At 71.5% G+C, this 56,264-nt stretch carries 49 protein-coding genes and 2 pseudogenes (2 of these 51 only partly in view); 26 read left to right on the top strand and 25 right to left on the bottom strand.

The genetic code is table 11. The features are described 5' to 3' along the window. The 3 genes in view from pks13 to BLQ62_RS22350 are tightly spaced (at most 19 nt apart) and all read left to right on the top strand, a layout consistent with a single transcriptional unit that may run on beyond the window. A protein-coding gene (pks13, locus tag BLQ62_RS22360; protein WP_068563894.1) for a polyketide synthase Pks13 crosses the window boundary here: on the top strand, positions 1 to 1,104 show its end. The gene continues 4,026 nt to the left of window position 1, outside the view; only the last 1,104 of its 5,130 coding nucleotides appear in the window; the start codon falls outside the window, past its left edge; it ends in the stop codon at positions 1,102 to 1,104. A gap of 19 nt (positions 1,105 to 1,123) precedes the next feature. Then, on the top strand, positions 1,124 to 2,698 hold the full coding sequence (locus tag BLQ62_RS22355; protein ID WP_082756171.1) for an acyl-CoA carboxylase subunit beta: 1,575 nt from the start codon (positions 1,124 to 1,126) through the stop codon (positions 2,696 to 2,698). Then, positions 2,699 to 4,048 (top strand): FAD-binding oxidoreductase, encoded by a 1,350-nt coding sequence (locus BLQ62_RS22350; RefSeq protein WP_068563899.1) that lies wholly within the window; start codon positions 2,699 to 2,701, stop codon positions 4,046 to 4,048. A gap of 382 nt (positions 4,049 to 4,430) precedes the next feature. On the opposite strand, the gene BLQ62_RS22345 is transcribed toward BLQ62_RS22350, so the two are convergent. The 3 genes from BLQ62_RS22345 to BLQ62_RS22335 all read right to left on the bottom strand — a co-directional run bounded on the left by BLQ62_RS22345 (position 4,431) and on the right by BLQ62_RS22335 (position 8,833). Further along, the gene (locus BLQ62_RS22345) at positions 4,431 to 7,610 is read right to left on the bottom strand and encodes an arabinosyltransferase domain-containing protein (protein WP_082756172.1); all 3,180 of its coding nucleotides are present in this window, start codon (positions 7,608 to 7,610) and stop codon (positions 4,431 to 4,433) included. 55 nt (positions 7,611 to 7,665) lie between these two features. Beyond that, a complete protein-coding gene (locus tag BLQ62_RS22340) occupies positions 7,666 to 8,265 on the bottom strand; it encodes a TetR/AcrR family transcriptional regulator (protein WP_068563903.1) in 600 nt (199 codons plus the stop codon). A gap of 82 nt (positions 8,266 to 8,347) precedes the next feature. Beyond that, entirely contained in the window at positions 8,348 to 8,833 is a 486-nt protein-coding gene (locus BLQ62_RS22335; protein ID WP_068563905.1) for a GAF domain-containing protein, read from the bottom strand. A 354-nt stretch (positions 8,834 to 9,187) separates the two neighbouring features. Here BLQ62_RS22335 and BLQ62_RS22330 point away from each other — a divergent pair, with 354 nt between their 5' ends. From BLQ62_RS22330 to BLQ62_RS22320, 3 genes are all read left to right on the top strand, one after another. Beyond that, a complete protein-coding gene (locus tag BLQ62_RS22330) occupies positions 9,188 to 10,165 on the top strand; it encodes an alpha/beta hydrolase (protein ID WP_082756175.1) in 978 nt (325 codons plus the stop codon). A 300-nt stretch (positions 10,166 to 10,465) separates the two neighbouring features. After that, positions 10,466 to 11,431, top strand: a complete 966-nt coding sequence (locus BLQ62_RS22325) for an alpha/beta hydrolase (protein ID WP_068530649.1) — start codon at positions 10,466 to 10,468, stop codon at positions 11,429 to 11,431. A gap of 108 nt (positions 11,432 to 11,539) precedes the next feature. Further along, positions 11,540 to 12,466, top strand: coding sequence for an HpcH/HpaI aldolase/citrate lyase family protein (locus BLQ62_RS22320; protein WP_068563909.1), 927 nt, complete (start codon positions 11,540 to 11,542; stop codon positions 12,464 to 12,466). 59 nt (positions 12,467 to 12,525) lie between these two features. On the opposite strand, the gene BLQ62_RS22315 is transcribed toward BLQ62_RS22320, so the two are convergent. The 3 genes from BLQ62_RS22315 to ptsP all read right to left on the bottom strand — a co-directional run bounded on the left by BLQ62_RS22315 (position 12,526) and on the right by ptsP (position 15,301). Then, positions 12,526 to 13,062 (bottom strand): YceI family protein, encoded by a 537-nt coding sequence (locus BLQ62_RS22315; protein ID WP_068530653.1) that lies wholly within the window; start codon positions 13,060 to 13,062, stop codon positions 12,526 to 12,528. A 118-nt stretch (positions 13,063 to 13,180) separates the two neighbouring features. After that, positions 13,181 to 13,543, bottom strand: coding sequence for a VOC family protein (locus tag BLQ62_RS22310; RefSeq protein WP_068530657.1), 363 nt, complete (start codon positions 13,541 to 13,543; stop codon positions 13,181 to 13,183). Positions 13,544 to 13,618: 75 nt separating this feature from the next. Beyond that, entirely contained in the window at positions 13,619 to 15,301 is a 1,683-nt protein-coding gene (gene ptsP, locus BLQ62_RS22305) for a phosphoenolpyruvate--protein phosphotransferase (protein WP_068563911.1), read from the bottom strand. 102 nt (positions 15,302 to 15,403) lie between these two features. Between ptsP and BLQ62_RS22300 the strand changes: the two genes are divergently transcribed. The 4 genes from BLQ62_RS22300 to BLQ62_RS22285 all read left to right on the top strand — a co-directional run bounded on the left by BLQ62_RS22300 (position 15,404) and on the right by BLQ62_RS22285 (position 19,551). Further along, a complete protein-coding gene (locus BLQ62_RS22300; RefSeq protein WP_068530663.1) occupies positions 15,404 to 16,177 on the top strand; it encodes a DeoR/GlpR family DNA-binding transcription regulator in 774 nt (257 codons plus the stop codon). After that, entirely contained in the window at positions 16,174 to 17,133 is a 960-nt protein-coding gene (locus BLQ62_RS22295) for a 1-phosphofructokinase family hexose kinase (RefSeq protein ID WP_068563913.1), read from the top strand. Before BLQ62_RS22300 ends, BLQ62_RS22295 begins: the two co-directional genes overlap by 4 nt. A 55-nt stretch (positions 17,134 to 17,188) precedes the next feature. After that, positions 17,189 to 19,228 carry a PTS fructose transporter subunit IIABC gene (locus BLQ62_RS22290; protein WP_068563915.1) on the top strand — a complete coding sequence of 680 codons (2,040 nt, stop codon included), beginning with the start codon at positions 17,189 to 17,191 and terminating at the stop codon, positions 19,226 to 19,228. 65 nt (positions 19,229 to 19,293) lie between these two features. Next, positions 19,294 to 19,551: an HPr family phosphocarrier protein gene (locus BLQ62_RS22285; RefSeq protein WP_068530672.1), complete on the top strand. Its 258-nt coding sequence runs from the start codon at positions 19,294 to 19,296 to the stop codon at positions 19,549 to 19,551. 71 nt (positions 19,552 to 19,622) lie between these two features. Here the strand turns inward: BLQ62_RS22285 and BLQ62_RS22280 are convergent, their stop codons facing one another. After that, the gene (locus BLQ62_RS22280; RefSeq protein ID WP_068530675.1) at positions 19,623 to 20,240 is read right to left on the bottom strand and encodes a hypothetical protein; all 618 of its coding nucleotides are present in this window, start codon (positions 20,238 to 20,240) and stop codon (positions 19,623 to 19,625) included. A 109-nt stretch (positions 20,241 to 20,349) separates the two neighbouring features. On the opposite strand from BLQ62_RS22280, the gene BLQ62_RS22275 reads away from it, so the two are divergent. The 4 genes from BLQ62_RS22275 to pntB all read left to right on the top strand — a co-directional run bounded on the left by BLQ62_RS22275 (position 20,350) and on the right by pntB (position 25,038). Further along, positions 20,350 to 21,270, top strand: a complete 921-nt coding sequence (locus BLQ62_RS22275) for a D-isomer specific 2-hydroxyacid dehydrogenase family protein (RefSeq protein WP_068563917.1) — start codon at positions 20,350 to 20,352, stop codon at positions 21,268 to 21,270. Then, entirely contained in the window at positions 21,270 to 21,794 is a 525-nt protein-coding gene (locus BLQ62_RS22270; protein ID WP_068563919.1) for a MarR family winged helix-turn-helix transcriptional regulator, read from the top strand. Before BLQ62_RS22275 ends, BLQ62_RS22270 begins: the two co-directional genes overlap by 1 nt. A 261-nt stretch (positions 21,795 to 22,055) precedes the next feature. Continuing rightward, positions 22,056 to 23,582, top strand: coding sequence for a Re/Si-specific NAD(P)(+) transhydrogenase subunit alpha (locus tag BLQ62_RS22265; RefSeq protein ID WP_068531384.1), 1,527 nt, complete (start codon positions 22,056 to 22,058; stop codon positions 23,580 to 23,582). Between the two features lie 7 nt (positions 23,583 to 23,589). Beyond that, positions 23,590 to 25,038, top strand: a complete 1,449-nt coding sequence (gene pntB / locus BLQ62_RS22260; RefSeq protein ID WP_068530682.1) for a Re/Si-specific NAD(P)(+) transhydrogenase subunit beta — start codon at positions 23,590 to 23,592, stop codon at positions 25,036 to 25,038. A gap of 57 nt (positions 25,039 to 25,095) precedes the next feature. Here the strand turns inward: pntB and BLQ62_RS22255 are convergent. Both BLQ62_RS22255 and BLQ62_RS22250 read right to left on the bottom strand, forming a co-directional pair. Then, positions 25,096 to 25,745 (bottom strand): annotated as a pseudogene (locus tag BLQ62_RS22255) (NAD(P)H-binding protein). A 70-nt stretch (positions 25,746 to 25,815) separates the two neighbouring features. Next, positions 25,816 to 26,427, bottom strand: coding sequence for a LysE/ArgO family amino acid transporter (locus tag BLQ62_RS22250; RefSeq protein ID WP_068530687.1), 612 nt, complete (start codon positions 26,425 to 26,427; stop codon positions 25,816 to 25,818). A 71-nt stretch (positions 26,428 to 26,498) separates the two neighbouring features. On the opposite strand from BLQ62_RS22250, the gene BLQ62_RS22245 reads away from it, so the two are divergent. Continuing rightward, positions 26,499 to 27,371, top strand: a complete 873-nt coding sequence (locus tag BLQ62_RS22245) for an ArgP/LysG family DNA-binding transcriptional regulator (RefSeq protein ID WP_068563922.1) — start codon at positions 26,499 to 26,501, stop codon at positions 27,369 to 27,371. A gap of 41 nt (positions 27,372 to 27,412) precedes the next feature. Next, positions 27,413 to 28,897, top strand: a complete 1,485-nt coding sequence (locus BLQ62_RS22240; RefSeq protein WP_068564639.1) for a bifunctional phosphatase PAP2/diacylglycerol kinase family protein — start codon at positions 27,413 to 27,415, stop codon at positions 28,895 to 28,897. Between the two features lies 1 nt (position 28,898). On the opposite strand, the gene BLQ62_RS22235 is transcribed toward BLQ62_RS22240, so the two are convergent. From BLQ62_RS22235 to BLQ62_RS22215, 5 genes are read right to left on the bottom strand one after another with little or no spacing between them, the layout of a single operon-like run. Then, a complete protein-coding gene (locus BLQ62_RS22235) occupies positions 28,899 to 29,723 on the bottom strand; it encodes a chymotrypsin family serine protease (RefSeq protein WP_133298846.1) in 825 nt (274 codons plus the stop codon). 17 nt (positions 29,724 to 29,740) lie between these two features. After that, positions 29,741 to 30,598, bottom strand: a complete 858-nt coding sequence (locus BLQ62_RS22230) for a P1 family peptidase (protein WP_068563925.1) — start codon at positions 30,596 to 30,598, stop codon at positions 29,741 to 29,743. 23 nt (positions 30,599 to 30,621) lie between these two features. Next, positions 30,622 to 31,008 carry a DUF5313 family protein gene (locus tag BLQ62_RS22225; protein WP_068530703.1) on the bottom strand — a complete coding sequence of 129 codons (387 nt, stop codon included), beginning with the start codon at positions 31,006 to 31,008 and terminating at the stop codon, positions 30,622 to 30,624. Next, positions 31,008 to 31,463, bottom strand: coding sequence for a MarR family winged helix-turn-helix transcriptional regulator (locus tag BLQ62_RS22220; protein WP_068530707.1), 456 nt, complete (start codon positions 31,461 to 31,463; stop codon positions 31,008 to 31,010). The genes BLQ62_RS22225 and BLQ62_RS22220 overlap by 1 nt, the downstream gene beginning before the upstream one ends. Positions 31,464 to 31,510: 47 nt before the next feature. Then, positions 31,511 to 33,868, bottom strand: coding sequence for an ATP-dependent DNA ligase (locus BLQ62_RS22215; protein ID WP_068563927.1), 2,358 nt, complete (start codon positions 33,866 to 33,868; stop codon positions 31,511 to 31,513). A gap of 307 nt (positions 33,869 to 34,175) precedes the next feature. Here BLQ62_RS22215 and ku point away from each other — a divergent pair, with 307 nt between their 5' ends. Beyond that, on the top strand, positions 34,176 to 34,988 hold the full coding sequence (gene ku, locus BLQ62_RS22210) for a non-homologous end joining protein Ku (RefSeq protein ID WP_068530715.1): 813 nt from the start codon (positions 34,176 to 34,178) through the stop codon (positions 34,986 to 34,988). A gap of 7 nt (positions 34,989 to 34,995) precedes the next feature. Here the strand turns inward: ku and BLQ62_RS22205 are convergent. Continuing rightward, positions 34,996 to 36,279: pseudogene (locus BLQ62_RS22205) on the bottom strand (condensation domain-containing protein); the annotation flags it as partial. Between the two features lie 51 nt (positions 36,280 to 36,330). On the opposite strand from BLQ62_RS22205, the gene BLQ62_RS22200 reads away from it, so the two are divergent. After that, on the top strand, positions 36,331 to 37,104 hold the full coding sequence (locus BLQ62_RS22200; protein ID WP_068563929.1) for an alpha/beta fold hydrolase: 774 nt from the start codon (positions 36,331 to 36,333) through the stop codon (positions 37,102 to 37,104). Here BLQ62_RS22200 and BLQ62_RS22195 read toward each other — a convergent pair. Further along, on the bottom strand, positions 37,007 to 37,975 hold the full coding sequence (locus BLQ62_RS22195) for a DMT family transporter (protein ID WP_082756177.1): 969 nt from the start codon (positions 37,973 to 37,975) through the stop codon (positions 37,007 to 37,009). The genes BLQ62_RS22200 and BLQ62_RS22195 overlap by 98 nt on opposite strands. Before the next feature lie 70 nt (positions 37,976 to 38,045). Here BLQ62_RS22195 and BLQ62_RS22190 point away from each other — a divergent pair, with 70 nt between their 5' ends. Further along, positions 38,046 to 38,963, top strand: coding sequence for a LysR substrate-binding domain-containing protein (locus BLQ62_RS22190; RefSeq protein WP_231857517.1), 918 nt, complete (start codon positions 38,046 to 38,048; stop codon positions 38,961 to 38,963). Positions 38,964 to 38,981: 18 nt separating this feature from the next. On the opposite strand, the gene BLQ62_RS22185 is transcribed toward BLQ62_RS22190, so the two are convergent. Beyond that, positions 38,982 to 40,355: an MFS transporter gene (locus tag BLQ62_RS22185; protein WP_068563931.1), complete on the bottom strand. Its 1,374-nt coding sequence runs from the start codon at positions 40,353 to 40,355 to the stop codon at positions 38,982 to 38,984. Between the two features lie 86 nt (positions 40,356 to 40,441). On the opposite strand from BLQ62_RS22185, the gene BLQ62_RS22180 reads away from it, so the two are divergent. Together BLQ62_RS22180 and BLQ62_RS22175 are read left to right on the top strand one after the other, a co-directional pair. Then, positions 40,442 to 41,866: an MFS transporter gene (locus tag BLQ62_RS22180; protein WP_231857518.1), complete on the top strand. Its 1,425-nt coding sequence runs from the start codon at positions 40,442 to 40,444 to the stop codon at positions 41,864 to 41,866. 10 nt (positions 41,867 to 41,876) lie between these two features. Further along, positions 41,877 to 42,194 (top strand): helix-turn-helix domain-containing protein, encoded by a 318-nt coding sequence (locus BLQ62_RS22175; RefSeq protein WP_068530733.1) that lies wholly within the window; start codon positions 41,877 to 41,879, stop codon positions 42,192 to 42,194. 60 nt (positions 42,195 to 42,254) lie between these two features. On the opposite strand, the gene BLQ62_RS22170 is transcribed toward BLQ62_RS22175, so the two are convergent. After that, on the bottom strand, positions 42,255 to 43,349 hold the full coding sequence (locus tag BLQ62_RS22170) for an adenylate/guanylate cyclase domain-containing protein (RefSeq protein ID WP_068563933.1): 1,095 nt from the start codon (positions 43,347 to 43,349) through the stop codon (positions 42,255 to 42,257). A gap of 31 nt (positions 43,350 to 43,380) precedes the next feature. On the opposite strand from BLQ62_RS22170, the gene BLQ62_RS22165 reads away from it, so the two are divergent. From BLQ62_RS22165 to BLQ62_RS22145, 5 genes are all read left to right on the top strand, one after another. Further along, positions 43,381 to 44,769 (top strand): L-serine ammonia-lyase, encoded by a 1,389-nt coding sequence (locus tag BLQ62_RS22165; RefSeq protein WP_068563935.1) that lies wholly within the window; start codon positions 43,381 to 43,383, stop codon positions 44,767 to 44,769. 102 nt (positions 44,770 to 44,871) lie between these two features. Further along, on the top strand, positions 44,872 to 45,660 hold the full coding sequence (locus tag BLQ62_RS22160; protein ID WP_082756179.1) for an ABC transporter ATP-binding protein: 789 nt from the start codon (positions 44,872 to 44,874) through the stop codon (positions 45,658 to 45,660). Beyond that, entirely contained in the window at positions 45,653 to 47,035 is a 1,383-nt protein-coding gene (locus BLQ62_RS22155) for an FtsX-like permease family protein (RefSeq protein WP_068563937.1), read from the top strand. The genes BLQ62_RS22160 and BLQ62_RS22155 overlap by 8 nt, the downstream gene beginning before the upstream one ends. Before the next feature lie 53 nt (positions 47,036 to 47,088). Beyond that, the gene (locus BLQ62_RS22150) at positions 47,089 to 47,490 is read left to right on the top strand and encodes an NUDIX hydrolase (RefSeq protein WP_068563939.1); all 402 of its coding nucleotides are present in this window, start codon (positions 47,089 to 47,091) and stop codon (positions 47,488 to 47,490) included. After that, a complete protein-coding gene (locus BLQ62_RS22145) occupies positions 47,487 to 48,644 on the top strand; it encodes a winged helix-turn-helix domain-containing protein (RefSeq protein ID WP_068563941.1) in 1,158 nt (385 codons plus the stop codon). Before BLQ62_RS22150 ends, BLQ62_RS22145 begins: the two co-directional genes overlap by 4 nt. A 13-nt stretch (positions 48,645 to 48,657) precedes the next feature. Here BLQ62_RS22145 and BLQ62_RS22140 read toward each other — a convergent pair whose 3' ends face one another. The 7 genes from BLQ62_RS22140 to BLQ62_RS22110 form a co-directional block, all read right to left on the bottom strand. Further along, positions 48,658 to 49,011 carry a hypothetical protein gene (locus BLQ62_RS22140; RefSeq protein WP_068563943.1) on the bottom strand — a complete coding sequence of 118 codons (354 nt, stop codon included), beginning with the start codon at positions 49,009 to 49,011 and terminating at the stop codon, positions 48,658 to 48,660. Then, positions 49,008 to 50,378 (bottom strand): Na+/H+ antiporter NhaA, encoded by a 1,371-nt coding sequence (gene nhaA, locus BLQ62_RS22135; RefSeq protein ID WP_082756180.1) that lies wholly within the window; start codon positions 50,376 to 50,378, stop codon positions 49,008 to 49,010. The genes BLQ62_RS22140 and nhaA overlap by 4 nt, the downstream gene beginning before the upstream one ends. A 168-nt stretch (positions 50,379 to 50,546) precedes the next feature. Next, complete coding sequence (locus BLQ62_RS22130; protein WP_068563945.1) at positions 50,547 to 52,202, bottom strand: ABC transporter permease; 1,656 nt, start codon at positions 52,200 to 52,202, stop codon at positions 50,547 to 50,549. After that, the gene (locus BLQ62_RS22125) at positions 52,199 to 53,113 is read right to left on the bottom strand and encodes an ABC transporter ATP-binding protein (protein ID WP_068530758.1); all 915 of its coding nucleotides are present in this window, start codon (positions 53,111 to 53,113) and stop codon (positions 52,199 to 52,201) included. The genes BLQ62_RS22130 and BLQ62_RS22125 overlap by 4 nt, the downstream gene beginning before the upstream one ends. A 78-nt stretch (positions 53,114 to 53,191) precedes the next feature. Beyond that, complete coding sequence (locus BLQ62_RS22120) at positions 53,192 to 53,836, bottom strand: TetR/AcrR family transcriptional regulator (protein ID WP_068530761.1); 645 nt, start codon at positions 53,834 to 53,836, stop codon at positions 53,192 to 53,194. Between the two features lie 99 nt (positions 53,837 to 53,935). Then, positions 53,936 to 54,775 (bottom strand): Fic family protein, encoded by an 840-nt coding sequence (locus BLQ62_RS22115; RefSeq protein WP_068563949.1) that lies wholly within the window; start codon positions 54,773 to 54,775, stop codon positions 53,936 to 53,938. Between the two features lie 106 nt (positions 54,776 to 54,881). Beyond that, a protein-coding gene (locus BLQ62_RS22110; protein WP_068563951.1) for an ABC-F family ATP-binding cassette domain-containing protein crosses the window boundary here: on the bottom strand, positions 54,882 to 56,264 show its 3' portion. The gene runs 153 nt beyond the window's last position; the window shows 1,383 of its 1,536 coding nt (coding positions 154–1,536); its start codon lies beyond the right edge, outside the window; the stop codon is at positions 54,882 to 54,884.

Here is a 56,264-nt window from a genome sequence, read left to right as displayed (position 1 = left end):
GCCGTCGCCGAGGCCGTGGGCGACGGCGTGCCCCCGCGCGATGCGGCGGAGCGCCTGACCTTCGCGACCTACGCGATCGTGGTCGGCACGTCCCCGGGCGGCGTCTTCAACGAGCTCGAGGTGCTTTCGGAGGACGTCGCGGAGAAGCTGACCGCCCGCCTGTCCGAGCGCGCCGGCGGCGAGATCGACATCGAGGACGTCATCGACTCGAAGAACATCGAGGAGATGGCCACCTACGTGGGCGCGGTCATGAACGAGGCCACCCCGGTGGAGGGCTTCGTCCGCACGCTGCGCAAGCCGGAGAACACGGATCGCAAGCCGCTGTTCCTGTTCCACCCGGCCGGCGGCAACACCACCGCCTACGAGGCTCTGCTGCGCAAGCTGCCGGAGGATCTGCCGATCTACGGTTTCGAGCGCATCGAGGGCGACATCGAGGAGCGGGTCGCGCAGTACCTGCCCAAGCTCAAGGAGATCCAGCCGGAGGGGCCGTACCGGCTCGCGGGCTGGAGCCTCGGCGGCGCCTTCGCCTACGGGCTCGCGCGCGCCCTCGAGGACGAGGGCCGGGAGGTCGAGTACGTCGGCCTGCTCGACGTGGTGGCGCCGACGGTGCCGCTCACCGACGAGCCCGCGGAGAAGCGTGCGCGACTCGAGCGCTGGGAGCGCTTCGCCCGCAAGAACTACGACATCGGCGACGAGATCGAGCTGCCGATGGATCGCCTCGCCGCGGCCGACGACGACGGCCAGTTCCGGATCATCATGGAGCTGGTGCAGCTGTCCGACAAGAAGATCCCGACGTCGATGATCGAGCACCAGCGCACGTCCTTCGTGGACAACCGCATGCTGATCAAGGTCAACCCCGCCGACTACGGCCGGTTCGGGGGCACGGTGACGCTCTACCGCGCCGACCGCATGCACGACGGTGCGATCGAGCTGGAGCCGAACTTCGCGGACATCGCGCCCGACGGCGGCTGGGCGCCGGTGGTCGAGGACCTGAGGATCGTCAAGATCGGCGGCGACCACCTGCAGCTCATCGACGAGCCGTACATCGGGAAGATCGCGACGCACATGACGGACGAGCTCAACCGGGCCGACGGCGGCCGGTGAGCTCCGAGCAGGGGATAGGGTGACAGACGTGACGGACGTATCGGACCAGGTCGACCTCGGCACCACTGCGGGCAAGCTCGAGGATCTGTACCGCCGCCTCGAGGCGGCGAAGGATCCCGGCAGCGAGCGGGCGAAGGCCCGCCGCGACGCGAAGGGCCTGCCCAGCGCACGTGGGCGCATGCACATGCTGTTCGACGAGGGCACCTTCGTCGAGCTGGACCAGCTCGCGAAGTCGCCCGGCGACGACAAGATCAAGGACGGCGTGGTCATCGGCTACGGCCTGGTCAACGGCCGGAAGGTCGCGGCCTTCAGCCACGACCAGACCGTGGGCGCGGGCACCGTCGGCGAGATGTTCGGCCGCAAGATGGTCAAGCTGTATGACTTCGCGGCGGCCGCGGGCCTGCCCGTCGTCGGCATCAACGACTCGGGCGGCGCCCGCATCCAGGACGCGGCCACGTCGATCGCCTGGTACGCCGAGCTCGGCCGGCACCAGGACGGCCTGTGCGGCCAGGTGCCGCAGATCTCGATGATCCTCGGCACCTGCGTCGGCGGCGCGGTCTACGCGCCCGCCAACACCGACGTCCTCGTCGGCGTGCAGGACAACACCTACATGTTCGTCACGGGCCCCGAGGTGATCCGCCCGACCACGGGTGAGACCACGTCCGCGGAGGACCTCGGTGGCGCGGTCAAGCAGGCCCAGTGGGGCAACCTGCACCACGTCGCCGTCGACGAGGCCGCCGCCTTCGACTGGGTCAAGCGCTACCTCGGCTTCATGCCGGACTCGGTGCACCAGCGTCCGCCGCTGGTCAACCCGGGCATGGAGCCCGAGATCACCGACTCGGACCTCTCGCTCGAGACGATCATGCCGGACGCCGACACCGCCGGTTACGACATCCACGACGTGATCCTGCGCGTCTTCGACGACGGCGACTTCCTCGAGTACGCCGAGCTGTGGGCGCCGAACATCGTCACCGGTTTCGCCCGCGTCGACGGCCAGTCCGTCGGCGTGGTCGCGAACCAGCCGATGCACATGGCCGGCACGCTCGACACGCAGGCCTCGGAGAAGGCGGCGCGGTTCGTGCGCCTGTGCAACTCCTTCAACCTCCCGCTGGTCTTCCTCGTCGACGTGCCGGGCATCCTGCCGGGCGTCGAGGAGGAGAAGATCGGCACCATCCGCCGCTCGGGCAAGTTCATCTTCAGCTACGTCGAGGCGGCCGTCCCGAAGGTCACCATCATCCTGCGCAAGTCCTACGGCGGCGCGTGGGCAGTGATGGGCTCCAAGCAGCTGGGTGCCGACTTCGTCTACGCCTGGCCGACGGCGCGTCTGGCCGTGATGGGAGCCGAGGGCGCCGCCGCGATCATCAAGCGGCGCGAGATCGAGGAGGCCGGCGAGAACGGCCCCGCGATCCGCCAGGCGTTCATCGACTTCTACAACCAGTTCATGGCCACGCCGTGGCTGGCGGCCGAGCGCGGCTACATCGACGGCGTGATCGAGCCCAAGGACACGCGCCTGCTCATCCGCAAGTCGCTCGCGCAGCTGCGCGACAAGGAGCTGCAGCGCGTGCCGCGTCGCACCTACCTCATGCCGATGTAAATGGCTCTCCCGCAGGACTTCCCGCAGCTCACCGGATCGGTGCTCACCGATCCTGATGTGATGGCGGCCTACGCCGTGGACCACTGCTCGCCGGTCCACGGCGCCGTCCCGCTCGCGGTGGTGCTCGCCGAGACCACCGAGGACGTGGCCGCCGCGGCGGCCTGGTGCTACGCCCACGACGTGGTCATCGTGCCGCGCGGCGCGGGCAGCGGCCTCGCCGGTGGCGCCAGTGCCATCGAGGGCTGCGTGATCATCTCGCTCGCGAAGATGAACGCGGTCAAGGAGATCAACGTCGCGGACCAGTACGCGATCGCCGAGGCGGGTGTGATCAATGCCGACCTCGATCGCGCGGTCCGCGAGCACGGGCTGATGTACCCGCCGGACCCGTCCTCCTTCGAGATCTGCTCCATCGGCGGCAACGTCGCGACCAACGCCGGCGGCCTGCGCTGCGTCATGTACGGCGTCACCCGCGAGTACGTCCTCGGGCTCACCGTCGTGCTGCCCGACGGGCGGATCATCAAGACCGGCCGGCGCACCGTCAAGGGCGTCACCGGCTACGACCTCACCCAACTGCTGGTCGGCAGCGAGGGCACGCTCGGCATCGTCACCGAGGTCACCGTCAAACTCCGTCCGGCGCCGGTGATCCCGCCGACCACGGTTGCCGCGTCCTTCCCGGACGTGGTGAGCGCCGCCGCCGCGGTCGCCGCCGTGGTGGGGACGGGCGTGGTGCCCGCGCTCATGGAGCTCATGGACCGCCGCACGCTCGAGTGCGTCGAGGCGCTGCGCCCCTTCGGCCTGGAGGACGAGACCCGGGCCATGCTCATCGGCCAGGGGACCACGCCCGAGGACGCCGCGGTGCTGGCGCGCGAGTTCGACGCCGCCGGTGCTCATTACACGGTGGTCTCCGACGATCCCGTCGAGGCGGCCGAGCTGCTCGCCGTGCGTCGCGCCGCCTTCCACGCCTACGAGCACGCGGGCAACATCTTCTCCGAGGACGTGGGTGTGCCGCGCTCGCAGCTGCCCGAGATGTTCGCGCGGATCGAGGCGATCTCCGCGAAGTACGGCGTGGACATCCCCACCTGCGCGCACGCGGGCGACGGCAACCTGCACCCCACCCTGATCTACCCGAAGGACCAGCGCGAGGTGCCCCAGGCCATCTGGGACGCCGCCGACGAGGTATTCCAGGCGGCACTGTCGCTGGGCGGCACCCTCACCGGCGAGCACGGCGTGGGCGTCCTCAAAGCCCGCTGGGTCGGCGAGGAACTCTCCGAGGACGTCCTCGAACTGCACCGCGGCATCAAGGCCGTCTGGGACCCGAAGAACCTCCTCAACCCCGGCCGCGGCTTCTAGCGCTCGCTCGCTGCGCTCGTGCCGCTCCCTAGCGGGGCGGCCACCTCCCCAGGTCCATGGACGTGGGGAGTGCACGACACGCGGGGGCAGTGAACGTCCCGCTAGGGAGAGCCGAACGTGGGGGCATTGGACGTCCCGCTAGGGAGGGCCGACGGTGCGCCGCCCGCCGAGCCCGGTCCGTCGGCCCCCGATGGCGCAGTCCGCGGGGCCGAGGCGCGTTCGCACCCGCTTCACCCCGACGCACCCGGCGTACCGGGTGCGCTCGCGCGGTGAGGGTGCGAACGGCTTGCCGCACCCGAGGTGCCCGGTCGATCTGTCCGCGAGGTGGAGCGGAAAGATCGACCGCCGCGGTCGGGGGATGAGTGATCCGGTGGCGCCGCCGCTAGCGGATGCCGTAGTTCAGCGGGCCCGGACTCCAGAGGCCGGAGCGAGTTTCGCGACGGATCTCCAGGGAGGCGGGTTCGGCGGGGAGCCGCTTGCGCAGGCGCTGGAGGCTTCCCCAATCACGACGAGGATCGTCGCGCAGATACGTGGGTACCTCGACGGGCGTGGTGAGCAGGTCGGTGTAGCCCAGCGGGCCGCCCGAGGAGTGACTCTGCCAGTTGGTGGTCATCTTCGCGGCCCCCTTGTCCGGGAGTACACGGAACTCGGGGATCGTGGCGACGCCGTATTGATGCGGCATCGGGGCCAGGCACGGGAACTGGGCTCCGACCAGCCAGTCGAGCAGGACGGGTGATTGGCGGCCGACATAGTCCTGCAGGGACTGCAGACGTGGCATGCGCGGCGGAGTGACGGCGATCCACTGTTGAGGGTCAGCCGAGTCGACATCGGCGCGGATCCGCACGACGTCCGCACCAGCGGGGATGTTCCTGGTGTCGAGACGGACATCGCGCCAGGCGGGCTGCATCCCGGCCAGGTCTTCGGGCGCGACGGGTCCGGACGCGACCGGTTCCCGTGTCGCCTCGCGGCCGAATTCGAAGACGAGTCGTTGGCCGGCAACCGGATCGCCATTGACGTCCACGGACGCGATCCGACCAGCGACCGCCATCGTCAGGAGCTTGTCTCGCGGTGTGCCGTCGGCATCGCGGGGAATGCGGTACCACCCGCTCACCAGTGACTTCCGCTGCCCTCGAGAACCGAAGCTGCCCAACACGGGAACACGCGCAGCGTCGAAGCCGAAGGGGAGGGCGACTCGGGCGCCGGAGCTGCGGCGCGCCGCGCCGTCGCCGCTGTCGTCGTCCGACGTGGTGGTTCCGGTGCTTCCCAAGGACTGCCCGACGGTGGCCGAATTCGTGGAGGACTTGTCGGAGCCGAGATCGGAGGCGACTCCGGTGCTTCTGAAGCCGTCGTGGGTGCCGGAGCCGAGAGCGGATTCGGGGGAGCCCTCCACCGGCTCGAGGAAAGATGCACCGGGGTCCGGGTCGACGTCGACGAAATCCGCGAGCCCGCACGGGTCGCCGCCGAGCGCACGCGCGTTGGACAGCCCGACTGAGAACGCCGGATACTGCGCGACGGCCGCCTTGGTCATGGTCGTGAACGACACCGTGACGATGAGTGCGGCGGACAGGGCGAACGCCCGTGAGGAGAGGCCACCTGCGAGTCGTTGCACCCTCGAGTCGTCGTGCCGCGCGCTGAGATGGACGCAGCCCGCGGCGACGAACAACGCGAGGGCGAGGACCAACACCATCGACCCGACGGAAACCCCGCCGACGGAGATCCGCTTGTCCCACCACGGCACGTGGTAGCTGGAGACGTACCACCATCCGTTCGTCGCGGTGAAGCAGATCGCGAGAACGGCGGTCACCGCGCCGAGGAGGATCAGGCGGTCGCGCAGGGACCGGACGACGGCCGGTGCGCTCACTGCAGCCGCTACGACGGCGACCGCGGAGGCGTACCCCGCCAGCGATCCGAAGTGATGCGTGAACTTCGTGGGGGAGAAGGACATCAGGAACAACGACAGCACCGCGGTGAACGCCAGCCGGCCGACCGGGCCCGACGCCAGGCCGGGGATGCGCCGACGACGCCAGAGCGCCGCCACGACCGCGACGAGCGCGAGGAGGAAGATCAACACGGCGAACCGCCGGGCGACCGAGCCGTCGGGCTGCGGTTGAAACAGCTCTGCCCAGACCGTGTATTCGGTGTACCACGGCATGTTGGGGCCGACGACGCCGTGCGCGGCGCGCATCGCGGACACGGACGCGGCCGACTGGCCGTGGAAGACGACGACGAGGGTGATCACGCCCGAAGCGAGCACAGGCATGAGCACGGCGGCCCGCTCCATCAGTGACAGCGACCGAGCGCGGAACCCGGCGACGATCGGTCCCAGCCCGGACAACAGTCCGGCGAAGCAGATGATGCCGGCCGGGTTGGTGAGCACCGCGAGCGAGCCAGCACCCACCGCGACGCAGAGCGGCAGCATCCGGCGCGTGGCGATCGCACGCTCGACCGAAAGCCATGAGAGCAGAGTGAAGAAGGCGACGACGGGTTCGGGCCGGAGCCCGTTGTTGTAGGGGATCCAGAAGGCGAGCAGGACCAAACCCCCGGTGTACAGCGCGATCGATCGGCGTCGGCCGCGGACCCCCACTCTCGGCAGGACCTCGCGGCTGATCAGGAACCAACACCCCAGCCCGCACAGCAGTGAGGGGAGGCGCAGAACCAATCCCGAGTCGGAGATCTGCGCCAGGCCTGCGAGGGCCGGAACGTACGGGATGCCGATCGGTACTTCGGGCACTCCGAAATAGGCGAAGTAGTTGGCGAGGTATCCGGCGCCGCGATAGGTCTTCGCCATACCGCTGAAGTAGCCGTCGTCCGAGGAACCGACGCCGATCATGTACCACGCGAGGAGCAGGCCGACGACGACGAGATCGGGCCGGGTGATCCGCGCCCACCGCGCCGGCAGGATTCGTCGCGCACGGCGACCGTCGCCGAGGTCCGCCCTGTGCAGGAACCACAGTGCCCCCAGCCACGCCAGCACTGCGAGCACGCTCAGCGCCACCTTCGCAGCGGTCGGACCGGTGGAGAAGCGACTGTCGATGTCGATGGTGGCGGAGCTGCCGCCGAGGGCCTCGCGTGGGGTCGTCGAGAACAGCCCTACTACTTGCGGGCGGTGGTCACCACTGAGTGTCGTCTGGAACTCGCCGGTGCGGACGAGCGTCGAGGCGGCGTCGCTGCGGATCTGTATCGGTCCTTGCAGAGCCCCGTCGTAGACGATCTTCGAGCGAAGGCGGACGGTGACGTGACGCGCGCCGTCGCGCTGCTCGGACATCACGATGAGTCCGTCACGACCGGAGTCGGGCGCGGAGGACGGGACCGTCGTCAGCACGGTGCCCTCAGTACTCAGCAGTGCCTGGTCGCCCACGGTGAGCGAGAGCGAGGTGGGGGAGTAGGAGACCAGCGGGAGCTCGATGTTGACCGCGTCCTCACCGGGCCACGTGACGGTAGCCGCATCCTGGTGGACCGGTAGGAACGGCACCACTACGGCGCAGAGAAACCCGACCAGGCCGAGGACCCCCGCCCGGAGGCGGTCGCCGAGCGGGCCTGGTCGCAGGTGCTTCGTGAGCAAGGGGCCTCCCCGAGTGCGATGGTTCCGGCTCTCAACGCCGGTGTGGGCTGTCGGACTAGCTCGACGGGTGCTCGCTCCGCCACGGGGCGAGCACCACCGTGTCGATGAGCTCGATGTAGCCCCGACGGGCGACTGCTTCGCCGTCCGGGCCGGTGAAGTGCTGAATGACGAGTCCCTGAATGGCGGCGATGGTGAGGTGTGAGCGCGTGGCCGCGACGTCCTCGGGAGCGCCGAGTGCGCGGAGGCGGCCGACCATGCGCTCGATCAGCATCGCCAAGGTGGTCGCCGTGTACTCGGAGTACGGACTGTCGTCGGCACAGGAGGCGCCGAAGACCTGGAGAAGGATCTGCTCCCCGCTGCGACGGTGCGGCCCCATCATCGAGTCCCACTCGGCGATCGCCTGCTCCCGCAGATCCTGGCGGGAGTCCGGCACGGGCTTGAGGTCGGGACCCGCGGCGCTGACCTGTTTGGCGGCGAGCACCTCGAGGATCAGCTCCTCCTTGGAGTGGAAGTGATACGCGAGCATGCGCGCACTCGTACCGATCTCCGCGGCGATGGTGCGCAGGGATGTGTCGACGACGCCGGTGCGGGCCAGCACCAGCGACGCCTGCTCCAGCAGTTCGGCCCGGCGGTCCGGGTTCGGGGGGCGCGCCACGGGGTTAACGTAGCAGATGCTTCATTAATTATGCGTATAACTTGCCCGTGGTGGCTGAGGGAACCGACGTCGAGTGCCGCGCTCAGGCCAGCGAGTCGATGAAGACCGCGGCGACGGCTTCGAGGCCGCGCTGGTCGTCGTCGCTGAACCGCCCGGGGCGCTCGCTGTCGAGATCGAAGACGCCGATCAGTTCGCCGTCGCGGATCAGCGGCACGACGAGCTCGGAGTTCGTCGCACCGTCGCAGGCGATGTGGTCGGGGACGGCGTGCACGTCGTCGATGCGCTGCGTCGTGCGGGTGCGCGCGGCGGCGCCGCACACGCCGCGGTCGAGCGGGATGCGGATGCACGCGGGCAGGCCCTGGAACGGGCCGACGACGAGCTCGGCACCGTCGAAGAAGTAGAAGCCGACCCAGTTGAGGTCCGGCACCAGCGCCTTCACCAGGGCCGCGAGGTTCGCGGCGTTCGCGATCCGGTCGGGCTCGCCGTCGACGAGGGCCTTCGCGTACGAGGCGAGGTCGGCGTAGCGCTCGGTGGGGGAGCCGGAGAGGGCGGGGAAGGAGAACGACACGCCCCGACGGTACGCGGGTCACCTGTGCGCCGGAACCCCGGCGATGGGCCCGATTCTGGGTGCAAGCTGAGAGTACGAGGGAGCTGGAAACAGCGCGATTCGGACGGAAAAGCACCTGCTGTACGGCGATGACCAGCGGTAGCGCACTACCTTCACCGGAGGGTGTAACACGGCGCTGCGCCACCGCGACTAAGAGTTTGTCAGGAACTGAGATCTGGCATACAGTGCCTGACGAGCACTGATCCGCGTGCGTTGCTCTGTCACGGCACCTGTCCGTGGTACCGACGGGCCACCGGCCCATGCATGCGGTGCACGCGCCCACCGGGCGAAAGTTTACGAGGAAGAGAGTCTCGAATGCGTATGCGCAACGGCTGGGCCAAGAAGGCCACCGCCGCCGCGGTCACCGTGGCTGCCATTCCGGCACTGACGATCGCCGGCACGGGCGCCGCGAACGCGTGGGGCCCGGGCAACGCCAAGAACCCCCCGAAGGGCTTCAAGCAGGCCTTCGTCAACGGTGCCGGCATGCCGAACGTGAAGGTCCGTAGCTGGGCCTCCACCACCACCGACCCCAAGAAGGCCCCCACCGTCGTGCTGCTCGACGGTCTGCGCGCCACCTGGGACGTCTCGGGCTGGGAGCGCGACTCGAACGTGGCCTTCCTCTCGCAGAAGGGCATCAACGTCGTGACGCCCGTCGGCGGCACCTCGAGCTGGTACACCGACTGGCAGTCGCCGTCGTCGACCAACCGTCAGCCCTACCGCTACACCTGGGCCTCGTTCCTGAAGACGAGCCTGCCGCAGTACATCCGCAGCCTCGGCTTCAGCGACAACGTCTCGCTGGTCGGCCTGTCGATGTCCGGTAGCGCCGCGATCATCAACGCCCTCGAGTCGAACGGCTACTACAAGCGCGCCGCGTCGCTGTCGGGCCTGACCAACATCTCGGCCCCCGGCGTCCCGATCGCCGTCGGCATCGCCTCGCTCGATTCGGGCGGCTACAACGCCGGCCTCGACATGTGGGGCGGCCCGTTCGACTCCCGCTGGGCGAAGAACGACCCGACCGTGCAGGTGAACCGACTCAAGGGCATGCCGCTGTGGATCTCCGCCGGTAACGGCGTCTTCGGCAAGTACACCCCGAACCCGGGCCCGGCCGATGTCGTCCAGGGCGTGCCGCTCGAGTGGCTCGCGCTGTCGCAGGCGCGCTCCTTCGAGGGTGCCGCCAAGCGCGCCGGCCTGAGCAAGGCCCACTTCGACTTCCCGCCGGCCGGCACCCACACCTGGGGCTACTGGCAGGATCAGGTGTGGCAGATGCAGCGCACCGGTTGGTTCTCGAAGTAATCCGCTGCGGTTGTACGAACAGATCACACGACAGGCGGCCTCGTTCGGACGGACGGGGTCGCTTGTCGTATTGTGAGGTGGATGACTTTCCTGAGGAAACCGGGAGTGTCTGTAACGCCTGAGCCTGTGATTTCGATGAGATCCAGGGAAAGTGTCACACATGTGACTGATGTGAATCATGTGACATATGTGACGACCGATGTTAGAGTGACGGCTGTGACAAGGCTGGTCGATCCCGACCACCGGTCCCGTCCACAAGCTATTGCGCGGAGACGCCGCGTGACAAAGGAGAGGTCAGCAATGCGAGCAGCCTGGGGTAAGCGAGCGGGTGCAGCGGTTCTCACCGCGGCCATGGTGCCCGCCCTCGCCGGTATGGGTGCCGGCGTCGCCGGCGCTTGGGGTCCGGGGTCGGCCAAGAACCCGCCCAAGGGCTTCAAGTCCGAGCGAGTCAACGGTGCCGGCATGCCGGACGTCCTGGTCCGCTCGTGGGCCTCGACCACCACCGACCCGGCCAAGGCGCCCACCGTGGTGCTCCTCGACGGCCTGCGCGCGACGCAGGACGTCTCCGGCTGGGAGCGCGACTCCAACGTCGCCTTCCTGTCGCAGAAGGGCATCAACGTCGTCATGCCCGTCGGCGGTACCGCCAGCTTCTACACGAACTGGGCGAACACCTCCAAGCACGGCAACGGCACCTACAAGGCGACCTGGGGCAACTTCCTGGCCAGCAGCCTGCCGAACTACATCAAGTCGCGCGGCTTCTCCAGCAACCTGTCGCTGATCGGCCTCTCGATGGGTGGCGGCGCCGCCCTCATCAACGCGGCCAACAACCCCGGCGTCTACAAGCGCGCCGCTGCGCTGTCGGGCTTCCTGAACACCTCCGCCCCCGGCATGCCGGTCGCCGTGGGTGTCGCCATGCTCGACGCGGGCGGCTACAACGTCCTCGACATGTGGGGCGGCCCGTTCGACGCCAACTGGGCGAAGAACGACCCGACCGTGCAGGTCGCGCGGATGAAGGGCCTCAAGCTGTGGATCACCGCCTCGACCGGTGAGCCCGGCAAGTACACCCCGAACCCGACCCCGGCCGACATCGTCCAGGGCGTGCCGCTCGAGATCCTCGCCAAGTCGCAGTCGGAGGCCTTCAAGGCCGCCGCCGATAAGGCCGGCGTGAGCGCTCACTACGACTTCTCGTCGGTGGGCACCCACACCTGGGGCTACTGGAGCGACCAGGTCTGGCAGATGCAGCGCACCGGCTGGTTCAACAGCTGACACTGCGTTCGTGATCGCAAGGAAGGCCCCGGGCTGTTGCCCGGGGCCTTCCGGCGTATCGGTACTCTTTCAGCGAATCCGCCCGACAGACTCGAGGTTGCAGCCCAGATGAACCAGCCCCCCACGACCGACGTCGACGAGCCCCTCGGTTTCCGGATCGATCCCGTGCTCGCCCGCAGTTGGCTGCTGGTCAACGCCGCGCAGCCCGAGCGCTTCGACGCCGCGGCCCGCTCCCGCGCCGACATCGTGGTGCTCGACATCGAGGACGCCGTCGCACCGAAGGACAAGACGGCTGCGCGCGACAACGTGGTCGACTGGCTGAACCGCGAGCTCGACGGTCGGCCCAACGACGGCTGGGTCCGGGTCAACGGCTTCGGCACCCAGTGGTGGGCCGACGACCTGGAGGCGCTGCGCGGGGCGAAGCACCTCGGCGGCGTGATGCTGGCGATGGTCGAATCGATGGACCACGTCACGGAGACCGCCAAGCGGCTGCCGGACACGCTCATCGTCGCGCTGGTCGAGACCGCGCGCGGCCTCGAGCGGATCAGCGAGATCGCCTCCGCGAAGGGCACCTTCCGCCTGGCCTTCGGCATCGGCGACTTCCGCCGCGACACCGGCTTCGGCGGCGACCCGACGACGCTGGCCTACGCCCGCTCGCGGTTCACCATCGCCGCGAAGGCGGCCCACCTGCCGGGCGCGATCGACGGGCCGACCGTCGGGTCCAAGGGCCTGCTGCTGACGGAGGCGACCGCGGTCTCCGCCGAGTTCGGCATGACCGGCAAGATCTGCCTCACGCCCGATCAGTGCCACCCGGTCAACGAGGGCCTGAGCCCGTCGCCCGAGGACATCCGCTGGTCGCGCGAGTTCTTCGCCGACTTCGACCGCGACGGCGGCGAGATCCGCAACGGCTCGGACCTGCCGCGCATCGCACGCGCCACCAAGATCCTCGACCTGGCCCGGGCGTACGGGATCGTCGTGCCCGACGGGCTCGAGGGCGAGCACGCCCCGGCACCGTCGGACACGTTCCACTACTGATCCGAGCACGACGAAGCCCCCGCACCGCAGCCGGTGACGGGGGCTTCGTCGTGCGGGGATCAGGCCTGGCGCAGGGCCTCGATGTCGAGGGTGAGGGTGATCTTGTCGCCGATCACCTTGCCGCCGGTCTCGAGCGGCATGTCGATGGAGATGCCGAAGTCCTGGCGGGTGATCACGGTCTTGGCCTCGAACGCGGCCACCTCGCCCTGGCCCATGCCGGGGTTGGTGCCGAGGAACTCGAGGTCGAACTGCACGGGCTTGGTGACCCCGCGCAGCGTGAGCTCGCCGTTCAGCACGTAGTCCGAGCCCTTCTCCGCGACGCCGGTCGAGACGAAGGTCGCCTTCGGGTGGTTCTCGGCGTCGAAGAAGTCGGCGGTGCGGATGTGGGCGTCGCGCTGCGCGTTGCGGGTGTTGACCGACGTCACGTCGACCTCGGCGGTGAGCGAGGCGGTGCCGTCCTCGGCCACGGTGATGGTGCCGGAGAACTCGTCGAAACGGCCCTTGACCTTGCTCACCATCAGGTGGCGCACGGAGAACTCGACGGACGAGTGGACGGCGTCGACGACGTAGGTGCCGGGGGCGAGAACGTTGCTCATGGGGATGACTCCTTCGATGGTTGCTCGGTGGCTGACTCATCGAGCATAACCGGACTGCGGTCCGGTGTATTCCCGGGGGCGTTCGGAGCGTCCCCGGGCATCGTCGGAGCGGCGACCGCTACCCGCCGTGGAAGACCGCTTCCACGTTGTTGCCGTCGGGATCGCGGACGAAGGCGCCGTAGTAGCCGGGGTGGTACTCGGGCCACAGCCGCGGCGCGTGCAGCGACTCCGCGCCCAGGCCCAGCGCCGCGGTGTAGAAGGCGTCGACGGTGGCGCGGTCCGGGGCGCTGAAGGCCACGTGCGTCTCCCGGCTGGACGCGCCGGGGACGCCGGAGACCCAGAAGGTGGCGTGATCGGTGCCGTAGCCGACGGCGCTGCCGACGTCCATGAGCCGGCTCGCGCCGAGCACGGCCAGCACCCCGTCGTAGAACCGCGTGGCTGCGGTCAGGTCGGCGCAACTGATTCCGAGGTGGTCGATCATGACGGCTCCTCGCCGGTAGCCGGGCACCCGCTGCGCCCGGGATGTGTCAGGTCTAGCACCCGGCGCCGACACGTATCAGGACAATGCGGACCTTGCCGCCTCGCGCGCGGCCTGCGGGTCGGCGGCGGCGAGCGCGGCCTCCGCGGCCCAGCGGCACTGCTGCAGGGTCACCCCGCCGATGCGGGCACCCACCGCCGCCGCGGCCCCGGCCGCGCAGGAGAGCGAATCGACGCCCAGCCCCACGAGGACGCACGCCAGCAGCGGGTCGGCGGCGGCCTCGCCGCACACACCGACGGGCTTGCCCGCCGCGGTACCGGCGCGGCCCGTGAGCTCGATCAGCCGGAGCACTGCGGGCTGCCACGGATCGGTGAGCGCCGCGAGCCCGGTGCTCATCCGGTCGGCCGCCATCGCGTACTGGGTGAGGTCGTTCGTGCCGATCGAGACGAAGTCCACCTCGGCGAGCACCGCGTCGGCGCACAGCGCCACCGCCGGCACCTCCACCATCACGCCGGCGGCCAGGCCGCGGGAGCGGCACTGCGCGGCGAACTCGCGGGCCTCGGCCGCGGTGGCGATCATCGGCGCCATCACCCAGGGCTGCGCGGTGGCGCCCTCCGCGGCCGCGGCGATCGCGTCCAGCTGCCGCTCGAGCAGGCCCGGGTCGGCCTCGGCGATGCGGATGCCGCGCACGCCCAGCGCGGGGTTCTCCTCCTCGCCGTGGTCGACGAATTTGAGCGGCTTGTCCGAGCCCGCATCGAGGGTGCGGATGACCACCTTCCGCCCGGGGAACGCGTCGATCACCTCGCGATACAACGCGGCCTGCTCGTCGACGGACGGCTCGTCGGCGCGGTCGAGGAAGGCGAGCTCGGTGCGGAACAGGCCCACGCCCTCCACCTCGCGCTCCGCGGCGCCCCGCGCGCTCGCGCCGTCCTGCACGTTCGCCAGGATCGCGACGGCCGCACCGTCGGACGTGCGGCCCGGACCCCGCCACCGGGCGACCTCGGCCGCCTGCCGCGCCGACTCGGCGACCAGGCGCTGCGCCTCGGCGGCGTCCGGTTCGACGGTGACCGTGCCCGCACCGCCGTCGAGCAGGACGGGCGTGCCGGCGTCGACGGTGCCGGCCTGCGCCAGGCCGACGATGCAGGGGATGCCCAGTTGCCGGGCGATGATCGCGGTGTGGCTGGTGGGCCCGCCGAGCCGGGTGCCGATGCCCACGATGAGCGCCGGGTCCAGGCCCGCGGTGTCTGCCGGGGCCAGGTCGTCGGCCAGCAGGATCGACGGTGCCTCGGGCACCGGGACGCCGGGCTCGGGGCTGCCGAGAAGTTCGGCGACCACCCGGTCGCGCACGTCGCGCAGGTCGGTCACGCGCTCGGCCATGAGGCCGCCCAGCGTGGCGAACATGTCGGCGAACTGCTCGGTGGCCGCGGCCACCGCGTTCGCGGCCGGCGTGCCCGCGCGGATGAGCTTCTCGGTGGTGCCCATCCAGGCCTTGTCCGAGGCGAGCCCCGCGTTCGCGCCGAGCACCTCGGCCGCGGCGCCCTGGGCCTGCGCGGCGCGGGCGCGCAGGCGCTCCGCCACCGCGTGCGCCGCCGACGAGAACCGCGCGGCCTCGGCGTCCCGGTCGCCCTCCGGCACATCGACGGGCGGCGGGACCTCGGGGCGCGCGCCGGGCCACATGACGGGGGCGTAGGCGACCCCGGGCACGACGGGGGTGCCGGTGAGGGTGGCGAGGCCGGTCGCGGTCGACTGTTGCGAAGTCATGTGACACAGATTACGAAATCCTCTTGACTTGTCAACACAAACAGGCGTAAAAACAGAAAAATCAAATCCATAACCACAGAAACCCACGAACTCGGAGGGGCCATGTACGCGGAGGAACGTCAGCGCGCGATCAGTGAGCTGGTCGGTGGCCGCGGTCGCGCATCGGTCATGGAGTTGGCCGAGCGGTTCGACGTGACCCCGGAGACGGTGCGGCGCGACCTGGATGCGCTCGAGCGGCTCGGCGGCGTGCGGCGGGTGCACGGCGGCGTCGTGGCGGCCGGAGTCCTCGCCGGCGCCGAATCGGGGCTGGGTGAGCGCGAGGGCACCAATGCCGAGGCCAAGCGCGCCATCGGCGTCGCGGCGCGCCGCTACCTCCCGCCGGCCGGCGGATCGGTCCTGTTCGACGCGGGCACCACCACCATTGCCGCCGCCCGCGAGGTCCCGACCAACCTGCACATCACCGCGATCACCAACTCGGTGCCGGTGGCCGCCGCGCTGTCCATCCGCGAGACGGTGGAGCTGCGGCTGCTGGGCGGCCGGGTCCGCGGGCTCACGCAGGCGGCGGTGGGAGCGGGCACGGTCGCGGAGATCGCGGGCCTGCGCACCGACGTGGCGATCCTGGGCGCCAACGGCATCAGCGCCGAGCGCGGGCTCTCCACGCCCGACAACGACGAGGCCGCGGTGAAGACCGCGATGGTCCGCGCCGCCGACGTCGTGGTCCTGGTGATCGACTCCTCGAAGTTCGCCCGCGAGAGCCTCGTCGCCTTCGCCGGGTTCGACCAGGTGGACGTGCTGGTCACCGACGCGCCGCCGAGCGGTCCGCTCGCGGCGGCACTCGCCGATCACGGCGTCGAGGTCGCGGTGGCCGCCCGATGATCGTCACGCTCACCGTCAACCCGAGCCTGGATCGCCTCGTCACCCTGGGCGGTCCGCTGCGGCGCGGCGCCGTCCAGCGCGCCGGGGGCACCGCGGCCGATCCGGGGGGCAAGGGCGTCAACGTCTCCCGCGTCGTGCACGCGGCGGGCGCCGGCACCGTCGCGGTGCTGCCGGCCGACCAGGGCGACCCGCTGCTCGTCGGCCTCGCGCGCCTCGGCGTGCCCGCGATCCCGGTGCCCGTCGGCCACGAGGTGCGCAGCAACATCACCGTCGCCGAGCCCGACGGCACCACCACCAAGCTCAACGCGCCCGGGATGCCGCTCGCGCTCGAGGCGGTGCGGGCCCTCGAGGACGTCGTGGTCTCCGTCGCCGACGGTGCCGACTGGCTCGCGCTGTGCGGCTCGCTGCCGCCCGGCCTGCCCGACGACTGGTACGCGCGTCTCGCGCGGCGCCTCGGCGCCCGGTCCGACGGTCCGCTGCTCGCGGTCGACACGTCGGGGGCGGCGCTCGCCGCCTCGGCGATCCCCGGCGTGGCCCTGCTCAAGCCCAACTCCGAGGAGCTCGCCGAGCTGGTGGGTCTCGGCGCCGACGCCGGCGCCGCGTTCGAATCCCGCGCCGCCGCAGGCGACCTCGCACCGGCCCGGGCCGCCGCCGAGGAGTTGCACCGCGCCACGGGCGCCACCGTCCTGGCCACGCTCGGGGCCGCCGGCGCGCTGCTGGTCACCGCCGACGGCGCGTGGGCGGCCGTGCCGCCGCCGATCGCGGTGCGCAGCACCGTCGGCGCGGGCGACAGCGCCCTCGCCGGGTATCTGATCGCCCACACGCGCGGCGCCACGCCGCCGGAACGACTCTCCCTCGCGGTCGCCTACGGCGCCGCGGCCGCAGCACAGCCGGGCACCAGGGCGCCCCGACCGGAGGATCTCGCCGTCGCCGGCGTGCAGGTCACCACCCTCTGACTCCTCCCACCGATCCACCCGATCACCTGATGCACCAGCAGAACCGGAGTACCCCATGACCGCACCGATCATCGCGCCCGAACTGGTCGCGCTCGACGTCTCGGCCGGCACCGACAAGGCCGCCGTGATCGCCTTCCTCGCCGGCCGCATCGCCGACGCCGGCCGCGCCGAGTCGGTCGACGGCCTCGTGGAGGCGGCGCTCGCCCGCGAGGCGCAGTCCGCGACGGGACTGCCCGGCGGCATCGCCATCCCGCACTGCCGCACCGCCGCCGTGAGCACCGCGAGCCTCGGCTTCGCGCGGCTCGATCCGGCCGTCGACTTCGGCGCGCCCGACGGCGGCGCCGATCTCGTCTTCCTCATCGCCGCACCGGAATCCGGTGGGTCGCAGCACATGAAGCTGCTCAGCGCGCTCGCCCGTGCGCTGGTGCGGCCGGAGTTCACCGCGTCGTTGCGCGCCGCCGCGACCCCGGAGGACGTCGTCGCGCTGGTGGAGGAGGTCATCGCCCCGAAGCCCGCTGAACCCACCGCCCCGGCGGCGTCTACGGACCCGGCGGCGGAAGCCCCCGCGGCGGGACCCTCGGCCAAGCCCGCCCTGGTGGCGATCACGGCCTGCCCCACGGGGATCGCGCACACGTACATGGCGGCGGACGCGCTGAAGCTGGCCGCCGAGCGGGCGGGCGTCGAGCTGACCGTCGAGACGCAGGGCTCCTCCGGGTCCACGCCGCTGGCGGCGCAGACCATCGCCGACGCGGGCGCCGTCATCTTCGCCACCGATGTGGGGGTCAAGGGCCGCGAGCGGTTCGCGGGCAAGCCCGTCATCACGTCGGGCGTCAAGCGCGGCATCAACGAGCCGGACGCGATGATCGCCGAGGCCGTCGCGGCGGCGTCGGACCCGCGCGCCACCAGGGTCGACGGTGCCGCCGCGAGCGCCGACGCCGCCTCCGCCCCGGCGGGGCTCGGCGGGCAGCTCAAGCGCGCCCTGCTCACGGGCGTGAGCTACATGATCCCGTTCGTCGCCGCGGGCGGCCTGCTCATGGCGCTCGGCTTCCTCCTGGCCTGGTACGAGATCGGCAGCGACCACGGCGACGACGGCATGTCCAACGGCGCCTTCATCGCGCTGAACGACTCGCTGTGGAACCTCCCGCCCGAGGGGCTGCTGCACTACCTCGGCGCGGTCTGCTTCGCCGTGGGGAGCGCGGCGATGAAGCTGATGATCCCCGTGCTCGCCGGGTACATCGCCTACGCCATCGCCGACCGTCCCGGCCTCGCACCGGGTTTCGTCGCGGGCGTCCTCGCGGGCACCGTCGGCGCGGGGTTCATCGGCGGCGTCATCGGCGGCCTGCTCGCGGGTGTCGTGGCGCTGTGGCTCTCGCGGATCCCGCTGCCGCAGTGGGCCCGCGGCCTGCAGCCCGTGGTGATCATCCCACTGCTCGGCACGCTCATCACCGGCGGCGCGATGTACATGTTCCTCGCGGGCCCGCTGCGCTGGGTGAACGAGGCGATGACCGACGCCCTCAACGGCATGAGCGGCAGCAGCAAGGTCGCGCTGGGCGTGGTGCTGGGGCTCATGATGTGCTTCGACCTCGGCGGCCCGGTGAACAAGGCGGCGTACGCCTTCGGTGTCGCGGGCATCGGCCTGAGCACGGCGGGGGTACCGCAGTGGGAGATCATGGCCGCCGTCATGGCCGCGGGCATGGTGCCGCCGCTGGCGCTCGCGCTCGCCACCTTCGTGCGGCCGCGCCTGTTCACCGAGCCGGAGCGGGAGAACGGCAAGGCTGCCCTGCCGCTGGGGCTGTGCTTCATCTCCGAGGGTGCCATCCCGTTCGCGGCCGCGGACCCACTGCGGGTGATCCCGTCGATGATGCTCGGCGGTGCCGTGACCGGCGGCCTCTCGATGGCGCTCAGCGCGCAGCTGCGTGCGCCGCACGGCGGCGTCTTCGTCCTGTTCGCCACCAACGGCACCTGGCCGAAGTTCCTCCTGGCCCTGGTCGTCGGCGTCCTGGTCAGCGCCGCCGCCGTCGTCGCGGCCAAGAGCTTCGCCGGCCGGGGCGTCGCTGCGGCCGATTCGGCACAGCCTGCGGCCGTCGCCGCGTAATACTGGTCAGGACCACATCCGCGAGCGACCGGCGACGCGGAGACGCACACCCCACGAGGAGAGACATGCCCAGCACCACCGTCACCGTCGGTTCGGCCGTCGGCCTGCACGCCCGCCCCGCCGCCGTGATCGCGAACGCGGTCAACGAGTCGGGTCACGAGGTCACCCTGTCGGTCGCCGGCGGCGAGCCGGTGGACGCCGGTTCGGCGCTGATGATCATGACCCTCGGCGCCGAACAAGGCGTGGAGGTCACCGTCGACTCCGCTGATCAGGCGACCGTCGACGCGATCGCGGCCCTCGTCGCGCAGGACCTCGACGCCTGAGCGGACCCGTGCACGGAGAAGGGGCGGCCGGATCTTCCGGCCGCCCCTTCCCTGTTCGCGCCCCGTTCGCGCTAGGTGACCGGCGCGATGCAGTAGCTCATGCGCTGGGGCGCGGAGTAGTTCAGGGCCGACGAGCCGCGGCAGGTCAGCGGGGCGCCCGCCGCCCGCTCGATCACGCGGATCACGTTCGACGGTGCGCTGCCCACCCCGCTCGGGCAGTCGACGGGGCGGATGTCGGTGGTCGCGGCCTTGTCGGGCTTGACCTGGTAGCACTCGCCCAGCGCGAGCTTGGGGACCACGCACAGCACGGACCCGGCCGACTCGACGCGCGCGTAGCTCGGCAGGCTGCATGCCGTGCCGGCCGCGGCCTTCTCCGCCACGGCGAAGCTGAAGCCGTCGCCCTCGCATCCGGTGCGCGTGACGGAGTCGCCGGCGACGGTGACGCAGTCGCCGACCGCGACCGAGCTCACGGACGCGACCTCGGGGCTCGCGGGCTTGACGCCGAGGAGCAGCACGGCGGCGCCCATGACCAGCGCCGCGATCAGGCCCGAGTAGATCACCGAGCTGACCACCTTCCAGGTGGTGGTCGGCCGCACCTCGTCGAGTCGCCGGCCCACCGGCGTGGCGGCGAAGCGCTGCCGCAGCGCGGCGAGGCGCGGCTGCGCGGGGTGCAGGAAGGGCGTCGACATAGTCTCAATCTTAACTTGAGACTCAGTAGGTAACACAAGTCTCAGTTTTCACATCCCGATCGGCGCGGCTGGGCCACGGGGCCGACGCGGGCTCACTAGGCTTTGCGGCATGTCATTCGACGACCCCATCGTCATCGCCGTGGGACCGCAGCCCGATCCCGATTTCGACGCAGCGATCACCGCGGGCGGCGGCGAACCGGGCCCGCTCGCCGGAGCGGCCGGCCTGGTCTGGACCGACTCCCGCGCGCCCCTGCCGCAGCTGCCCCCGAGCGTGCGCTGGGTCCAACTGCCGTTCGCGGGGGTCGAGGGGTTCCTGGACAGCGGGGCGATCGCCCGCAACCCGAAGGTCGTCTTCACCTCCGCCGCGGGTGCCTACTCGGGCACCGTCGCCGAGCAGGCCATCGCGCTGCTGCTCGCGGGCGTCCGCGGGCTCTGGCACCGCGAGGGCGAGTGGGACGCCGCCGGGGCCGCCGCGCGCACCGGCCGACTCGGCGGATCGACGGTGGCGATCATCGGCGCGGGCGGCATCGGCCGCGACCTGATCCCCGCGCTCCGCGGCCTCGGCGTCAAGGTGATCGCCGTGAACCGCTCCGGCGCCGAGGTCTCGGACGCCGTCGTGGTCACCGCCGACCGGCTCGACGAGGTGTGGCCCGCCGTCGACCACGTGATCCTGGCGGCACCGTCGACCGCGGAGACCCGCGCCCTGGTCAACGCGAAGGTCCTCGCGCAGCTGCAGCCCCACTCCTGGATCGTCAACGTCGCCCGCGGCACGCTGATCGACACGGACGCGCTGGTCGAGGCGCTGCGCGCGGGCACCATCGGCGGCGCCGCGCTCGACGTCACCGACCCCGAGCCGCTCCCCGGCGATCACCCGCTGTGGTCGATCCCCAACGCGATCATCACCCCGCACGTCGCGAACCCGCCGCAGCACCTGCGGCCGGCGCTGCTCGCCCGCGTCGAGGTCAACGTCCGCCGCTTCGCCAACGGTCTCGAGCCGCTGGCCGTCGTCGATACCGACCGGGGCTACTGATGTCCGACGGCCGGCCCGCAGCCGCTGCGCCGGCCGACGGTGCGGCGGCTTCGCCCGACGAGGTCGACCTCATCGTGCGGGGAATCGTCGGGCTGGCCAAGCGGATTCGCAGCGACGCCCGGTTCGTGGGCGCGGAGGTCTCCTACGTCGACTTCACGCTGCTCTTCGTGCTCAACGAGTCGCCGGGGATCCGCGCCGTGGACCTGGCGGAGGCGGTCTCGATCGACAAGTCGACCGCCAGCCGGCAGCTCGCGGGGCTGGAACGACGGGGCCTGATCCGCCGCGACGTCGATCCCCGGAACCCGCGATCGCGTCAGCTGCGGCTGACCGAGCGCGCGGAGCGCGTCCTGGCCGAGACCGACCGCGAATGGCGCCGCCGGATCGCGGCGCGTACGGCCGATTGGTCCAGTGAGGAATTGCGCACATTCGCGACGCTGATCGACCGCTATATGAGCGTCGATCTGCCCGGCGATACCGCTCTCGACCAGCCCATTGTCGCCGCTAAGGACCCTACTTTGGAGTAAGTTTGGGTGTGTTATGGTCAGCCCACTGTTCTGTGCATCAGGCGACCAGCGTGCCCTCGCGATGCCCGGCGACCCCGGGCCTTCCGCGTAAATTCGCCTCCGTTCACACCGCGGCGGGGTCGTACACGCATGGAGTCTCCCCGGTGCCGGAACTTCCGGGCGTGCAGCCGCGCGGCCCGGTAGGGACGACAGGAACGAATCAATGAACGTCGGTGTACCGACCATGACCCCGCATTCGGGTCGGCAGTGGGAGTGCTGCGCATGATCATCGGAGTGTTGAAAGAGGCGCAGCCGGGCGAGACCCGTGCCGCCGCAACCCCCGCCACCGTGGCCCAGCTGATCAAGCTCGGCTACGAGGTGGTCGTGGACTCGGGCGCCGGTGTGGCGTCCTCGTTCGCGGACGAGGCCTACGTCGAGGCAGGCGCGTCGATCGGTGACGCTCGCGCCGCCGACATCGTTCTCGGTGTCAACGCCCCGTCGAGCGCGCAGCTCGACGGTATGCGGCCGGGCACGACCCTCGCCGGGCTCCTGGCGCCCGCGCAGAACCCCGAGCTCCTCGAGGACCTGCGCCGCCGCGAGCTGACCGCCCTGGCCATGGAATCGGTGCCGCGCATCTCGCGCGCGCAGTCGATGGACGTGCTGTCGTCGATGGCGAACATCGCCGGCTACCGCGCCGTCGTCGAGGCCGCGCACGTCTTCGGCCGGTTCTTCACCGGCCAGGTCACGGCCGCGGGCAAGGTCCCGCCGGCCAAGGTGCTCGTGGTGGGCGCCGGCGTCGCCGGTCTCGCCGCGATCGGTGCCGCCGGTTCGCTGGGCGCCATCGTCCGCGCGACCGACCCGCGTCCCGAGGTGGCCGACCAGGTCGCCTCGCTGGGCGGCGAGTACCTCTCCGTGCAGAACGAGGAGGCCGAGGTCTCGGCCACCGGTTACGCCAAGGAGATGGGCGACGACTACAAGGCCCGCGAGGCGCAGCTCTACGCCGAGCAGTGCAAGGACGTCGACATCATCATCACCACGGCTCTGATCCCCGGGCGCCCCGCGCCGCGGATCATCACCGAGGAGATGGTCGCGTCGATGAAGCCCGGCAGCGTCATCGTCGACATGGCGGCGCAGAACGGCGGCAACGTCGGGGGCACCGTCAAGGACGAGGCGATCGTGACGCCCAACGGCGTCACCATCATCGGCTACACCGACCTGGCCGGGCGCCTGCCCGCGCAGGCCTCGCAGCTCTACGGCACGAACCTGGTCAACCTGCTCAAGCTGGTGACCCCCGCGAAGGACGGGCAGCTCGTGCTCGACTTCGAGGACCCGGTCCAGCGGTCGATCACGGTGACCCGCTCGGGCGAGCTGCTCTTCCCGCCGCCGCCGGTGCAGGTCTCGGCCGCGCCGAAGGCCGCTCCCGCCGCGGAGGCCGAAGCGAAGCCCGTCAAGGAGCCGATGTCGGCGTCCAAGAAGGTCTCGCTCACCCTCGTCGGCGTCGTGCTCTTCGGTCTGCTGATCAGCTTCTCGCCGAATCCGCTGCCGCAGCACTTCACCGTGCTCATGCTGGCGATCGTCATCGGCTACTACGTCATCGGCAACGTGGCGCACGCGCTGCACACGCCGCTGATGTCGGTCACCAACGCCATTTCCGGCGTGGTCGTGGTGGGCGCCCTCCTGCAGGTCGCCACCAACACCACCACGGTCCTGGTGCTGTCGACGATCGCGATCCTGGTCGCGTCGATCAACATCTTCGGTGGCTTCGCGGTCACCCGCCGCATGCTCGCCATGTTCAGCAAGGGGGCATGAGTAACCCATGAGTATCACTGCAATCTCCGTTGCGGCGTACATCGTCGCCTCGCTGCTGTTCATCCTCTCGCTGGCGGGCCTGTCCAAGCACGAGACCTCCAAGAGCGGCCTGACCTACGGCATCGTCGGCATGGGCATCGCGCTGGTGGCGACCATCGCGCTGGTCATCGACAAGGTCGCGGACCCCGATCTCGACCTGACCTGGCTGCCGGTGGCCCTGCTGGCCGGCGCCATCATCGTCGGCGCCCTGATCGGTTTCTGGCGCGCGCGCATCGTCGAGATGACGGGCATGCCCGAGCTGATCGCCCTGCTGCACTCCTTCGTGGGTCTCGCGGCCGTGCTCATCGGCTGGAACGGCGCTATCGAGGGCTTCCACGCCGACGGCGTGAACCCCGATGACATCCGCGCGCTGACCAACATCCACGAGGCCGAGATCGCGATCGGCATCTTCATCGGTGCGGTCACCCTGACCGGTTCGATCGTCGCCAACCGGAAGCTCTCCGGGAAGATGAAGTCGGCGCCGCTCATGCTGCCCGGCAAGAACCTCATCAACGTCGGCTCGATCATCGTCTTCATCGTTCTCACCGCGGTCTACGTCTCGCGGGACACCCACGGCGACAACACCTCGATGATCCTGCTGGGCGTCATCACCGCGCTCGCCCTGTTCCTGGGCTGGCACCTGGTGGCCTCCATCGGCGGCGGCGACATGCCCGTGGTCATCTCGATGCTCAACAGCTACTCCGGTTGGGCCGCGGCCGCGTCGGGCTTCCTGCTGAGCAACGACCTGCTCATCGTCACCGGTGCGCTGGTCGGCTCCTCGGGTGCGTACCTGAGCTACATCATGTGCAAGGCGATGAACCGCTCCTTCATCTCCGTCATCGCGGGTGGCTTCGGCATCGAGGCCGGCCCGGCCGACGACAAGGACTACGGCGAGCACCGCGAAGTCAATGCGGAGACCGTGGCCGAGATGCTCACGGGCGCGAAGTCCGTGGTCATCACCCCGGGCTACGGCATGGCCGTCGCGCAGGCGCAGTACGGCGTGGCCGAGCTGACCAGCGAGCTCCGCAAGAAGGGCGTGAACGTCCGGTTCGGCATCCACCCTGTCGCGGGTCGCCTGCCCGGCCACATGAACGTGCTCCTCGCCGAGGCGAAGGTGCCGTACGACGTGGTGCTCGAGATGGACGAGATCAACGACGACTTCCCCGAGACCGACGTGGTCCTGGTGATCGGTGCCAACGACACCGTGAACCCGGCGGCCGCCGAGGATCCGAGCAGCCCCATCGCGGGCATGCCCGTCCTCGAGGTCTGGAACGCCGAGAACGTGATCGTCTTCAAGCGGTCGATGGCCGCCGGCTACGCGGGCGTGCAGAACCCGCTGTTCTTCCGCGAGAACTCGGCGATGCTCTTCGGCGACGCCAAGGATCGCGTGCAGGACATCCTCTCCGCGATGCGCTGACCCGATCAGCACTCGGGCCCGGCACCGTCCCTCGACGGTGCCGGGCCCGAGTCGTCTCTACGTCCAGGCGTTCTCGATGGCCACGGAGCCGTCGGTGAAGGGCAGGTCCTTGCCGACCGTGTCGGGCCGGTCGAGCACCGAGGCAGCCACCAGCGCGACGTTCGCGCGCGACGTGCCGGGTTGTCCGCGGCCCGCACGGCGTCGGGATCGACCCGGCCGGTGGGCTCGTCGAGGGTGAGGCGGCCCGGCATGAGCACCGTCCAGTCCAGGTCCGAGGCGCGCAGCGCCACGTCGGCCGCGGCCTTGGCCTCCGCGTAGGCGAAGAACGGATCCGACTCGGGCACGCCGTGATCGGGCGCGGCGCCGAGGTAGGAGACCATCACGTAGCGCTTCGCGCCCGCCTGCTCCGCGGCCTGGATCGAACGGATCGCGGCGTCGCGGTCGACGGCGTAGGTGCGCTCCGGGTTCCCACCGCCCGCGCCCGCGGAGAAGACCACCGCGTCGGCGCCCGCGAGCGCCGCCGCGATCTCCTCGCGCGAGGCCCGTTCCACGTCCAGGACGAGGGGCGTCGCGCCGGTCGCGGCGACGTCGGGCGCGTGCTCCTGGTTGCGGATCCACGAGGTGACCGCATCGCCCCGGGAGCTGAGCACCCGCGCCAGGATGAGCGCGATCTTGCCGTGTCCACCGATGATCGTGACAGCTGCCATGCATTCCAACGTACGCGCTCCGATGTGTGTGAGGTCGTGACCGCTCAGCGGCGACGATCGCACACCCGCGTCAGCCGCCGAGGGGCATCGTGGCGAGGCGGGCGGCGAGCACCAGCAGCAGCAGGCCGATGGCGGCGTTGATCGCCCGCCACACCCCGGGCCGCCCGAGCACGCCGGACAGGCGGCGGGCGCCGAAGCCCAGCAGGCAGAACCACGCGATGCTCGCGATCACGGCGCCGAGGGCGAACCACCAGCGATCGCCGGCGTAGCGGGTGGAGGCGGAGCCGAGCAGCAGCACGGTGTCCAGGTACACGTGCGGGTTCAGCCAGGTCAGAGCGAGGGCGCCCGCCACGACGGCCGCGACCGAGGAGGCCCCGTCGCCGCCCGCGACGAGCCCTTCCGACCGGCGCGCCGACCACAGCGATCGCACCCCGTAGCCGACCAGGACCAGCACGCCCGCCCACTTGACCACCTCCAGCAGCGCCGGCCGGCCGGAGACGGCGGCGCCGAGCCCGGCGACGCCGGCGACGATCAGGGCCACGTCGGAGGCGATGCACACCGCCACCACCGGGGCCAGCCCGCGGCCACGGACACCCACCTGCAGCACGTAGGCGTTCTGCGCGCCGATGGCCACGATCAGCGAGAGCCCGAGCCCGAGGCCGGCGAGGAGTGCGGAGGTCATGGCGTCGACGCTAGAACCGGAGCAGGCATTAGCACCAATATGAGAATGCGATCACACATTAGGATTGCTTCATGCTGAGCGGGCACCACCTGCAGACCCTCGTCGCCGTGGTCGAGGAGGAGAGCTTCGGCGCCGCGGCCGCGCGACTGCGGATCACCCAGTCGGCGGTCAGCCAGCGCATCCGGGCGCTCGAGCAGCAGGTCGGGCACGTCGTGGTCACGCGAGAGGGGCCGTGCCGCCCCACCGCGCAGGGCGAGGTGCTCCTCGGCCTGGCCCGCGGGGTCGCCTCCCTCGAGGCCGATGCGCTGGGCCGGTTATCGGGCGGCGGGCCCTCGGCCGTGCTCGACGTGGGCGTGAACGCGGACTCGCTGGTCACCTGGTTCCGCGACGTGATCGACACCGTCGCGGCCCTGCCGGATCCGCCGCTGCTGCGCCTGGTGGTCGACGACGAGCACCACACCGCCGACCTGCTCCGCGCGGGAGCGGTGCTCGGCGCGCTCACCACGGACCCGGAACCCGTGCAGGGCTGCGCCGTCGAGTACCTGGGCACGATGCGCTACCTGCCCGTCTGCGCGGCCGGGTACGCCGAGCGGTGGCGCACCGGCGGGCGCTGGCGGTGGCGTGAGATGCCGGTCGTGCAGTTCGACCTGCGCAAGGACGAGCTGCAGAACAAGGTGCTGCGCCGCCGCGGGATCACCGAGCCGCCGCCCATGCACCGCATCCCGTCGTCCGAGGCCTTCACCCACGCCGTCCGCGCCGGACTCGGGTGGGGCAGCCTGCCGGAGGCCGAGATCGGCGATGCTCTTGACCGCGGCACGCTGCTCCGGCTCACCGACGACACCGTCGACGTGAAGCTGTACTGGCAGTCGTGGCGGCTGCACACCCGCGCCACCGAGCGGCTCGCCGACGCCCTCCACGCCGCGGCGGCGGTGCACCTGCGGTGAACCGCCCGCGCACCCCGGGGCGCGCGAGTACCTTGGCGCTCATGCCGGACCCCGCGCAGCATCCCCTCCGCACGCTCCACGAGGGCCTGAGCGATCTCGATCGCCGGCTCTTCGACGCCGTCGCGATCTCGCCCAGCCCACTGCTCGACCTGACGATGCGCCCGCTCTCCGCGGCGGCCGACCACTCCAAGCTGTGGATGGTGCTCGCCGCCGGGCTGGGCGGCCTGGGCGGGCTCTCGTCCCGCCGCGGCGCCGTGCGGGGCGTCGTCTCGATCGCCGCCACCAGCCTCCTCGTCAACCAGGGGCTCAAGCGGATCTACGCCCGTCGGCGTCCCCTCTTCGACCGGGTGCCGGCCAAACGCGCCCGCCGCCAGCCGACCTCGGCGTCCTTCCCCTCCGGGCACTCCGCCGCCGCCGCGGCGTTCGCCATCGGGGTGGGGCTGGAGAACCGCACCGCCGGCTACGCCCTCGCGGGACTGGCCGGCGCGGTGGGGCTGTCCCGGATCGCCACCGGCGCACATTATCCCGGCGACGTGCTCGCCGGCTTCGCCGTCGGCGCGGGCGTCGCGGTCGCCGGCGCCCGCCTCGTCCCGCCGGTCGACGACAGCCGCACCATGACCCCGGAGCCCACCGTCGAGAAGATCACGACGGGTCCCGACGGGGCAGGACTGGTCGTGGTGCTCAACCCGGCCTCGGGCGACGGGACCGGCACCCGCGTCGCGGAGGAGATCCGGCGCACGCTGCCGCGGGCCGAGATCGTCGAGCTCGACGGCGATTCCGATATCGACGCCATCGCCGCCGACGCGGTCGAGCGGGCCGACTTCCTCGGTGTCGCCGGCGGTGACGGCACCGTCGCGACGCTGGCCGCGCACGCCGTCGCCGCTGACAAGCCGCTCGCGGTCTTCCCTGCCGGTACCTTCAACCACTTCGCCAAGGACATCGGCGCGGAGACCGTTGCCGCCGTGGTGGATTCGATCCGCAACGGGCGTATCGCCCACGTCGACGTGGTGTGGCTCAACGACGAGAAACTGCTGCTCAACACCGCAAGCATCGGCGCCTACCCCGAGTTCGTCCGCGCGCGCACCCGGTATCAGCGGCGGCGCGTCGGCCGGGTCACGGCGACGGTGCGCGCGATGCGCCGGGTGCTGCGCGCCACCGCGCCGGTCTCGGTGCGGATCGAGGGCCGCCCGGCCAGCGTCTCGTTCTTCTTCCTCGGCAACTCCATGTACGGCGCACCGAGTTTCGTGCCCGGGCGCCGCACCCGCCTCGACGACGGCGTGCTCGACGTGCGCTACCTCGAGGACGGGCACCGCAACGCCACGGCGCGCCTGTTCCTCTCGTGGATCAGCGGCCGGATCCGCAACTCCAAGGTGTACCGCGAGCTGCAGGCGCCGGTGGTCACCATCGAGGCCGACGCGCCCTTCCGCGTCGCCCACGACGGCGAGGCGGGGGAGCTGCACACCCGCGCCCGGTTCCGCGTCGACTACCGCGCGCTGCGGGTGTTCGGCACCAGCCTCACGCGGTGACCTAGCCGGTGCCGAGCAGCGTCATCGCGTTGGCGTTGATGTCCGCGGCGATGAGGGTGCCGGTGCCCCCGCCGGTCCCGGTCCCGTCGGGCCGGGTGTGCACCGTGTTGATCACGCCGACGGCGGTGAAGGTCCCGTCGGGCCAGCGTGCGTAGACGGGCCCGCCGGAGTCGCCCTCCACGGCGGGGATGCCCGCCCAGGTGACGCGTGTGCCGCTCACGTCGTCGAGGACGCCGCAGTGCCGGCCGGTGCGCGCGCCGACGACGCAGATCTCGGGGCGGCCCGCCTGCAGATCCTCCGTGCTGCTGACGCCCCGCACCGCGCCGATCGCGCCGGCCACCGGCGCCACGTCGGTGCCGGCCAGCTGGATGATCGCGATGTCCTGCCCGCGGTTGCTGCGGGTGGCCTTGATGTACTCACCGAACGGCGTGCTGCCGCCGTCGGCGGTGAGGTACCGGGCCACGGGCGCGCGACCCGGCCGTGCCTGCCCGGCCAGCTCCGCGCAGTGTCCCGCGGTGAAGGCGACGATCTCGCCGCCGGGGTAGCGCGCCAGGAAGCCCAGCGTGCAGATGCTCGAGTACACGCCGAACGGGTCGGCGAAGGTGGTGATCCCGGCGCCCGTGGTGGGCCTGCTCGCGGTCGCGGGCGAGAGCTCCGGCGCCACCACGTCGTACGGGGCCACGCTGGGCGTGGTCACCACGACCACGGGCGTCGACGGTGCCGGCGGTGCGGGCGCCGCGTCCTGCCCGAGGGCCCCGCACCCGCTGAGCAGGCCGGCCGCCGCCGCGCACGCGGCACCCCGCAGCACGCCGCGGGTCCGTCTCATCGCCTCAGCTTAGGACCTCAGGCGCGCGAGCGGATCGCCTCCGCGACGGCGGTGATCGCGAGTGCGCGCACGACGTCGACCTTCGCCTCGACCTGTCCGGTCGCCGCGGAGATGAAGGCGTCGCCGTCGAAACGGGTGTGCGGCGGATCGATCGCGCGGGCCAGGCCGTCGTGCGCGCCCTGCGCGAGGATCAGGCACTCGACCTTCGTGAGTTTCGCGTTGGTGATCACCACGCCGATGGTGGTGTTCTGCCGGTTGCCGGCGAACGGCTCGTAGTCGCCGAAATCGGCGGGCCCGGCCTCGCCGGTGAGGATCTCGCCGAAGGCGTTCACGGCGCACAGCGCGCCGACGACCACGTCGCCGGCGCGGGTCTCGGCGTAGGCGAGCCCGGCGTCGTGCAGGTTCTCCAGGCCGCGGGCCTTGCCCGTGGTGGCGCCGGTGCCGGCGCCGATCAGGCCCTGCAGTTCGGCGTCGGCGGCCGCGGAAGCCGCTGCCGCGTAGCCGTTCTCGGCGGTCGGGCGGATCGTCGGGTCGCCGACCATGAGGTCGAACAGGCCCAGGGTGGGGACGATCGGTACGCGCCCCGCCACGGTCTCCACGCCCCGGCCCTCCTCCTCGAGGCGGCGCATCACCCCGTCGGCGCTGGCGAGGCCGAAGGCGGAGCCCCCGGTGAGCACGGCGGCGTGGATCTCCTCGACGGCGCGTTCGGGGGCGAGCAGGTCGAACTCGCGGGAGGCGGGGGCGCCGCCGCGCACCTCCCCGGACCCGACGGTCCCGTCGGGGAAGGTCACGACGGTGCAGCCGGTGCGGGCCGCCGCGTCGGTGTGGTGGCCGACGCGGACGCCGGCGATGGTCACGTGCGGGACGACGGGCATGTCCTCAGGCTACGACGGTCCGCTCAGGCGCGCGCGGGTGCGTACGCGGCCTCGTAGGCGGCGCGGGTCGCATCGCGGCGCTCGGCGACGGCGGGGTTCTCCAGCGCCGGATCGAGGCCGTTCTTCTCCAGCCGGCGAGCGCGGTTGGGGCGCATGTAGGCGGCGTTGTAGAACACCGCCAGCAGCGCGCCGAGCAGCACCGTGGCGCCGCGCAGCCACAGCGGGCCGGGCAGCAGCATCAGCAGGGCGTACACCGGGAGCACGGCGAGCTGGCCGCGGATCAGGTGGCGGACGGCCCAGGTGCGACGGGTGAGGTTGTGCCGCACCCACTCCCGGTTCCGCTCCGGCAGCGAGCCGGTGTAGACCCAGGCGAGGTAGTGCAGGGGATCGGGGCGGTGGACGGCGTTCATCAGGACTCCTCGAGTGCGCCCGCGGCGAGCGCCTTGGCGTTGACGGTGGTGAGGACGCGATGCAGGTCCTCGAGTTCGGCGAGGCTGGCGCCGAGGCTCTCGATGACGGCGGGCGGGACGGCGAGGGCCTTCTCCCGCAGTTCCCGGCCGGCGTCGGTGAGCTCGACCTCGATGCGGCGCTCGTCGTCCGCGGCGCGGCCGCGGGTGAGCAGGCCCTGCGCCTCGAGCCGCTTGAGCAGCGGGCTCAGGGTGGGCGAATCCAGCTGCAGCGCACCGGCGATCTCCTTGACCGACCGCGGGGAGGACTCCCACAGCGCCAGCATCACGAGGTACTGCGGGTGCGTGAGCCCCATCGGCGCGAGGATCGGCCGGTAGACCGAGAGCACGGCGCGGTTGGCGACGGCCAGCGCGAAGCAGACCTGGCGTTCCAGGGCGAGCGGATCGGGATCTGTCATACCCCGACGCTAGCAGACGTATAGTGCACGAATCAATAGTGCACTAACTATTCCTCGAGGCCCTCCCAGGGCGCGTCCTCGGCGGACGGAAGATCGCCGGGGAGCAGATCGCGCCGGAAGCCCCGCCAGCTCGGTTGCCGCAGATGCCCGCCCCGGCGCAGCGACGAGTACCGCACGTCGCCGATCACCTTCGGCAGCACCCAGACGGCGTCGCGGGCCTCGGGATCGTCGATCGGCGCGGTGAAGGGGGAGCGGCGCATGCGCAGGGGCTCGAGTTCCTCCTGCAGCGCCGCCAGGTCCCGGTCGCTGAACCCGGAACCGACGGCGCCCAGGTACACCAGCCCCGTCTCCGCGGGCAGCCCCACGAGCACCGAGCCGATCCCGTTCGCCCGTGAGCCCTTCCCCGGCTTCCAGCCGCCGATCGCCACCTGCAGGTCGCGCCAGTTCTTGTGCTTGACCCAGGCCCGCACCCGCTGGCCGGGCAGGTACGGCGAGTCCCGCCGCTTGGCGATGATCCCCTCCCAGCCCCGCGCCGCGCTGATCGCCGCCGCCTCCGCACCGGTCTCGGCCTCCACCAGTGGCGGCACGCTCACCGCGGTGTCGGCCTCGAGCAGCGGCGCCAGCCCGTCGAGGACCTGGCGCCGCACCGTCCACGGGCGTTTCGTCAGGTCCACCCCGTTGAGCGCCAGCACGTCGAAGACGTACAGCTGCACCGCGCCCGCCCGGGTGTCGCCGCCCGCCATCAGGTGGAACGACGGGACGCCGTCCGGGTCGAGCACCACCGCCTCGCCGTCGAGCACCACGTCCATCCCGTCGAGATCGTGGGCGAGCGACTCGAACTCGGGGAACTCCGCCGTCACCGTGCGACCGGAGCGGGTGCGCAGGGAGACCGTGCCGCCGCGCACCGTCGCGATCATGCGGTAGCCGTCCCACTTGCCCTCGAAGGCCCAGTCCGCGCCCGAGAGCCCGTCGATCGACGATTCGGTGGGCAGCATCGGATCCGGCGCGGGGGCAGTGCCCGGCTTCGCCGGCGCCGCCTTGTCCTTGGTCAGGTGCGCCAGCCAGTTCTTCTCCCCGGTGCGGATGAGCGCGTACCGCTTGCCCTGCAGCCGATTCCCGTGCAGCGTCACGATCACCTCGTTCGCGCGCCACTTCTCCAGTTCGTACGTGCCGTGATCCCAGATGCTCACGTCGCCGCCGCCGTACTCGCCCTTCGGGATGCTGCCCTCGAAGGCCGCGTAGTCCATCGGATGGTCCTCGGTGCGGACGGCGAGGTGGTTGATCTCCGGGTCGTCGGGCAGGTTCTTCGGCACGGCCCAGGAGGCGAGCACCCCGTCGTGCTCCAGCCGGAAGTCGTAGTGCAGGCGCCGCGCGTGGTGCTCCTGGATGACGAAGATCGGCTCGCCGGTCGACGGTGCGCCGCCGAACGGCTCGGGCGTCTTCCGCGCGTCGCGCTTGGCGCGGTACTCACCCAGGTCGACGGGCTCGGGCGGCGGCGCAGACGGTGCCGCGAGGCCGGCGAGGAGGTCGCCGTCGGAGCGCGCGCGAGCGAGCACTTCGCCGAACTCGAGCTGCCGCAGGCCCGGCCGTGCGAGCTCGTCCCAGGTGCGCGGCGCGGCGACCCAGGGACGGTCCCGGCCGCGCAGGGAGTACGGCGCGACGGTGGTCTTCGAGGCGCTGTTCTGCGACCAGTCGACGAAGATGCGGCCCCCGCGCTGGTCCTTGGCCATCGACGCCGTGACCAGTGCGGGGGACTCGGCCTCGAGCTGGGCCGCGATCGCGTGCGCCACCTTCCGCGCGCCCTGCGCCGAGATGCCCGTGGTGAGCGGCGCGTAGACGTGCAGCCCCTTGGAGCCGCTGGTCACGGGGTAACCCTCCATGCCGATCGCCGCGAGCAGCTCCCGGATGCGCAGCGCGAGGACGGCGCAGTCGTCGAGCGTGACGCCGGGGCCCGGGTCGAGGTCCAGGACGAGGCGGTTCGGCGGGCCGGGGGTCTCCGGGCCGGCGGGATCGGCATCGTCGGGGACGAAGGACCACTGCGGCACGTGCAGTTCCAGTGCGGCCTGCTGTCCGAGCCACACCATGCCCGCGGCGTTCTCGATGACCGGGTACTGCGATTCGCCGTCGGAGTGGAACTGGCTCGCGCGGCGGATCCAGGCCGGCGCGTGGCTCGGCAGCCGCTTCTCGAAGAAGGCGGTCTTGTCGACGCCGTTGGGCCAGCGCTTGCGGGTGAGCGGCCGATCCCGCAGGTGCGGGAGCGCGAACGGCGCGATGGCCTGGAAGTAGTCGATGACCTCGGCCTTCGTGGTACCCGTGGCGGGGTAGAGCACCTTGTCGAGGTTGGTCAGCTGCACGCCGACGCCGTCGACCTCGCGGTTCTCCCGGATCTGCGCCACGCCTCCCATTATCGAGCGCGGGCGGCGGGTGGGAAGAGGTTCGGTGGTCGGCACCGCGGCGATGCGTCCGGCGCATGGGCTGTGACCTGCGGAAACGGCACCGGGCCATGCGGATCGCGCATACCCTTCGACCCCGGTCGGCCGCCTCCGGGCCGGGATCGAACCCGGTCATGCGGGAACTGCATAGCCCTGCCGTAACCGCGCAGGTCAGCCCCCATGCACCCGGCGCATGCCCTGTCGCAACGGACATGGCCGCTCGAGCGCAAGTGATAGCGCTGGTCTCGCATTCTGGTCTCTCACCAGTCACAATGGTCACATGCGCGCGATATGGACGGGTGAGCTGTCGTTCGGGCTCGTGAACGTGCCCGTGAAGGTGTACTCCGCGATCGAGAGCCACGATGCGAAGTCGCACCAGGTGGATGCGAAGGACGGGGTCCGCATCCGGTACAAGCGCGTGCGCGAGGGCACCGACGACGAGGTGGAGTTCGCGAACATCGCGAACGCCTACGAGTCCGACGAGGGCGAGACGGTGGTGCTGTCCAAGGAGGACATCAAGTCGATGCCGGTGGAGAAGCACCGGGAGATCGCGGTGACGGAGTTCGTGCCCCGTGAGGACGTCGATCCGATCATGTTCGACAAGCCCTACTACCTGGAGCCCTCGTCGAAGTCGCCCAAGGCCTACGTGCTGTTGCGGCAGGCGCTGCAGGAGACCGACCGGCTCGCGATCTGCACCTTCACGCTGCGCAACCGCACCCGCCTGTGCGCGCTGCGCGTGGTCGGCAATGTGATGGTGCTGCAGACGCTGCTGTGGCCCGACGAGATCCGCACGCCCGAGTTCCCCGCGCTGACCGAGGACGTGAAGATCCGGCCGCAGGAGCTGGCCATGGCGGCCTCGCTCATCGACTCGATGGCCACCGACTTCGACCCGGAGCAGTACGAGGACGACTACCAGGTGCAGCTGCATCAGCTCATCGAGGCGAAGGCCAGCGGCGGCACCGCCTTCCCCGAGGCGCCGGAGGAGGAGGCCGAGGACGACGAGGTCGCCGACCTGCTCGCCGCGCTCAAGGCGTCGGTGAAGAACCGGGAGGCGCAGCCGGAGCGGCCCGCCCGCAAGCGCGCGGCCGGCTGAGCGGTCAGGCCCGCGCGCGGGCCTGCAGCTCGCGCACCACGGCGTCGAGCCAGCCGCCGACGGACGCGCGGGCCTCGAGCGTGTCCGGGTAGCGGCAGCGCAGGTGCAGCCCGGCCTCGTCGAGGATGAACCACAGCATCACGCCGTCGGTGCGGATGCTCGCGCCGACGTACTGGGCGTCGAGGCGGGTGGCGTCGATGCGCACCGGCAGTCGCCGCAGGTCCAGCCAGGAGATGGCGAACATCCCCGGTGCCTCGGGCATGCCGCCCCACTCCGCGAGCACGTCGGCGAGCGGCCACGAGCCCAGGCGCACCGCCTCTTTCACGGCCTCGGCCGCGTCGCGCGGCTGCGCGGACGGCGAGTCCAGCACCGAGTTGGTGATGAACCATCCCACCGAGTCGTGCCAGCCGTCCTCGTACCGGCTGTGCACGGGGAAGACCGCGCGCAGCGGCACCCCGGCGAGGTCCAGCGTCACCCGCGTCATCGCGGCGACGGTCGCCGACAGCGTCGAGACCCCCTCCGCGCGAGCGGCATCGGCGAAGGCGGCGACCTCCTCGGTGCCGAGCACGTCGCGCACCTCCACCCGCTCGACGTGCGGCTCCGGCGCGCCGAGCGGCAGCGGGAACAGGGGCATGACACCGCCGCTGTCGGCGATGATCTCCCGCCACCGCAGTCGCACGTCGTCCGGGGCGGGCGGTCGCTCCCGCAGGGCGCGGGTGTGATCGGCGAAGGGCGGCACGGGTTCCGGCGACGGTGCGCGGCCGTCGCGGACCTCGTCGAGCCCGGCGAGCAGGTCGCGGGCGATCACGAGCATCGACCACATGTCGGTGTGCGAGTGATCCGCCGCGACGATCACGGTGGGGCCCGCGGCGGTCTCGAGCACGCAGAGCCGGTGCGCCGGACGGCGGTACGGGGAACAGGCCTCGTCGAGCACGTCCCGCAGTGCGTCGTTGACGGCCTGGCCCGGGCCGATCGGGTGCTCCACCCAGGCCCCGGGGCCGACGGTGATCTCGTGCAGGGACGGCCCGTCCGGCCCGGGGAGGAAGGCGGAGCGGAGCGTGCCGTGCCGGGCGATGACCGCGAGCCAGGCCTGCGCCAGCAGTTCCCGCGGGACGGGCTCGGGCAACCGGAACGACAGCGCCATCCACGATCCCGGGCGATCGCCCCCGCCGACGTGCCGCGCCTGGTCGAAGGACACCGGCAGCGCCGGGCCCGGCTCCGACGCCGTGACGTCGTAGCCGTACATCCGGCCGAAGGGCAGTCGCAGGTGCGCGACGTTGGTCAGGCGCATGGGCGGTACCCTAGCCCTCCGACGAACCCTCCGCGCGGCGAGAGAAGACCGATGACCAGCTTCGACGTCCCCGGGGCGCGCCTGTCCGTCGAGTTCAGCGACGAGGGCGGGCGGCCCGTGGTGCAGTTGCACGGCCTCACCTCCAGCCGGGCCCGCGACCGCGTGCTGGACCTCGATCTCGGCCGTGGCCTGAGCGGAACCCGGTTGCTGCGCTACGACGCCCGCGGACACGGGCTCTCGACCGGCCGACCCGTCCCCGAGGACTACCGCTGGCCGAGCCTCGCGGACGATCTGCTGCGGCTACTCGACCACTGGTTCCCGGGGGAGCGGGTGCACGGCGTCGGGCCGTCGATGGGCACCGGCACGCTGCTGCACGCCGCGGTCCGCGATCCGGGCCGGTTCAGCGGGCTGACGCTGATGGTGCCGCCGACCGCGTGGGAGACCCGCGTCGCCAAGTCCGCCGAATACCTGGCTTCCGCAACCCTTCTCGAGGAGCGGGGCCTGGACGCGCTGCTCGCCGCGGGGGAGGGGGCGGTGCCGCCGCCCGCCACCGTCGGGCATCCGCCGACGGCGCCCGACGTGCCGGAGTCCCTTCTGCCGGCCTTGTTCCGGGGCGCCGCGGCGAGCGATCTCCCCGCGCTCGGGGAGATCGCCCGCATCGACGTGCCGGTCAGCGTTCTCGCCTGGATCGACGATCCGGCGCACCCGGTCTCGACGGCCGAGGAGCTCAGCAGGACGCTCCCGCGGGCGACGCTGTCGGTCGCCCGGACTCCGCAGGACGTGCAGCAGTGGCCGTCGGTGCTGCGCCGCGACGTCGCGGGGTGAGCCGGGAGACGGCGACGCCGACGAGGCAGAGGACTCCGCCGAGCAGACCCCACGCGGTGGGCGTCTCCGCGAGGAACGCCCAGCTCAGCAGGATCGACAGGCCCGGCACGGCGTAGGACGACGAGGCGGTGACGCCGGCCGGGGTGTGCGCGAGCGCGTAGGCCCACAGCAGGAAGGCGAGCGCGGTGGGCACCAGGCCCAGGTAGATCACGCCGACGGTGCTCGAGAGCGGCGCGGCGGCGAGCTCGTCGACGAGCCGGGGCGCCCAGGGCAGGAGCACGATCGCGCCGACGCCCGCGCCCAGCGCCGTCGCGGTGAGCGGGTCGACGGTGCGCAGCACCAGCTTCTGCGCCACCACGCTGATGCCGTAGAGCAGCGCCGCCGCGACGGCGAGGGCGACGCCGGCCCCGTCGCGCCGGCCGTCCCCCGTGAAGGCGATGACCGCGGCCCCGGCGAAGCTGATCGCGATGCCCACGACCAGCAGCGGCGGGAATCCCTCCTGCAGGAGGGCGCCGGCCAGTATCGCGACGATGATCGGCGCGATGTTCACCAGCAGCGCCGTGGTCCCGGCGTCGAGGTGCTGCTCCGCGGCGTTGACCAGCACGGTGTAGAGCGCGAACCACAGCGCGCCGTAGCCGACGGTGAGCGCGAGCGTCCGGCCGCGGGGCAGCCGGACGCCGCCGTTGTAGAGGGAGTGCAGGGCCCAGATGACGCCGAGTACCGCGGCGCCCACCAGCAGCCGGCCCTCCGCCATGGCGATGGGGGAGAGGTGCGGGGCGGGCCCGGATCCGAGCCCGCGGATCACCACGAAGGCGGAGGCCCACGCGAACATCACGGCCACCAGGGCCAGGGCGGGGAGTCGATTCGTCATGACCTCACTGTGCGACCGATGCGAAGTAAGCACAAGCGCATATTTCTGCACTATCATTCAGTAAGACTGAATGGAGGGCATCGTGCTCGACGCGCACCGACTCATGATCTTCCGCTCCGTCGCGGCCACCGGATCGGTCGCCGCGGCCGCGGCCAGCCTCGGCTACACCCCGTCGGCCGTCTCGCAGCACGTCGCCGCCCTGCAGCGCGAGACCGGCCTCAAGCTGCTCGAACGCGTCGGGCGGGGCGTTGAGCTCACCCCTGCCGGGCGGGTGCTGGCCACCGAGGCCGACGGGGTGCTCAGTCGCCTCAACGATCTCGGCGCCACCGTGGACGACCTGCGGGCGGGCAAGGCCAACCGGATCACCATGAACGTCTTCGCCACCGCGGGCACGCACTGGATGCCCGCGGTCGTGCAGACGCTGAGCGCCGAGTTCCCCGACACCCGGCTGCGGCTGCGGATCGAGGACGAGGTCACCGAGATCGCCGCCCGCCGGCCCGATCTCGCCGTCGCGGTGCGGCAGGAGCACGGGCAGACCACCGCGGTACCGGGCTTCTCGCACGAGGACCTCGTGGTCGAGTCCTACGTCGCCGTGCTCCCCGAGGGGCACGCCTTCGCGGGCCGCGAGCTGGTCGACATGGCGGAACTCGAACACGAGCGCTGGATCGACAACGACGTGCGCCGCGGCGCCTGTCGCCAGGCCGTGCTCGATGCCTGCGCCGCAGCGGGATTCACGCCCCGATTCGTCGTCGAGACCACCGACTACCCCTCCGCGCTCCGGTTCGTCGCGCGGGGCGTGGGCGTGACGGTGCTTCCCCGCCTGGGCGCGACCGAACTGCCGCCCGGCACCGTCGCGGTGGACGTCTGCAACCCCGCGCCCCGGCGCACCATCGTGGCCTACGTCAAGGACTCCGAGTGCCGCAATCCCGTGGTGCGGCGCGCGATGCACCTTCTCCGGGAGGCAGCGGCCGCCGCCGAACGCGCCTGAGCGCGTGCCGGATCGCCCTCAGTGCTCGGCCGATCGCCCGCCGGTCAACCGGGAGGTGACGAGTACGGTGGCCGCTCCGGACGCGATCGGTACCAGCAGGGTGATCGCGAATCCGGTGTGCCCCCGGACGAGGACCTGCGCGAAGACCGCCCCCGCGCAGGCGATCGCGAGAGCCGTGCCCACGGCGTCGGAGAGCTTGAGGGCGCTGGAGTTCGCGCCCTGCTCGTCGTCCGCGCTGCGGGCGAGCACGAGGATCGAGAGCGTCGGGTAGGTCAGGCCCATGCCGAAACCGCCGACCGCCCAGGCCGCGAAGATCACCGGCCACGGGGCGTCGAGGGCGAACGCCGCCGCCACCGTCGTCAGGGCGAGGGTGAGCAGGCCGGAGCCGATGAGCGGCAAGCGCTCGCGCACCGGACCCGACGCGGGGATCCGCGCCTGGATCTGCGACGCCAGCGCCCACAGCAGCGCCGCGCCCGTCATCACCGAGCCGGCGCCGAAGGGGGAGAGCCCGTCGACGTGCACGAGATAGAGCGGAACGTAGATCTCGGCCGCGAAGAAGGCGCCCGCCATCAGCAGGCTCGCCAGGATCAGGCGTGGGATGCCGGGGCGGCCCGTGAGCGATCCGGCGGGCAGCATCCGGCGCACGGCGAGCACCGCGATCACCAGCGCGAGAGCGGCCACCGCGAGCAGTCCGGCATCCCCGCGCGGCGCCGCGAACTGGGCGACGGCGATCGCGATACCCGCTGTGAGCGCGGCGAACAGGAGCCCGCGGTTCGGCGGACCGTCGTTGCGGTACGGCGCCTCGTCGAGCCCGGCGGTGGCCCGCAGCGTCGCGACGAGGGCGAGCAGCGAGGGCCCGGCCAGCCCCAGGAAGACCCAGCGCCAGCCCACGGTGTCGGCCGCGAGGCCGGCGACGGCCGGCCCGATCAGCGACGGCACGACCCACGCCGTCGAGTAGGCGGCGAAGACCCGCGGCCGCCCGTCCGGCGGGACCAGCCGGCCCACCATGGCGTAGAGCACCACGCTGATCAGGCCGGAGCCCAGGCCCTGCACGCCGCGGCCGAGCGCGAGGACGGTCATGCCCGGTGCCGTACCGACGATCACCAGCCCCGCGGCGAACAGCAGCGCGCCCGCGATCAGGGGCGGTTTCACGCCACTGCGATCGACCCACGGCCCGACCCAGGCGATGGCGACGATCATCGCCGCGAAGGCGGCGCCGAAGGCCACCGAGTACTCGGCGGTCGCGCCGAACTCCGCCGCCGCGCGCGGCAGGACGGTGCCCACGGCGAGGGATTCGAAGGCGGAGAAGGAGATCAGCGCGACGGACCCGATCAGGAACCAGCGGAGCCGGCCCCGATCGGGAGGTGCCTGCAGGTCCTCGTCGACGGTCATGGCGGCGACGCTAATACGTCGACCATGGTTGAGGTCAACCGAAAAAACCGGTTGATCACGGCTGCCCGCGGCGGCATCGTGAAAAGGTGCATACCGACCTCGGCCCCCGCTGGCGCGTACCCCGCATGCTGCGCCCGCTGCTGCGCCGGGACTACCGCCTGCTGTTCGTGACCCTGCTCTGCGCCCTGACCACCGACGGCATGTGGCTGGTCTCCGTGGTGTGGCAGGTGATCCACATGGGCGGCTCCGCCACCAGCGTCTCGCTGGTCTCCGGCGCCGCCTCGATCGGCCTGCTCGTCTCCACCCTCGCGGGCGGCGTGCTGGCGGACCGGGTCTCGCAGCAGCGCATCCTGTTCGTGCTCGAACTGCTCAAGGTCGCGGTGATCGGCGGCATCGGCGCCCTGGTGATCACCGGCGCCATCACCCTGCCGGTCCTCATGGCCGGCTCGCTGGCGCTGGGCCTGGTGTCGGGCTTCTACTTCCCCGCCTACTCCGCGCTGGTCCCGCGGCTCGTGCCGCCCGGCGAGCTCCTGGCCGTCAACGGCTACGAGTCCGCGGTCCGCCCGGCCGCCGCGATGGCCGTCGGCCCGGCGATCGCGGCGTGGATCATTGCCGTCGCCGACCCCGGCGCCGCGCTGCTCGTCGCGGGCGCGATCTGCCTCGTCGCCGCGCTCTGGGTGGTGCGGATCCGGGTCCCGCAGGCCGACGGTGCCGACGCCGATCAGCCCGGCTCGCCCCTGCGCGAGCTGTGGGAGGGCGTGCAGTACGTGCGGCGCACGCCCTGGCTGCTCGCGTCGCTGCTGTTCGCCAGCCTGATGGTGCTCGTGACCGTCGGGCCGATCGACGTCCTGCTGCCCTTCGCGATCAAGGACCAGGCCCACGGCGCCGCGAGCGAGCACTCGATGATCCTGGCGGCCTACGGCTTCGGCGGTGTGGTGGGCGCGCTGTTCATGGCCGCGCGGACGATGCCGCGGCGCTACCTCACGGTGATGATAGGCATCTGGGGGATCGCGTCCCTGCCCATGCTGGTCTTCGGCATCGCCGAGAGCGTGTGGCCCATGGTGATCGCGGGCTTCGTGCTGGGTGTGCTGTTCGAGGCGCCGGTGGTCATCTGGGGGACGCTGCTGCAGCGGCGCGTGCCGCGCCGGCTGCTGGGCCGCGTCTCCAGCCTGGACTTCTTCGTCTCGCTGGTGTTCATGCCGCTGTCCTTCGCGCTGGCCGGGCCGGTCAGCCAGGCGATCGGGCTGACCGCCACGTTCGCGCTGGCCGCGCTCATCCCGATCCCGCTCGCCGTGGTCGCGATCCTCGCGGCGCGGATGCCGCAGGACGAGCTGGAGCACCCGCTGCGCGACGAGGACGAGGACGAGGACGACGGCGAGGTCGAGGCCGACGGGGACGACGTCGCGGGAGGCGAGGTCGCGGTCGCGGGCGGCGAGGTCGCGGTCGCAGGCGGCGACGCGCCGGTTACGCCCACCGTGAACGCTCCGCCGCCCGGGCGCACCGTCGGATAGGGTCGTGCGTATGACGAGCGGGGTGGCGAGCATCGAGACGCACGAGCAGGTCGAGGCCGAGCGCCCCCCGCTGCTGCGCGAGGTGTTCGGCCGCGTCCTGCGGCAGGAGCGCACCCGTCAGGGCCGCACGCTCGCCGAGGTCGCGCGGGACGCCGGTGTCTCCACGCAGTACCTCTCCGAGGTGGAGCGCGGCCGCAAGGAGGCCTCGTCCGAGGTGCTCGGCAGCATCTGCGACGCCCTCGGCGGCTCGCTGATCGAGTTCGTCGGCGGCGTGCACCGCGAGCTGCTCGGCGCGCGCACCCGCCCGGTGGCGCTCGCCGCGGCCTGACCGGCGCGGTGCGGCCCGTCCCCGACGTAACCGTGTGATTCTCGACCGCGCTCGCCGCGGCTACGACTCCTCGGTCTGCTCGCCGGTCCGCGCATCAACGGCCGCTTCCGCTTCGTGGGCGGTCTCCGCCTCCTGCGCCGCCTCGGCGGCCTCGGCCTCCTTGGCTGCGCGGGTGTCCTTGTCGTACCGCAGCAGGTGCGGGTGCACGGCGCGGAAGCCGCGGGCCCGGTAGGCGCGCAGGCTGCGGGTCTCCAGGCCCGGCTCGTCCGCGATCGCCTGGGTGAAGTTGTCGTCGATGAGCACCGTCCCCGGCCGCGCCGCGCTGGTCAGCCGGGCCGCGAGGTTCACCACGCTGCCGAACAGATCCCCGTAGCGCTGCAGCACCTCGCCGTACGCCAGGCCCACCCGCAGCTGCGGGAACTCGATCTCGATCGCGTCCAGCTCGGGGTAGTCGTGCGGCTCCTGCAGCTCGAGCGCGATCCGGGCCGCCGCCCCGGGATCCTCGGCCGCGAACATCACTTCGTCGCCGACGCCCTTGATGATCCATCCGCCGCCGCCGTAGATCACGGCCTGCATCCGGGCCTCGAACGTCGCGACGAGGGTGTTCAGCTCTTCGACCGCGAGGCCGCGGGACAGGCGCGTGTAGCCGACCATGTCGGCGAAGCCCACCGCGATCTTGGCGGTCAACGCGTCCGACGAGTCGTGCGTGACCAGGCGCTGCGTGGCAGTGGACAGGTGCCGCCGCCACACGTGGGCCTGCAGGTTCTCCATCTTGTCGATCACGCGGGCCACGCCCGCCGACGGATCCTGCACGCCCGCGTCGTGGGCGTTGTCGAGGTGGGTCTTGACGATCCCGGCCTGCCACTCCGCGAGGCGGTACATCGCCTGCCCGAGGGACTGCGCCCCCGGCAGCACGGCTTCCCGGTCGATGACGTCCAGCGAGAACAGCTCGGCGAGGTCCTGCACCAGCGCGACGTCGTCGCGCGTGAACGCCTTCTGATCGTCGTCGCGCAGGTCCGCGAAGCCCGCGGACGTCCACCAGACGCGCAGGTCCTCCACATCGACGCCGCCCAGCTCCGCGAGCTCGCGGAAGGTGTACTCGCGTTCGCCCGGCAGGAGCAGGCCGTCGATGTCCAGATCTTCGGCGTCGCCCATGAGACCACTGTATGGGGCTTACGCTGAAGAGGTGACGATCAGTGTGTTCGAGCTGTTCTCGGTGGGCATCGGCCCGTCGAGTTCGCACACCGTCGGGCCCATGCGGGCGGGGGCCGACTTCGCGGACGAGCTGCGGGCCCTGGGGTCGACGGTGCGCACGGTGCGCGTCGACCTGTACGGCTCGCTCGCCGCCACCGGGCGCGGCCACGGCACCTTCGCGGCCGTGCTGCTGGGGCTGGAGGGCAACCGGCCGGAGACCGTCGATCCCGATGACGTCGCCAAGCGCAGCGCCGAGATCGAGGCGACCGGCACCGTGCTCGTCAGCGATCGCGACGAGGTGCCGCTGAGCGCAGAGCAGATCGTGCTGCACCCGCTGACGGTGCTGCCCCGGCACACCAACGGCATCCGGTTCAGCGCCGAGCTCGCCGACGGCACCGAGCACGAGGCGGTCTACTACTCCGTGGGCGGCGGCTTCGTCGAGCGCGAATCCGGTGCGGAGACGGTGAATCCGCTCGCCGGCACCTCCCGCGTACCGCACGACTTCGAGACCGCCGCCGACCTGCTCGAGACCTGCCCGCGCACCGGTAAGACGGTGCCGGAGCTGATGCTGGAGAACGAGATCGCGCTCCGCGGCGCCCGGACCGGCGAGACGCCGGAGGTGGCCGAGCGCGAGGTGCGTGCCGGGCTGCTGCACATCTGGGAGGTCATGGAGGCCTGCATCGAGCGGGGCTTCCGCGGCGAGGGCATGCTGCCCGGCGGGCTCGGGGTCAAGCGGCGCGCGCCGGGCCTCTACCGGCGGCTCGTCGATTCCGACGGTGCCGATGCCATGGACTGGCTCAACGTCGCGGCGATGGCCGTCAACGAGGAGAACGCGTGCGGCGGGCGGATCGTCACCGCGCCCACGAACGGCGCGGCCGGGATCGTGCCGTCAGTGCTGTACTACGCCCTGAAGTTCCGGCCGCACCTCGCCGAGCGGCGCGAGGAAACGGTGTGCGACTACCTGCTCACCGCCGCCGCGATCGCCGTGCTCTACAAGCGGCGCGCCTCCATCTCCGGCGCCGAGGTGGGCTGCCAGGGCGAGGTCGGCTCCGCCTGCTCCATGGCGGCCGGCGCGCTCGCGCAGGTCATGGGCGCGAGCGCGGCGCAGGTGGAGAACGCCGCCGAGATCGGCATCGAGCACAACCTGGGCCTGACCTGCGATCCGATCGGCGGGCTCGTGCAGATCCCCTGCATCGAGCGCAACGCCATCGCGTCCGTGAAGGCCGTCAACGCCGCCCGCATCGCCCTGCACGGCGACGGCACGCACCGCGTCTCCCTGGATCAGGCCATCGAGACCATGCGCCAGACCGGCGCCGACATGCTGTCGAAGTACAAGGAGACCTCCCTCGGCGGCCTCGCCGTCAACGTGCCGGAGTGCTGAGGACACGACCGGCTGGACGTCCGCGGGGGTAGTGCAGGCCCTACCGTGGAAACGGGTGATATCGCGATCGACCGGCCCGCTACTGTGGCGTCAGATGGGAGCATGAGGTTCCGTTCCAGATTGCCCACCACGGCCCCTGCGGCCGAGGACGTCGCGGCGGTTCCGGAGATCCGCGCGGAAGGGGTCGTGACCTTCCCGTCGGGAAACCGGCAACAGACGCCCGTCCTGCGTGGCTGTTCGCTCGCGGTACGGGGCGGCGGCCTGACCGCGATCGTCGGCCCGAGCGGCGCGGGGAAGACCTCGCTGCTCTACTGCCTGAGCGGCCTCGACCGCCCCGACGAAGGGCGTGTACTCATCGGGGGCGTCGATGTGTACGCGCTGAGTGAGGAGAGGCGTACGCGGTTCCTGCGGCCCTCGGTCGGCTTCGTCTTCCAGCAGTACAACCTGATCGACTACCTCACGGTCGAAGAGAATCTCCGACTGCCGCAGGTGCTCGCGCGGCGACCCGTCAGCAGTACCGCGCTGGGCGAGACGCTGTCGCGGTTCGGCCTGCTCGAGAAGAGGCGGGAGAAGGCGGCCGCACTCTCGGGCGGCGAACAGCAGCGGGTGGCGCTGTGCCGTGCGCTCCTGGCGGAGCCGTCGGTGATCTTCGCGGACGAGCCCACCGGCGCCCTCGATACCGTGAACACCGGTGTGGTGCTGCGTGTTCTGCGGGACCTGGCAGGCCGGGGATGCTCCGTCGTCATGGTCACTCACGACGTCGAGTCCGCTGCGCTGGCCGATCGCGTAGTGTTCCTGCGCGACGGGGCGATCGAGCACGTCGCGGGACGCCTCTCGGTTGACGAGATCACAGTTCTCTCAGCGCGATTCGAGGGCAACCGTCGTGTATAGGTACGGGCTGCGCATCCTTCTCGCCGACGCTCGCGGTTGGTGGCCGGCGATCACCACCATCGCGATGATCACGGCGCTGGTCGGCCTGTGCGCGACCCAGTTCGCGTGGGCCCGCGACCCCCGCTTCGTCGCCGCGGTCGAGGCGCAGGGGCGCGCGGTCTCCGAGTTCACCATCGTCGCGCAGACGATCTACGTCGTGGTCGCCGCGTTGGGGGTGTTCGCCCTCACCGTCGTCGGCAATGCCACGGTCGAAGCCACCAGGCGCACCTTTGCCCAGTGGAGGCTGGTCGGCGCGAGTCCCCGTGATGTACGGCACGGGATCTGGGCGCTCGTCGCCACCGCTGCCCTGATCGGTGCGGTCCCCGGCTCGTTCGCTGCGCTCGTCGCCGCCTACTTCGCCGTGCCGATGTTCAACGAGATGGCGGCGCCGGGATTCGCGGCGCCGACTCTGCCTCCGTCCCCGTTCGCCTGGTTCCTGTCCCTGGCCGTCGGTGTCCTGACCTGCCTACTCGGGGCGGTCGGCCCTGCTCGGCGAGGCGCGCGGACCCGCGCGATCGTCGTCTTCCGCTCGACCGGGGTCACTCCCCGCCGAGACGGGTGGTGGCGAGTGCCGGCGGGTGCGCTTCTGCTCGTCGCCGCGCTCGGGATGATTCTCGCCGCCTCGTCGGTAGGTCCGGACACGGGCGTGGCGGCGCTGTTCAATCTGTCCCTCTACACCGGTCTCTGTGCGGTCGCGGCGGTGTACGTCCTCGGCCCGTTGGTCGTGCCGGTGATTCTGATGGGGTTCGGTCACGCGGCCGCCTGCGTGGGTAGCGTCATCGGTTCGCTCGCGGCCGCGGCCGCCGTTGCGCGTGCCGGTACGAGCGCGAACACCGTCGCACCGTTGGCAGCCGGTGTCGGCGGCATCGGCGTCATGCTCGCTTCGGTCGAGTCGACAGCGGCGGTCGTCACCGCGAGGGGCGACGCCACGGCGACGAACCTCACCGACACACTCGTCCTGGCCGGCCTCATCAGTGTGGTGCTCCTGGTCACGTCGGCCGCGGTGATCGCGCTCGCGTCCCGTGACCGCGATCGTGAGCAGGCACTGCTGCGGGTGGCGGGTATGCCGCGGCGTCAGGTGACGGCGTGGTACGGATGGCAGGCCCTTCAGCTGGCGCTGGCGGGTGTCGTGCTCGCCGTCGTGCCGGTCGCGCTCACCGTCACGGCGGCCGCCGTCGGCTCGCCCGCGTTCGCGGGCCGCTCCGTCGTCTCCGTCCCCTGGGCGGTGCCGGTGTTCGGGTTCGCGCTCATCTGGTTGGTCCTGTCCCTGGTTCTGTGGCTTCCCGCGAGGACCTCGCTGCGCGCCGAGCCCGCTGCCGGTCTGCGTGCGGCCTGATCCCGGAGTGCTGAGCGAGGAACGTGTCGGTGGTCCTCGCTAGGGTGGCGTGCATGGACGTGCTGACGGTGGCGGCGGTGTGTTTCCGGGACGAGACCGGGCGGGTGCTCACGGTGCGCAAACGCGGCACCGATGCCTTCATGCTGCCCGGCGGCAAGCTGGAGCCGGGGGAGGCGCCGATCGACTGCGCGGTCCGCGAGGTCGACGAGGAGCTCGGCGTCGCGCTGACCACGGACGATCTCTCGCACCTGGTGTCCTGGCGCGGCCCTGCGGCGAACGAGGCGAACACCGATATCGAGTCCACCGTCTTCGCCACCGAGCTGCGCGTGGAGCCGCGGGTCGCGGCGGAGATCGCCGAGGCCCGCTGGATCGACCCCGCCGACCACGGCGACGTCACCATCGCGCCGATGCTCGAGCAGTACCTCTTCCCGCGGCTCGCCGCGGCCCGCGCATGAGGATCACCCAGCCCCAGGCCCGTCGGATCGCCCTCGCGGCCCAGGGCTTCGAGCCGGGCTTCGCCGGCACCTCCACCCCGACGATGCGGCAGGTCCAGAAGGCGATCGACCGGCTCAAACTGATCCAGATCGACAGCGTCAACGTGGTCACCCGCAGCCAGTACCTCCCGCTGTTCGCGCGGCTCGGCGACTACGACACGGCCCTGCTCGACCGCGCTCGCGACAAGGCGCCGCGGCGGCTCGTCGAGGCCTGGGCGCACGAGGCCTCGCTGGTGCCACCCGAGACCTGGCCGCTGCTGCGGCACCGTCGGACTGCGGACCGGGTGACCCAGCGGTTCGCGAGCTACGAGTCCCGCCACCCCGGCCAGCTCGACCGGCTGCGCACCGAACTCGCCGCGCTGCCGCCGCTCACCGCGCGCGCCCTCGAGGCGCACCTGGAGCACGAGCAGGTGGTGGAGAAGACGCACTGGGGCTGGAACTGGTCGTCGGTGAAGGAGGGGCTCGAGGTGCTCTTCCACGCCGGCGAGGTCACCAGCGCCGGGCGCACCAGTCAGTTCGAGCGGCTCTACGCCCCGACCTCTGCGGTGCTCGGCGAGCTTGCGGAACGGGAGGTTTCGGACGAGGACGCCTACGTCGAGCTGATCCGGCAGTCGGCGAAGGCGCACGGCATCGGGAACCTGCGCTGCCTGCGCGACTACTTCCGGCTCTCCACTGCGCAGGCCGCACCCGCAGTCGAGAAGCTCGTGGCCGCAGGCGAGCTCATCCCGGTGGAAGCCGACTGGTGGCCCGGCGCCGTCTACCTGCACGCCGAGGCCAAGCGCCCCAGGGCGATCACGGCCCGGGCGCTGCTGTCCCCGTTCGACCCGCTGGTGTGGCAGCGCGAGCGCGCCGAGGCGCTGTTCGACTTCTTCTACCGCATCGAGATCTACACGCCCAAGGAGAAGCGGGTGCACGGCTACTACGTGCTGCCCTTCCTGTTCGGGGACCGGATCGTGGCGCGATGCGACGTCAAGGCCGACCGGGCGGCGGGGGAGCTGCTGGTGCACTCCACCACCTGGGAACCCGGCGGTCGGGACACGGAATCGGAAGCGGCGCTGGAGAAGACCGTCGCCGAGATGGCCGGCTGGTTGGGACTCGAGAGCTACCGGCTCTGACGCCACTCCGCGGTCACGGCCGGCGGCAGCGGACGAGCGAGCCGATCTTCAGCCCGAGGTGGGTCGAGATCACCACGACGACGGCGGTCTGCCCCGCACCGAGGTGCGTCTCCAGGCTCTCCGACGAACGTGCCCATTGGCGGGGCGTGGGGGTCTCGGTGACGCCGGACGACGGTGCCGCCGTCAGCGTGTGCGTGCCCGCCGGGAGTTCGATGCGGAGGTCGACGTCGCGGTCGAGGCGGATCGGACGATCGTCGATCCGCAGCCAGATCGGGCGCCGCGCGGTGCCGATCAGCCACCGCGCGGTCGTCGGGACGAAGGTCTTGACGATCAGCACCGCGGGCGCGTCGCCGTCGGTGTCGGTCATCGGTCGGCCGACGTCGACGGGGCCGGGTCCCCGGCCGCACCGGGTGTTGCCGCCGTCGCGCCCTCGCCGGTCTGCGCGACGTCGGGCTCGGTGGCGGCCTCCTCGATGCGGCGGTAGTGCCGGCTTCGGAACGCGAGAACGGTGCCCGCGGCGATCGCGGCCGCCGTGGAGGCGACGAGGATGGCCAGCTTGGCGTTGGTCAGCGCCGCGGCGGAATCGGTGAAGGTGAGCTCGGCGATGAGCAGCGAGACGGTGAAACCGATTCCGGCGAGCAGGGACACGGCGGTGAGGTCGATCCAGCGGATCGCGGGATCCAGCGTGCTGCGGGTGAGCTTCGTGACGGCCCACGTGCAGCTGAGGATGCCGAGCGGCTTGCCCAGGAGGAGGCCCGCCGCGATGCCGAGGACGATCGGATCGGTCAGCGTCTCGGACAGCGAGACGCCGCTGCTGCCGAGGACGGGGACGCCCGCCGCCATGAAGGCGAAGACGGGGACCGCGATGCCCGCGGACAACGGGCGGAACCGGTGCTCGAACTCCTCGGCGAGGCCCGCGCCCGAATCGGGTCCGCCGCGTAGGACCGGCACGACGAAGCCGAGGAGGACGCCCGCGATCGTGGCGTGGATGCCCGAGGCGTGGACCAGCGCCCAGAACGTGAATCCGATGGGCAGCAGCACGATCCAGGCGGCGACGTGGTGCCGGGAGAAGAACGCGGCGTAGCGGTGGGTGAGGAAGGCGAACACGCCGAGCGGAATCACCGACCAGAACAGCGGCGTCCACAGCACCTGCTCCGTGTAGGCGATGGCGATGATGCTGATCGCCAGCAGGTCGTCGACGACGGCCAGGGTCAGGAGGAACAGGCGCAGCGCCGATGGCAGGTGGGAGCCGACGACGGCGAGAACGGCGACGGCGAAGGCGATGTCGGTCGCCGTCGGGATGGCCCAGCCGTCGGATCCGTTCGTGCCCGCAGTGAAGGCGAGGTAGATCAGCGCGGGGGCGATCACGCCGCCGAGGGCGGCTACGACGGGCACCGCAGCCGTACGGGGAGAACGCAGTTCCCCGAGCACGAACTCGCGCTTGAGCTCCAGGCCGACGAGGAAGAAGAAGATGGCGAGCAGGCCGTCGGAGGCCCACTGCCCCAGCGTGAGTTCGAGATGCCAAGGGGCGTAACCGATGGTGACGCTGCGGAGGCGTTCGTAGTCATCCGCGAAGGCGCTGTTCGCGGCGATCAGCGCGGCGATCGCCGCGAGGACCAGAAGAAATCCTCCGACGGTCTCCTTGCGGAGCAGCTCGGTGATGCGTCGGGTCTCATCGGGCGAACCGCGTCGGAACAACACGGGGCCAAGGTTTTTGGGAGCGATCGCGGGCATGGTCGGGGTACCTCATCGGGTCGGCGACAACGAATTTGCCGACCAGACTTCCCGGCGCACCGGACTTCAGTTTACAGCATCCCTCCCCAGGGGGAGAGTCGGCGACGGCGGATCGACGCCGGGCGGCCCCGCAGGAGGACGGCCCGGCGTCGATCGACGGAGCTGCGATCAGGTCGTCAGAGCGAGGTCCCTGCGCCCGAACGCGCGCAGGCCGAGGGCCGCGATCACCGCCGCGACCGCGACCAGGATCGCCACCGCGGCCCCGTTGATCGGATCCGCGGGGTGGTTCCCGATGTGAGCGAACGGCGAGAGCCACTCCATCGCATCGGGCAGGTTGAGGAGTGCGCCGAACATCCCGGCGAAGTAGCCGTAGACGACGATGACCCACACCAGTGCCGTGAGCCGTGGCGTGATGCCGTACAGCAGGGCGGCGACGGCCAGCACGGTCCACACCGCGGGCGTGTGCGCCACGTGTCCGAGCACGGTGCTGCCGATCAGGGAGGCGTCGCCGGTGCCGATGCCCGCGCCGAGGCCGGTGCCGAGTCCCATCGCCAGGAGCAGGACCGGGACGGCGGCCACAGTGACGGCCAACCACCCGGTCATCCACTGCGTTCGGCTGATCGCACACGCCAGCGCAGGCTCGGCGCGGCCCTCCGTCTCCTCGGACTTGAGCGCCTGCACGGCGAGGACGGCGAAGACGGCGACGAGGAATCCCGCGGTCGAGCCCATCACGCCCAGGTAGCCGCGCAGTAGATCGCCGCTTCCGCCGAGCACCTTGGTCAGTTCCTCTGGGGCGTCGGCGAATCCGTCCGCGATGGGCTTGGTGAAGGCTCCGAAGGCGGCGCCGGCGACGGCCACCGACACCGTCCAGCCGATCAGTCCCGGCCGTTGCAGGCGCAGGGCCAGGCCCGCCGGCGCGGTGACCCATGCCGCCAGGGTGGGTGACCCCGGGCTCGGCGGAATCAGGGCCGCGCCCACGTCCCGGCGGGTGGACAGGTAGTAGCCGACGGCGGCGCAGACGCAGGCCGCTGCCACCGAGATTCCGAGCGGCCACCAGCGGTCGTAGGTGTACGGACCGGTCTGCTGCGACCAGCCGATCGGTGACAGCCAGCTCAGCCACGCCGGGCCGGCTCCCTGTGAGGACGCCATGTCGCCGAATCCGCGCAGCACGAACGCGATCCCGAGAACGCCGCCGGCCATCCCGGCCGCCGCGCGCGGGTACTCCGAGAGCTGCGCCGTGACTGCCGCGACCGCACCGAAGACGATTCCCGCCGCACCGATCGAGGCGCCGAAGAGTACGGCTCCACCGGAACCGTAACCGCCGCCGATCATCACGAGTGCGACGAGGACAGTCACCGTGAACGACATCAGCAGGGTCATCACGAGGGCGGCGGTGAGTTGCGCGTGGCGGCCGACCACGTTCGCGCGGACCAGCTCCGCGCGCCCGGTCTGCTCCTCGGCGCGGGTGTGCCGGACGACGGTGAGCAGTCCCATGAGGGAGGCGCCGAGAATGATGTACAGCCCGTACTGGCCCACCAGGAACCGCTCAATGGTGAGCTGGTCGAATCCGATGACGCCGCCGAACAGTGCGCCCACACCGCTGGAGGTGAATCCGGTCAGGCCCTGGAGGTCCTCCTCGCTCTGCACCAGTTGGCCGATCGCGGCCGTGAAGTACTGCATGAGCACGGCCAGCCCGAGTGTCCACGCGGGGAACCGGATCCGGTCTCGGCGGAGCATCGAGCGCACCAGGACGCCGGTGCCGGCGAGGCCGTCCGCGCCGGCGCGGGACCGTACGACGGGGCGGGCGTCGAGTGCGGTGCTCATCGTGCCGCCTCCTCCCGCGGCTCCGTCGCCGCATCGCCGTAGTGCCGCAACAGGATCTGCTCGAGCGTCGGCGGGTGCGCGGTCAAGCTCTGCAGCCCGGCGCGGGAGAGCTCCGCGGTGACGGCCGACAATTCGGCGTTGTCCACGTCGCACCGGATCACCCCGTGCTCCGTCGTCAGACCGTGCACGCCGCGCAGGTCCGCGAGACCCGTGGGAGCGTGCGCGGTGACGGCCTCGACCGTCGTGCGCGTCAGGTGACGCAGCTCGCGCAACGAGCCGGACTCGACGACCGCGCCCTGCCGGATGATCGAGATCCGGTCCGCCAGCGCCTCGACCTGGGACAGAAGGTGGCTGGAGAGCAGGACGGTCCGGCCCGCGGACTTGGCCTCGCGGATGCACTCCTGGAAGACCGCTTCCATGAGTGGGTCCAGACCTGCGGTGGGCTCGTCGAGCAGCAACAGATCCACGTCCGATGCCAGCGCGGAAACGAGCGCGACCTTCTGCCGATTGCCCTTCGAGTACGTCCGGCCCTTCTTGGTCGGATCCAGGTCGAAGCGCTCGCACAGCTCCGCCTTGCGGTGCGGATCCACGCCGCCGCGGAACCGTGCGAACAGGTCGATGGCCTCTCCGCCGGTGAGCGACGGCCAGAGCTCGACGTCGCCGGGGACGTACGCGAGCGAGCGATGCAGTTCGACGGCGTCCGACCAGGGGTCGCGACCGAACACCGACACGCTGCCGGAGTCCTTCCGCAGTAGTCCGAGAAGCACCCGGATCGTCGTGGACTTGCCGGCTCCGTTGGGGCCGAGGAAGCCGTGGACGTGCCCGGTCTCGACCTGCAGGTCGAGGTGATCGAGAGCGGTCACGCTGCCGAAACTTTTCGAGAGTCCAGCGGCGTCGATGATGTGAGACATGATGGGGAATCCCTTCCGGGAGAGGTGAATGCGGCGGCGGACTGCACCGCGCGGAGGAACTGGAGGGGCGCGCCCGCGTCACGCGGGCACGTCGTCCTCGGGCGGATCGGGGACGTACAGGAGGTACTCGTCGAGCATGGTCCGGTCGACCATGAGCCCATTGGCGAACAGCTCGAGCGCGCCCGGGGTGAGCGCCTCCATGTAGGCCGATAGCTCGGCCGCGAAATCGGGCCGTGCGGGATCCGTGTGCAGCAGGTGCCACACCAGCATGCCGCCCACCGCCTGGTACGTGAGGAAACGTGCCCGGCTCGCGGGAGTCCTGCTGGGCTTGAACATTCCGCTCGCGACGCCCTGATCGATGTAGCCCTCGGTGTCCTCGACGAGCCGGTCCATCATCGAGCGGGCGAAGTCGCCGCCGGCCTGGAAGCTGCGCATCATGTAGCGCAGGGCGGGCGTGAGCTCAGCGATCTCCTCGGCTCCGAACCCGGTGAACGCCGACGCGTCCGCCTGGGCCCGCTTGTGGGACCAGAGCTGGTTCCGGATGTACTCGTCGCAGGCACGGCGCAGACCGTCCTTGCTGCCGAAATGGTGGATGATCAGGCCCGCGGTGACGCCCGCGTCGGCTGCGATCGCGCGGAGTCCGACGCCGAAGCCGTCGGTCCCGAACCGGGACACCGCAGCGTCTCGGATTCGTTGCGCAGTCGCGCTGGGCTCCTCACTCACTCCTCCATTGAACACTCGTTCAATGGAGGAGTGCAAGAGGGTCGGGAGAGAATTCGTGACCCCGGTCCCGCAGCAGCGATGACGCTGTGCAACTCGGGGTTACCGCGCGCCGTCCACCGCGGGTGTGCGGATCGTGAGGTGCTCGAAGACCCGGAACAGCGCATGGGCGTCGGGCCGGTAGTGGCCCAGGTCGGGTGCCGATTGGCGGGAGGCGCCGTCCCACTGCTTCTTGGTGACCGCGGCGTAGTCGAACCGGTACCCGGCTCGCGCTGCCATCAGCTGCAGGAGTGTCTTCGCCGCGCGCCCGTTGCCGTCCCGGAACGGGTGCGCGCAATTGAGATAGGCGTAGGCGGTGGCGGCCCGGTGCGCGTAGGCGCGCCGGTCGCGCTCACGCGGGGCGGCGACGGAGGCGAACGCCTCGTGGGGGAGCTGGAGGATCACGGTCGCATCCGCGAGGTAGCGCTCGATGAGCGCCGCGCCGAAGGTCTGATCCCGCAGCCCCATGTCGTACCCCCGGTGCACGCCGGCCCACGGATACAGCGCGCCGAACAGGGCGCGGTGGATCGCGACCAGGTGCGCACCGTCGAAGGTGGCGGGCACCGCGACCAACCCGGTCTCGATGCCGAACTGCCGCGCGGTCCCCACCTCGAACTCCAGCTGCCGCAGGACCTGCCTATCCCGGATCCCGAGGAGGTTCCGCAGGACGCGGGTGCCCGGGTAAACGGTGTCGGTGAACTCGGCGGGTACTTCCACGCAATCCGGTGCGCCGATCGACACGGCTGCGTTCCGTGCCCGCTCGATCGCCGCGTCCACGTAGTCGTCCAGCCCGACGTCGCCGTCCGCCACCGCGGTGAGTCGCGCGACGTCGAGCGGGGTGGGCGTCCACCCCTCGAGCACGCTGTTCGCGATGGCTCCGCGCAACACCTCCGCTCGATCCATCCCCGCAGCTTATCGAGCGGCGCGATGAACAGGAGATTCCGCGCTCACACCGGGTCCGAAGCCGAATTCGGCTTCGGATGCCAAGAGAACGCGGAATCCCCGGGGACTACCGCGTGATCTCGACCTCGCGGGTCAGCTCGAGCAGGTCGAGGAAGGCGCGGTCGTGCGAGACCACGACCAGCGCGCCCTCCCACGATTTCAACGCCTCCACCAGCAGCTCCACCGACGGGACGTCGAGGTTGTTGGTCGGCTCGTCAAGTGCCAGCAGCGACGGCGCCGGGTCCCCGAGCAGGGCGATCGCCAGCGCGAGCCGCAGTCGCTCGCCGCCGCTCAGGGTGCTGACGATCCGCTCCGACTGCCGCCCGCGGAACAGCATCCGCGCGAGGGCGGCGTGTGCGTGCTGGGCGTCGAGATCGGGGTGCGCGTCGCGCACGGCGTCGAGCAGCGAGCCGTTCTCGGCGGGGCCGAAGCGCACGTCCTGCGGGACGTACCCGATCACCGTCGGTGGCTCCGCGGCCCGGGCGGCGGCGATGGCGCGGCGCAGCACCGTCGTCTTGCCCGCGCCGTTGGGGCCGACCAGCGCGATCCGCTCCGGGCCCACGACCTGCAGCGGACCGTCGTCGAGCTGCAGGCGGTGCAGCCCCGGGCCCGGTTCGGGCATGGTGATGCGGACGGAGCGGTCGTCGCGGACGCCCTCCTTGGCGGCGTCGAGGGCGTCGCGCGCGGAGTCGACGCGGTCCTCGTGCAGACCGCGGTGCTTGCCGGCCGAGACCTCCGCGGCGTTCTTCCGCAGGCCCGCGATGATCTTCGGGACCCGCTTCTCCGCCTCGGCCTTCGCGGCGAACCGCGCGCGCCGGTCGAGCTTGACCTGCGCCTCGACGAGGTCGCGCCGCTGCGCCTTGAGATCGACCTTCGCCGTGGTCACGGCCTGTTCCGCGGCGGCCTGCTCGGCATCGAGCACCTCGCGGTAGTGCGAGTAGGGCCCGCCGAAGACGCGCACGGAACCGCGGTAGAGCTCGACGGTGGAGTCCATCCGCTCGAGCAGTGTGAGGTCGTGACTGACCACGACGGCCGTACCGCCGAACCGCTCCAGCGCGTCGGTGAGCAGGCCGCGGGCGCGCTCATCGAGGTTGTTGGTCGGCTCGTCGAGCAGCAGGGTGTCCGGCCGGCGCAGCAGCTGTCCGGCGATCGCCAGCAGCGTCGCCTCGCCGCCGGACAGTGTCCCGACGGTGCGGTCCAGCGCCCCGAGGCGCAGGCCGAGGCCGTCGAGGACGGCGGTCGCGCGTTCCTCGACGTCCCAGTCGTCGCCGACGGCCTCGAAATCCTCGGGGGCGGTCGAGCCGCCCTCGATGCGGCGCAGGGCGGCGACGGTGCCGCCGATACCGAGCGCGTCCGCGAGTGTGTCCTCGGGGCGGGCCTGCGGATGTTGCGGGACGTAGCCGACGAGCCCGGTCCCGCTCACGGAGCCCGCGGTCGGGGTGATCTGACC

It is taken from the genome of Tsukamurella pulmonis (assembly GCF_900103175.1).
GTDB lineage: Bacteria > Actinomycetota > Actinomycetes > Mycobacteriales > Mycobacteriaceae > Tsukamurella > Tsukamurella pulmonis.
This window is presented reverse-complemented; position numbering and strand designations above follow the sequence as displayed.

Excerpts from the sequence above, each read along its gene's own strand:
- BLQ62_RS22310 (WP_068530657.1), bottom strand. The coding sequence starts at position 13,543 with ATGATCGACCACCTCGGAATCAGTTGCGCCGACCTGACCGCAGCCACG.
- BLQ62_RS22150 (WP_068563939.1), top strand. The coding sequence starts at position 47,089 with ATGGACGTGCTGACGGTGGCGGCGGTGTGTTTCCGGGACGAGACCGGG.
- BLQ62_RS22235 (WP_133298846.1), bottom strand. The coding sequence starts at position 29,723 with ATGAGACGGACCCGCGGCGTGCTGCGGGGTGCCGCGTGCGCGGCGGCG.
- BLQ62_RS22220 (WP_068530707.1), bottom strand. The coding sequence starts at position 31,463 with ATGACAGATCCCGATCCGCTCGCCCTGGAACGCCAGGTCTGCTTCGCG.
- BLQ62_RS22290 (WP_068563915.1), top strand. The coding sequence starts at position 17,189 with ATGACCGCACCGATCATCGCGCCCGAACTGGTCGCGCTCGACGTCTCG.
- BLQ62_RS22185 (WP_068563931.1), bottom strand. The coding sequence starts at position 40,355 with ATGACCGTCGACGAGGACCTGCAGGCACCTCCCGATCGGGGCCGGCTC.
- BLQ62_RS22195 (WP_082756177.1), bottom strand. The coding sequence starts at position 37,975 with ATGACGAATCGACTCCCCGCCCTGGCCCTGGTGGCCGTGATGTTCGCG.
- BLQ62_RS22170 (WP_068563933.1), bottom strand. The coding sequence starts at position 43,349 with ATGGGCGACGCCGAAGATCTGGACATCGACGGCCTGCTCCTGCCGGGC.
- BLQ62_RS22300 (WP_068530663.1), top strand. The coding sequence starts at position 15,404 with ATGTACGCGGAGGAACGTCAGCGCGCGATCAGTGAGCTGGTCGGTGGC.
- BLQ62_RS22215 (WP_068563927.1), bottom strand. The coding sequence starts at position 33,868 with ATGGGAGGCGTGGCGCAGATCCGGGAGAACCGCGAGGTCGACGGCGTC.
- BLQ62_RS22145 (WP_068563941.1), top strand. The coding sequence starts at position 47,487 with ATGAGGATCACCCAGCCCCAGGCCCGTCGGATCGCCCTCGCGGCCCAG.
- BLQ62_RS22200 (WP_068563929.1), top strand. The coding sequence starts at position 36,331 with ATGACCAGCTTCGACGTCCCCGGGGCGCGCCTGTCCGTCGAGTTCAGC.
- BLQ62_RS22265 (WP_068531384.1), top strand. The coding sequence starts at position 22,056 with ATGATCATCGGAGTGTTGAAAGAGGCGCAGCCGGGCGAGACCCGTGCC.
- ku (WP_068530715.1), top strand. The coding sequence starts at position 34,176 with ATGCGCGCGATATGGACGGGTGAGCTGTCGTTCGGGCTCGTGAACGTG.
- BLQ62_RS22240 (WP_068564639.1), top strand. The coding sequence starts at position 27,413 with ATGCCGGACCCCGCGCAGCATCCCCTCCGCACGCTCCACGAGGGCCTG.
- BLQ62_RS22130 (WP_068563945.1), bottom strand. The coding sequence starts at position 52,202 with ATGAGCACCGCACTCGACGCCCGCCCCGTCGTACGGTCCCGCGCCGGC.
- BLQ62_RS22190 (WP_231857517.1), top strand. The coding sequence starts at position 38,046 with ATGGAGGGCATCGTGCTCGACGCGCACCGACTCATGATCTTCCGCTCC.
- BLQ62_RS22330 (WP_082756175.1), top strand. The coding sequence starts at position 9,188 with ATGCGTATGCGCAACGGCTGGGCCAAGAAGGCCACCGCCGCCGCGGTC.
- BLQ62_RS22325 (WP_068530649.1), top strand. The coding sequence starts at position 10,466 with ATGCGAGCAGCCTGGGGTAAGCGAGCGGGTGCAGCGGTTCTCACCGCG.
- BLQ62_RS22275 (WP_068563917.1), top strand. The coding sequence starts at position 20,350 with ATGTCATTCGACGACCCCATCGTCATCGCCGTGGGACCGCAGCCCGAT.
- BLQ62_RS22230 (WP_068563925.1), bottom strand. The coding sequence starts at position 30,598 with ATGCCCGTCGTCCCGCACGTGACCATCGCCGGCGTCCGCGTCGGCCAC.
- BLQ62_RS22315 (WP_068530653.1), bottom strand. The coding sequence starts at position 13,062 with ATGAGCAACGTTCTCGCCCCCGGCACCTACGTCGTCGACGCCGTCCAC.
- pntB (WP_068530682.1), top strand. The coding sequence starts at position 23,590 with ATGAGTATCACTGCAATCTCCGTTGCGGCGTACATCGTCGCCTCGCTG.
- BLQ62_RS22140 (WP_068563943.1), bottom strand. The coding sequence starts at position 49,011 with ATGACCGACACCGACGGCGACGCGCCCGCGGTGCTGATCGTCAAGACC.
- BLQ62_RS22280 (WP_068530675.1), bottom strand. The coding sequence starts at position 20,240 with ATGTCGACGCCCTTCCTGCACCCCGCGCAGCCGCGCCTCGCCGCGCTG.
- BLQ62_RS22245 (WP_068563922.1), top strand. The coding sequence starts at position 26,499 with ATGCTGAGCGGGCACCACCTGCAGACCCTCGTCGCCGTGGTCGAGGAG.
- BLQ62_RS22270 (WP_068563919.1), top strand. The coding sequence starts at position 21,270 with ATGTCCGACGGCCGGCCCGCAGCCGCTGCGCCGGCCGACGGTGCGGCG.
- BLQ62_RS22160 (WP_082756179.1), top strand. The coding sequence starts at position 44,872 with ATGAGGTTCCGTTCCAGATTGCCCACCACGGCCCCTGCGGCCGAGGAC.
- BLQ62_RS22295 (WP_068563913.1), top strand. The coding sequence starts at position 16,174 with ATGATCGTCACGCTCACCGTCAACCCGAGCCTGGATCGCCTCGTCACC.
- BLQ62_RS22350 (WP_068563899.1), top strand. The coding sequence starts at position 2,699 with ATGGCTCTCCCGCAGGACTTCCCGCAGCTCACCGGATCGGTGCTCACC.
- BLQ62_RS22115 (WP_068563949.1), bottom strand. The coding sequence starts at position 54,775 with ATGGATCGAGCGGAGGTGTTGCGCGGAGCCATCGCGAACAGCGTGCTC.
- BLQ62_RS22125 (WP_068530758.1), bottom strand. The coding sequence starts at position 53,113 with ATGTCTCACATCATCGACGCCGCTGGACTCTCGAAAAGTTTCGGCAGC.
- BLQ62_RS22250 (WP_068530687.1), bottom strand. The coding sequence starts at position 26,427 with ATGACCTCCGCACTCCTCGCCGGCCTCGGGCTCGGGCTCTCGCTGATC.
- nhaA (WP_082756180.1), bottom strand. The coding sequence starts at position 50,378 with ATGCCCGCGATCGCTCCCAAAAACCTTGGCCCCGTGTTGTTCCGACGC.
- ptsP (WP_068563911.1), bottom strand. The coding sequence starts at position 15,301 with ATGACTTCGCAACAGTCGACCGCGACCGGCCTCGCCACCCTCACCGGC.
- BLQ62_RS22175 (WP_068530733.1), top strand. The coding sequence starts at position 41,877 with ATGACGAGCGGGGTGGCGAGCATCGAGACGCACGAGCAGGTCGAGGCC.
- BLQ62_RS22225 (WP_068530703.1), bottom strand. The coding sequence starts at position 31,008 with ATGAACGCCGTCCACCGCCCCGATCCCCTGCACTACCTCGCCTGGGTC.
- BLQ62_RS22320 (WP_068563909.1), top strand. The coding sequence starts at position 11,540 with ATGAACCAGCCCCCCACGACCGACGTCGACGAGCCCCTCGGTTTCCGG.
- BLQ62_RS22285 (WP_068530672.1), top strand. The coding sequence starts at position 19,294 with ATGCCCAGCACCACCGTCACCGTCGGTTCGGCCGTCGGCCTGCACGCC.